The sequence below is a fragment of the Limnohabitans sp. genome (assembly GCF_040401495.1).
In the GTDB taxonomy this organism is placed as follows: domain Bacteria; phylum Pseudomonadota; class Gammaproteobacteria; order Burkholderiales; family Burkholderiaceae_C; genus Limnohabitans.
Genome location: NZ_JBBAOI010000019.1, coordinates 1 through 47,901, shown reverse-complemented (window position 1 = coordinate 47,901; position 47,901 = coordinate 1). Strand labels below are relative to the sequence as shown.

37 protein-coding genes are annotated in these 47,901 nt (G+C 49.1%); 27 read left to right on the top strand and 10 right to left on the bottom strand.

Translation table 11 applies throughout. The features are described from left to right. Both dnaK and dnaJ read left to right on the top strand, forming a co-directional pair. Positions 1-1,812, top strand: a 1,812-nt coding sequence (gene dnaK, locus AC9UEO_RS10940) for a molecular chaperone DnaK (protein ID WP_509533184.1), incomplete at its 5' end; no start/stop codon positions are given. Positions 1,813-1,891: 79 nt separating this feature from the next. Further along, positions 1,892-3,028 carry a molecular chaperone DnaJ gene (gene dnaJ, locus AC9UEO_RS10935; RefSeq protein WP_509533181.1) on the top strand — a complete coding sequence of 379 codons (1,137 nt, stop codon included), beginning with the start codon at positions 1,892-1,894 and terminating at the stop codon, positions 3,026-3,028. On the opposite strand, the gene AC9UEO_RS10930 is transcribed toward dnaJ, so the two are convergent. Genes AC9UEO_RS10930 through AC9UEO_RS10915 form a run of 4 tightly spaced genes read right to left on the bottom strand, consistent with a single transcriptional unit; the run spans position 3,025 to position 9,231 of the window. Beyond that, the gene (locus tag AC9UEO_RS10930; RefSeq protein ID WP_509533178.1) at positions 3,025-4,008 is read right to left on the bottom strand and encodes a CapA family protein; all 984 of its coding nucleotides are present in this window, start codon (positions 4,006-4,008) and stop codon (positions 3,025-3,027) included. The genes dnaJ and AC9UEO_RS10930 overlap by 4 nt on opposite strands. Next, complete coding sequence (locus tag AC9UEO_RS10925) at positions 4,005-4,427, bottom strand: hypothetical protein (RefSeq protein ID WP_509533175.1); 423 nt, start codon at positions 4,425-4,427, stop codon at positions 4,005-4,007. Before AC9UEO_RS10925 ends, AC9UEO_RS10930 begins: the two co-directional genes overlap by 4 nt. Further along, entirely contained in the window at positions 4,427-7,021 is a 2,595-nt protein-coding gene (gene cphA, locus AC9UEO_RS10920; protein WP_509533190.1) for a cyanophycin synthetase, read from the bottom strand. Before cphA ends, AC9UEO_RS10925 begins: the two co-directional genes overlap by 1 nt. Next, positions 7,021-9,231, bottom strand: a complete 2,211-nt coding sequence (locus AC9UEO_RS10915) for a cyanophycin synthetase (protein WP_509533172.1) — start codon at positions 9,229-9,231, stop codon at positions 7,021-7,023. The genes cphA and AC9UEO_RS10915 overlap by 1 nt, the downstream gene beginning before the upstream one ends. A gap of 46 nt (positions 9,232-9,277) precedes the next feature. On the opposite strand from AC9UEO_RS10915, the gene AC9UEO_RS10910 reads away from it, so the two are divergent. The 6 genes from AC9UEO_RS10910 (at position 9,278) to AC9UEO_RS10885 (ending at position 15,896) form a co-directional block, all read left to right on the top strand. Next, complete coding sequence (locus AC9UEO_RS10910; RefSeq protein ID WP_509533170.1) at positions 9,278-11,530, top strand: cyanophycin metabolism-associated ABC transporter; 2,253 nt, start codon at positions 9,278-9,280, stop codon at positions 11,528-11,530. After that, positions 11,527-11,994, top strand: a complete 468-nt coding sequence (locus AC9UEO_RS10905) for a cyanophycin metabolism-associated DUF1854 family protein (protein ID WP_509533167.1) — start codon at positions 11,527-11,529, stop codon at positions 11,992-11,994. Before AC9UEO_RS10910 ends, AC9UEO_RS10905 begins: the two co-directional genes overlap by 4 nt. Before the next feature lie 138 nt (positions 11,995-12,132). Further along, positions 12,133-13,386 (top strand): acetamidase/formamidase family protein, encoded by a 1,254-nt coding sequence (locus AC9UEO_RS10900; protein WP_509533164.1) that lies wholly within the window; start codon positions 12,133-12,135, stop codon positions 13,384-13,386. Between the two features lie 61 nt (positions 13,387-13,447). Next, complete coding sequence (locus AC9UEO_RS10895; protein ID WP_509533161.1) at positions 13,448-14,029, top strand: hypothetical protein; 582 nt, start codon at positions 13,448-13,450, stop codon at positions 14,027-14,029. After that, positions 14,026-14,745, top strand: coding sequence for a hypothetical protein (locus tag AC9UEO_RS10890; RefSeq protein ID WP_509533158.1), 720 nt, complete (start codon positions 14,026-14,028; stop codon positions 14,743-14,745). The genes AC9UEO_RS10895 and AC9UEO_RS10890 overlap by 4 nt, the downstream gene beginning before the upstream one ends. Then, positions 14,742-15,896 carry a HupE/UreJ family protein gene (locus AC9UEO_RS10885; protein ID WP_509533155.1) on the top strand — a complete coding sequence of 385 codons (1,155 nt, stop codon included), beginning with the start codon at positions 14,742-14,744 and terminating at the stop codon, positions 15,894-15,896. The genes AC9UEO_RS10890 and AC9UEO_RS10885 overlap by 4 nt, the downstream gene beginning before the upstream one ends. 2 nt (positions 15,897-15,898) lie before the next feature. Here the strand turns inward: AC9UEO_RS10885 and AC9UEO_RS10880 are convergent, their stop codons facing one another. After that, positions 15,899-16,570, bottom strand: coding sequence for a nitroreductase (locus AC9UEO_RS10880; RefSeq protein WP_509533152.1), 672 nt, complete (start codon positions 16,568-16,570; stop codon positions 15,899-15,901). A 110-nt stretch (positions 16,571-16,680) separates the two neighbouring features. Here AC9UEO_RS10880 and AC9UEO_RS10875 point away from each other — a divergent pair, with 110 nt between their 5' ends. The 18 genes from AC9UEO_RS10875 (at position 16,681) to AC9UEO_RS10790 (ending at position 38,093) form a co-directional block, all read left to right on the top strand. Continuing rightward, positions 16,681-17,052, top strand: coding sequence for a hypothetical protein (locus tag AC9UEO_RS10875; protein ID WP_509533149.1), 372 nt, complete (start codon positions 16,681-16,683; stop codon positions 17,050-17,052). A gap of 28 nt (positions 17,053-17,080) precedes the next feature. After that, on the top strand, positions 17,081-18,169 hold the full coding sequence (locus AC9UEO_RS10870; RefSeq protein ID WP_509533146.1) for a TRAP transporter substrate-binding protein: 1,089 nt from the start codon (positions 17,081-17,083) through the stop codon (positions 18,167-18,169). Between the two features lie 289 nt (positions 18,170-18,458). Next, on the top strand, positions 18,459-18,974 hold the full coding sequence (gene tssB, locus AC9UEO_RS10865) for a type VI secretion system contractile sheath small subunit (protein WP_509533187.1): 516 nt from the start codon (positions 18,459-18,461) through the stop codon (positions 18,972-18,974). 18 nt (positions 18,975-18,992) lie between these two features. Then, positions 18,993-20,489 carry a type VI secretion system contractile sheath large subunit gene (gene tssC, locus AC9UEO_RS10860; protein WP_509533144.1) on the top strand — a complete coding sequence of 499 codons (1,497 nt, stop codon included), beginning with the start codon at positions 18,993-18,995 and terminating at the stop codon, positions 20,487-20,489. Positions 20,490-20,572: 83 nt separating this feature from the next. After that, the gene (locus tag AC9UEO_RS10855) at positions 20,573-21,064 is read left to right on the top strand and encodes an Hcp family type VI secretion system effector (RefSeq protein WP_509533141.1); all 492 of its coding nucleotides are present in this window, start codon (positions 20,573-20,575) and stop codon (positions 21,062-21,064) included. Between the two features lie 76 nt (positions 21,065-21,140). Then, positions 21,141-22,121: a hypothetical protein gene (locus AC9UEO_RS10850; RefSeq protein ID WP_509533138.1), complete on the top strand. Its 981-nt coding sequence runs from the start codon at positions 21,141-21,143 to the stop codon at positions 22,119-22,121. After that, positions 22,118-22,570 carry a GPW/gp25 family protein gene (locus AC9UEO_RS10845; protein WP_509533135.1) on the top strand — a complete coding sequence of 151 codons (453 nt, stop codon included), beginning with the start codon at positions 22,118-22,120 and terminating at the stop codon, positions 22,568-22,570. The genes AC9UEO_RS10850 and AC9UEO_RS10845 overlap by 4 nt, the downstream gene beginning before the upstream one ends. Continuing rightward, on the top strand, positions 22,567-24,354 hold the full coding sequence (locus AC9UEO_RS10840; protein ID WP_509533132.1) for a type VI secretion system baseplate subunit TssF: 1,788 nt from the start codon (positions 22,567-22,569) through the stop codon (positions 24,352-24,354). Before AC9UEO_RS10845 ends, AC9UEO_RS10840 begins: the two co-directional genes overlap by 4 nt. After that, entirely contained in the window at positions 24,351-25,232 is an 882-nt protein-coding gene (locus AC9UEO_RS10835) for a type VI secretion system baseplate subunit TssG (protein WP_509533129.1), read from the top strand. The genes AC9UEO_RS10840 and AC9UEO_RS10835 overlap by 4 nt, the downstream gene beginning before the upstream one ends. Beyond that, complete coding sequence (locus tag AC9UEO_RS10830) at positions 25,229-27,430, top strand: phage baseplate assembly protein V (protein WP_509533126.1); 2,202 nt, start codon at positions 25,229-25,231, stop codon at positions 27,428-27,430. The genes AC9UEO_RS10835 and AC9UEO_RS10830 overlap by 4 nt, the downstream gene beginning before the upstream one ends. A 5-nt stretch (positions 27,431-27,435) precedes the next feature. After that, a complete protein-coding gene (locus AC9UEO_RS10825) occupies positions 27,436-30,156 on the top strand; it encodes a DUF2169 domain-containing protein (protein ID WP_509533123.1) in 2,721 nt (906 codons plus the stop codon). 2 nt (positions 30,157-30,158) lie between these two features. Next, entirely contained in the window at positions 30,159-31,178 is a 1,020-nt protein-coding gene (locus AC9UEO_RS10820) for a pentapeptide repeat-containing protein (protein ID WP_509533121.1), read from the top strand. 14 nt (positions 31,179-31,192) lie between these two features. Beyond that, complete coding sequence (locus AC9UEO_RS10815) at positions 31,193-31,822, top strand: DUF3540 domain-containing protein (RefSeq protein WP_509533118.1); 630 nt, start codon at positions 31,193-31,195, stop codon at positions 31,820-31,822. A 6-nt stretch (positions 31,823-31,828) separates the two neighbouring features. Then, positions 31,829-32,221 carry a PAAR-like domain-containing protein gene (locus AC9UEO_RS10810; RefSeq protein WP_509533115.1) on the top strand — a complete coding sequence of 131 codons (393 nt, stop codon included), beginning with the start codon at positions 31,829-31,831 and terminating at the stop codon, positions 32,219-32,221. A 65-nt stretch (positions 32,222-32,286) separates the two neighbouring features. After that, entirely contained in the window at positions 32,287-32,871 is a 585-nt protein-coding gene (tssJ, locus tag AC9UEO_RS10805; protein WP_509533112.1) for a type VI secretion system lipoprotein TssJ, read from the top strand. Further along, a complete protein-coding gene (gene tssK, locus AC9UEO_RS10800; protein ID WP_509533109.1) occupies positions 32,849-34,231 on the top strand; it encodes a type VI secretion system baseplate subunit TssK in 1,383 nt (460 codons plus the stop codon). The genes tssJ and tssK overlap by 23 nt, the downstream gene beginning before the upstream one ends. Continuing rightward, positions 34,228-34,926: a type IVB secretion system protein IcmH/DotU gene (icmH, locus tag AC9UEO_RS10795; protein ID WP_509533107.1), complete on the top strand. Its 699-nt coding sequence runs from the start codon at positions 34,228-34,230 to the stop codon at positions 34,924-34,926. Before tssK ends, icmH begins: the two co-directional genes overlap by 4 nt. 278 nt (positions 34,927-35,204) lie before the next feature. Further along, positions 35,205-38,093, top strand: a complete 2,889-nt coding sequence (locus tag AC9UEO_RS10790) for an ImcF-related family protein (RefSeq protein ID WP_509533104.1) — start codon at positions 35,205-35,207, stop codon at positions 38,091-38,093. Positions 38,094-38,129: 36 nt separating this feature from the next. Here AC9UEO_RS10790 and AC9UEO_RS10785 read toward each other — a convergent pair whose 3' ends face one another. Further along, entirely contained in the window at positions 38,130-40,502 is a 2,373-nt protein-coding gene (locus AC9UEO_RS10785; protein ID WP_509533103.1) for a DNA internalization-related competence protein ComEC/Rec2, read from the bottom strand. A gap of 120 nt (positions 40,503-40,622) precedes the next feature. Continuing rightward, entirely contained in the window at positions 40,623-41,051 is a 429-nt protein-coding gene (locus AC9UEO_RS10780; protein ID WP_509533100.1) for a surface-adhesin E family protein, read from the bottom strand. Positions 41,052-41,159: 108 nt separating this feature from the next. Between AC9UEO_RS10780 and AC9UEO_RS10775 the strand changes: the two genes are divergently transcribed. Next, the gene (locus AC9UEO_RS10775; RefSeq protein WP_509533097.1) at positions 41,160-41,618 is read left to right on the top strand and encodes a RidA family protein; all 459 of its coding nucleotides are present in this window, start codon (positions 41,160-41,162) and stop codon (positions 41,616-41,618) included. Here the strand turns inward: AC9UEO_RS10775 and AC9UEO_RS10770 are convergent. From AC9UEO_RS10770 to parC, 3 genes are all read right to left on the bottom strand, one after another. Next, on the bottom strand, positions 41,615-44,671 hold the full coding sequence (locus AC9UEO_RS10770) for an efflux RND transporter permease subunit (RefSeq protein WP_509533094.1): 3,057 nt from the start codon (positions 44,669-44,671) through the stop codon (positions 41,615-41,617). The genes AC9UEO_RS10775 and AC9UEO_RS10770 overlap by 4 nt on opposite strands. Beyond that, positions 44,668-45,792 carry an efflux RND transporter periplasmic adaptor subunit gene (locus tag AC9UEO_RS10765; RefSeq protein WP_509533091.1) on the bottom strand — a complete coding sequence of 375 codons (1,125 nt, stop codon included), beginning with the start codon at positions 45,790-45,792 and terminating at the stop codon, positions 44,668-44,670. The genes AC9UEO_RS10770 and AC9UEO_RS10765 overlap by 4 nt, the downstream gene beginning before the upstream one ends. A 30-nt stretch (positions 45,793-45,822) precedes the next feature. After that, the coding region (gene parC, locus AC9UEO_RS10760; protein WP_509533088.1) for a DNA topoisomerase IV subunit A at positions 45,823-47,901 on the bottom strand (2,079 nt) is incomplete at its 5' end.

The following is a 47,901-nucleotide window of genomic DNA, read 5'->3' as shown; positions in this document are numbered from 1 at the left end:
TACCAAGAAGACGGCGAAATTTTGGTCGGCGCGTCCGCCAAGCGCCAAGCGGTCACCAACCCGCGCAACACGCTGTACGCCGTCAAGCGCCTGATTGGCCGCAAGTTTGACGAAAAAGAGGTGCAAAAAGACATCAACATGATGCCTTACACCATTGCCAAGGCCGACAACGGCGACGCTTGGGTGGAAGTGCGTGGCCAAAAAATGGCGCCGCCCCAAATCAGCGCAGAAGTGCTGCGCAAGATGAAGAAAACCGCCGAGGACTACCTGGGCGAAGAAGTCACCGAAGCGGTCATTACCGTCCCTGCTTATTTCAATGACAGCCAGCGCCAAGCCACCAAAGACGCGGGTCGCATCGCTGGTTTGGATGTCAAGCGCATCATCAACGAACCCACCGCCGCTGCGCTGGCCTTTGGCTTGGACAAAACCGAAAAAGGTGACCGCAAGATTGCCGTCTATGACTTGGGCGGCGGCACGTTTGACGTGTCCATCATCGAAATCGCCGACGTTGATGGCGAAAAACAATTCGAAGTACTGTCCACCAACGGCGACACCTTCTTGGGTGGTGAAGACTTTGACCAACGCATCATCGACTTCATCATTACCGAGTTCAAAAAAGAATCCGGTGTCGACTTATCCAAAGACGTGCTGGCCTTGCAGCGCTTGAAAGAAGCCGCGGAAAAAGCCAAGATCGAACTCTCTTCCTCCACTGGCACCGACATCAACCTTCCTTATGTCACTGCCGACGCTTCAGGCCCCAAACACCTGAACATCAAACTCAACCGCGCCAAGTTGGAAAGCTTGGTTGATGAACTGATCGAGCGCACCATCGCGCCTTGTCGCACCGCCATCAAAGACGCTGGCGTGTCGGTAAGCGATATTGACGACGTAATCTTGGTCGGCGGCATGACCCGCATGCCCAAGGTGCAAGACAAGGTCAAAGAGTTCTTTGGCAAAGAACCCCGCCGCGACGTCAACCCCGACGAAGCCGTGGCTGTGGGTGCCGCCATCCAAGGCCAAGTGCTCTCGGGTGACCGCAAAGACGTGCTGCTGTTGGACGTCACCCCTTTGTCTTTGGGCATTGAAACCCTGGGCGGCGTGATGACCAAAATGATCGCCAAAAACACCACCATCCCAACGAAGTTCGCGCAAACCTTCTCGACCGCCGACGACAACCAGCCTGCGGTAACCATCAAGGTTTACCAAGGCGAGCGTGAAATGGCCTCAGGCAACAAGTCCTTGGGCGAATTCAATTTGGAGGGCATTCCCCCAGCCGCCCGTGGTACGCCGCAAATCGAGGTGAGCTTTGACATCGACGCCAACGGTATCTTGCATGTGGGCGCCAAAGACAAAGCCACTGGCAAGGAAAACAAAATCACCATCAAAGCCAACTCGGGTTTGTCTGAGGCCGAAATTCAGCAAATGGTGAAAGACGCTGAACTCAACGCTGAAGAAGACAAGAAAAAACTGGAAATGGTGCAAGCGCGTAACAACGCCGAAGCCTCGGTTCACAGCGTGAAGAAAAGCTTGGTTGACCATGCCGACAAAGTTGAAGCTGGCGACAAAGAGAAAATCGAAGCTGCAGTCAAAGAAGTCGAAGAGGCTTTGAAAGGCGAAGACAAAGAGCTCATTCTTGCCAAAACCGAAGCTTTGATGACTGTTGCGCAAAAACTTGGCGAGATGGTCTATGCCGATATGCAAGCTCAACAGCAAGCCGCGGCGGCGGGTGCAGGCGCGGCTTCCGATGCTGGCAAGAAGCCCGACGACGACAATGTGGTCGATGCCGAAGTCAAGGAAGTGAAAAAAGGCTGAACTTTCTCATCCCATCGCGCCGCGCATCGCCTGAGAGGGCTGCGCGGCGTTGGTACATTCAACACCCTTAGATACAACCATGGCCACCAAACGCGACTTTTACGAAATATTGGGTGTACCCAAAAACGCCAACGACGACGAAATTAAAAAGTCGTACCGAAAATTGGCGATGAAATACCACCCTGACCGCAACCAAGGAGACGCGGCGGCCGAGGTCAAATTCAAAGAGGCCAAAGAAGCCTATGAAATGCTTTCTGACGCGGAAAAACGCGCTGCCTATGACCAGTTCGGCCACGCAGGTGTAGATCCGAATATGCGCGGTGGTCCAGGTGCTGCTGGTGGTTTTGGTGGCTTTGGTGAGTCTTTTGGTGACATCTTTGGCGATATCTTTGGTCAAACACGCAGACAGCAAGGTGCTGGCGGCAAGCAAGTTTTTCGCGGTAACGACTTAAGTTACGCCATGGATGTGACGCTTGAAGAAGCGGCCATGGGTAAAGAGTCGCAAATTCGCATCCCAAGCTTCGAGGAATGCACCATCTGTAGCGGCACCGGCGCCAAGCCAGGGACATCCGTTAAAACCTGTGGCACTTGCCAAGGTCAAGGCGTGGTGCAAATGCGTCAAGGCTTTTTCAGCGTGCAACAAACCTGCCCGCATTGCCGCGGCAGCGGAAAAACCATCACAGATCCCTGCACGCCTTGCCATGGTCAGGGCAAAGTCAAAAAACAAAAAACCTTGGAAATCAAAATTCCAGCAGGCATTGATGACGGAATGCGCATCCGTAGCAGCGGCAATGGTGAACCCGGCACCAATGGCGGCCCTCCTGGCGACCTGTTCATTGAAATCCGTCTGCAAAAACACGAAGTCTTCCAGCGCGATGGTGATGACTTGCATTGCGCGGTACCCATCAGTTTCACCACCGCGGCACTGGGTGGAGAAATTGCTGTTCCCACCCTGAGCGGAGAAGCCGCCATCGATCTTCCTGAAGGCACCCAAACGGGCAAGCAGTTCCGCTTGCGTGGCAAAGGCATTAAGGGGGTGCGCTCAAGTTTCCCCGGCGATTTGTACTGTCACATCACAGTGGAGACACCTGTCAAACTGTCTGAGCACCAACGCAAAATCTTGAAGGAGCTTGACGAGTCTTTGAAGAAGGGCGGCGATAAACACAAGCCCTCAGAAGCTGGTTGGGCTGACAAGCTGAAAAATTTGTTCAGCTAAGGTCTGCAGTCCTGAAAACTGGACTCCCCGCGCTGCCAGCACTGACCGGCATCGTGGCGTGAGGGGTGTGGCGTAGCGTGTTTGTCAATGCGAGCCACGTGAATACGAGCTTGGCGTACCCCCTCTTTATCAACAGCCAATTGCAACGCCCAGCCTGTGGTGTTTTCCAAACTGCTGTAGCCGTCGAACACAAAATTACCAAGGCTGTAGACGATAGGCCGACCTTTGTAAAACTCGGTGTTTTGGGTCACATGCGGATGGCTACCCACCACCACATCTGCACCTGCATCAATCATCAATCTTGCCAAGCGTTGTTGGCGAGGGGTGGCATAAGGCTCATCTTCAACGCCCCAATGCATGAATGGAATCACCACATCAGCTTGGTGAATGTGACGTGCGGCTTGGATATCGGCAACCACTTGCTCATCATCGCTCCATGCAGAGCCAGGTCGATCAACATCTGCCTCAAAGCTGCGGGGAAAAAATTCGTTGTAACCTAAAATAACGATGGTGATGCCTTGGCGCTTGAACAGCATGGGCGTATGCGCTTGCTGCAAATCACGTCCACCGCCAAAATAAGGGACCTTGGCTTGGTTTAAAAAATCCAGCATTTGGTCAAATGCTGCAGGACCAAAATCGCCCGTATGGTTGTTAGCCAAAGACACAGCATCAAAATGATTTTTGAGTAACTTAAGCACCCTAGGATGGGCTCTGAAGGTAAAGGGTTTATCCTCGGCTTTGCCAATGGTGGTTATCACGCATTCCAAATTACCAATGCGTATATCGCTTTGGTTGAGAACTGAGGCAAATGGCTCAAAAGGGTTATGGCCCTGTGCAATACGTTTGCCAGGCAATTCAGCCAACATCACGTCGCCCACAAAAACTATTGACACATCTGCGGATTGTGCAAAAGCATTGGCACAACATAGCCATACACCCACGGCTGTCGCGATCCAACTGGGGAGTAAGCGTCGGTTCATGACGCACCCACCACAGTGCAGTCATAGCTGATTTCGCGCCCCAAATCGGGGGAGTAAAGCTGCTGCCTGCCAGTCAAGCTTTGGCTCTTGGCAAACGGGGGCAAATAGGTAGCTTGCTGAAGAATGAGGGCTTGCCCAGAAGATCGGTAAGAGACTGTGATTTTGATGTTCTCGATTTGATTGCCGCCTTGGCTGACGATGGCCTTGAACCTGAAGCGCTCTAAGTCGATGGGCTTGGCGCTATAGGGATGGGTAGTGGGTGCAAAAACAAATTGATAGTCCTCACCGCCTGCAAAGAGTTGACACTGCAAGCGCAACGGCTGGCTGGCTGCAAGACCCATCGTCACTGGCAAAAACAAAACTACAGTAATGCTAAACCGCATCCACAGGCCAAGGTGGCTTGGTATGAGTAGAGGCATTACGCTATGGCTGATGTTGGGGCTTCATTCATACGCATTTGCACATGCGCCATCGATTCTTGGATTTGATCGATAAGAATGAGACAAACATCGCCCGCTTGAAGTTTTTCCAAAGCGCGATCTATGGCTTTGAATTCACCGTACACATCTTCAATGGTTTGTACTCGGGTAGCCCCTTGCAAACCTTCGCGCAACAAAGCAATGACTTCTCCGTCAGAGCGCCCTCTCTGGCAAGCGTCTTCGAAGAGAATGACATCGTCAAATGCGTGACCAATATTTCGAGTCAGGGCACGCAAGTCTTCATCTCGCCTGTCACCCGTGCCACATATCACCACGCTGCGGCGATTGGCAGGAAAAATATTGACAGCCTCGACAATCGCTTTCACGGCATCTGCGTTATGTCCAAAATCGACAATCACTTTAGCCTGCTTGTAGTCAAAAACATTAAAGCGTCCAGGAACACTTTGGGCATCACTGACAAAATGACTCAGGGCTTCACACATGCCTTCCCAGTTCAGTTTCAAGGCCCAGCCCGCTGCAATAGCGGCCATGACATTGGCAACCTGAAAACTCAAAGCGCCGTTGTGGGTAATAGGGACCTGCGCTAGGGGAATATGCATTTGGAATTTCCCCTCGGCCGCGACAATGTGATCGCCTTCGACAAAAAGTACGCGCTTGCCTTGAGCACGATGGGTCGCTAATGCAGGGGTTTTGACGTCATAGGCAAAAAAAGTTACCGCGCTAGGACATTGTGCTGCCATGGCCACGACCAAAGGATCTTCTGCATTCAGAACAGCCATCCCAGATGGGTCCACATTGCGCACGATAACCCGCTTGAGAACAGCCAAATCTTCAACTGTGGAGATGTAGTTCAAACCAAGGTGGTCACCACTGCCAATATTGGTCACAACAGCAACTTGGCAGCGGTCAAATGCCAAGCCTTCTCGTAACATTCCACCGCGAGCAGTTTCTAGCACCGCTGCATCGACATTGGGGTGCATCAAGACGCGCAACGCACTTTGCGGCCCCGCACAGTCGCCTGAATCGAATTGGTAACCATTGGCAAACACACCATCGGTATTGGCAATACCCATGCGAAGACCACTGGAGGCAAGCAAGTGGGAAATTAAACGCACAGTAGTGGTTTTGCCATTGGTGCCTGTCACTGCGACCACGGGGATACGACCGTTTTCACCATCAGGGAACATTTGCTCTATCACCGCCTTGCCTACATCGCGCCCTTTGCCAAATGAGGGGCTCAAGTGCATACGCAGTCCAGGTGCAGCATTGACTTCGATGATGCCACCGTTTTGCTCTTCCAAGGGTCGCAAAATGGTTTCGCAAACAATATCTACGCCGCAGATATCCAAACCCACCATTTGGGCAGCCAAGACTGCGCTGGCAGCTACCTCAGGATGCACGTCATCGGTGACATCGGTCGCTGAACCACCGGTAGACAAATTGGCATTGTTGCGCATGATGACACGCATACCTTTAGGCGGCACACTGCTTTCATCCAGGTTTTGTTCTTGCAAGCAAGACATGGCAACTTCATCGATACGAATACGGGTTAAAGGGTAAGAGTGCCCTTCTCCGCGCAAGGGGTCTGCGTTAACGATGTCGACCAACTGACGAACAGTATGTTTGCCGTCTCCGACAACAAGTGCGGGCTCACGCCGCGCAGCTGCCACCAATTTGTCACCAATCACCAGCAAGCGGTAATCGCTGCCCGGCAAATAACGCTCGACCATGATGTCTTCGCGGTAGCGCAAAGCAATTTTGTAAGCTGTCGCCAACTCCTCACGGGTTTTGACATTGACAGCAACACCCTTTCCTTGGTTGCCGTCTTGGGGTTTGACCACCACGGGCAGACCAATTTCTTGGGCTACAGCCCAAGCATCATCAACATCTTTGACAGGTCGCCCCTCTGGCACGGGCAGACCAGCCATGCGAAAAAGTTTTTTAGTCAACTCTTTGTCTTGCGCAATAGATTCCGCAATGGCGCTGCTGGCATCGGTTTCAGCAGCTTGTATGCGGCGCTGTTTGCTGCCCCACCCGAGCTGCACCAAGCTGCCTTCGGTCAAACGGATGTAAGGAATATTTCTGCTAAGCCCAGCGTTGACAATCGATGCGGTAGAAGGCCCTAGTCGCAAATCTTCATCGACTTCGCGTAACTGTGCAATGGCTTTGGCGAGAGGAAAATCGGTGTTGTTCAATGCGGCAAGCAACAACTCTTGGGCATAGCCAATGGCCAAGCGCCCCACCTGCTCCACCGTGTACTGAACCACCACTTGGTACAAGCCTTCTTTAGGCGTAGCCGTGGTGCGGCTGAAGGTCACAGGACAACCTGCCTCAATTTGCAAAGAAAGCGTGGCTTCTTCTAAAGCATGGGCAAAGGTATAAACAGACTCCGAAGTGCTGTTGTAAATGCTGTAAATAGAGGGAAATAAATGCCTTAGACGCTTAGAAAAATCGGGGCAACTGATACGCACATCGATACTTTGATGGGTATCACATTGCACCAAGGCTTCAACAGAGGTATGTTTAGACCAGAGGTTGGGGCCGCGCAGAGCCCGTATACGTGTGACTTCTATCACTGACCGCTCCCCTTTGATGAAGTTGCTAGGTTGGCGCTTTTTTGCGAAAAGCTTTTTAATCCTGCACGAATCAAGTCAGCGGAAATATCTAAGCAGCAAGCAACCGCCACAGCCGCGCACATGGTGGACAAGCTAATACCGCCTTGGTGCATCAGCATCTGTATGGGCTCGGCATCGGTTCGCAACATACTGACCTCTTTGGCGCCGTAGGCAAAGAAAATTTGCTGGTCGCGGTAAAACACCACACGCTGCGATTTTTCACGCGCAGCTGCAATGACGGGGTTGTTGTCTTCATGACTGTAGAAAAAAACATCGCCATCGCTGAGTTCTTCAAATGACACAGTCACTTCATCGCACGCATTGAGCACCGCCACACCTTCGGGCAAAACCACATCAACTTGGTTGCGTATGACGTTTCGCATTTGCTCGGCTGTACGGATGTCATGTACTTCAAGTCCCACTGGCTCAGGCACACCCGTGACCACACCCACCAAACATCGGTCGTAAGCCAAGCCTTCATCCATCAATTGCATGCCTGCACTTTCAAACACAGCAGCATCCAACACACGGTTGATCAGCAAGCGCTGCCCTAACTCAAAAGAGCGTGCATCTTTGCTGACAACACGTCGCTGATCAAGGTACAAACCATCTGCACAAGCCAAGCCGGTGTGCTTTCCACTGAGTTCAATTAACCAAGCAATGATTTTGGAGAGTTCGGTGGTTTGGTGACTGCCCATCACGCCCACAATGGGGATGCGTCCTGAGTCCGAGGGTTCAAACAACTGGTCCACAATGGCTTGACCCACAGGTCGAGGTTTTCCCAACACTGGCTTTAAATGCATCAGCAGACCTGGCCCTGCATTGACCTCCACCACAGCACCGTTGACCTCTTGCAAAGGCCGAGACACGTCGGGCGTGACCAAATCGATGCCAGCGATATCTAAGCCCACCACTTTGGCTGCAAGAATGGCCATATCTGCCACCTGGGGATGAACATCATCGGTGACATCGTTGGCCATATTGCCGGTACGCTGAACAATGATGACCTTACCCTTGTCGGGCACGCTGTTGATTTGGAAGCCTTGTTTTTGGATTTCCAAAACAATATTGCCTTGCTCTGACAAAATAATTTTTTCTAAAGGAAATTCTTCTTCCAAGCCGCGACGTGGGTCGGTGTTGACTTGGCTATCGATGAGTTGCTCGACTGTAGAGACACCGTCACCAACGATTTGCACTGTTTCGCCTCTTGAAGCAGCAACAACCTTGTCCCCCACTACCAGCAAACGGTGCTCTTCACCCACAATGAACTGCTCAACAATGACTTCGTTGTTTTCTTCTTCGCGCAAAGCAATATCAAAAGCAGCGTGAACTTCAGCTTGGGTTTTCAAATCAAGGGACACACCACGACCATGGTTGGCGTCAATGGGTTTGAGCACCACGGGCAAACCGATGTCTTGCGCTACCGACCATGCCTCCTCTGCTGTGGTGACAGTACGGCCCTTAGGTACAGGCACACCACACTGCGTTAGCAACCGCTTGGTGAGGTCTTTGTCGCTGGAAATATGCTCTGCAATGGCACTGGTTTTGTCTGTCTCAGCTGTCCAAATACGCCGCTGACGCGAGCCATAACCCAGTTGCACCAAATTGCCAGTGGTTAGTCGAATAGAAGGAATGCGTCGCTCAGTGGCCGCATCCACAATGCAAGCCGTGCTGGGGCCCAGACACAAGCGATCTACCATGTCCTTGAGTTTTTTAACCGTGGCCTTAGCGTCAAAAGGTTTGTTATTGATGGCTGCCATGACCAAGTTGCGAGCATCGACCAGACTTTCCAAGCCAATTTCCTCTTGCCTAGCCCTGAAAACCACCTTGTATACGCCGCTGGTACTGGTTTCTCTGGCCTTACCAAAACTGACCTGCATACCAGCCAAGGTTTGTAATTCGATGGCCACATGTTCGATGATATGAGCTGGCCATGTGCCGTCACGCAAGCGCCACACGAACCCCCCCACCTCACCAACGCTGCAATGATGTTGGTGCAGACTGGGTAACCAATCAATCAAACGATCGACAAAACCGGGGATGGTGTTAGAGGGAAATTTTTCTAACTCACCAATATCCAACCAAGCTTCAACGGCTGAGCGGTAAGTCCAGAAATTGGGGCCTCGCAAAAATCGCTGCTGAAGGATTTGAATATCGTCAAATGTCATAATCGATGCCTTGTAATTATTTAGCGTTTATTTTTAGAAAATCGGAATGACCGACTACAGATTCCAACAGGGGGTGAATGGCTTGTCACAAGATTGGCGGGCTAGGGTGCAAGAAAAGATTCCCGCACTCACCAACGTGCTAGGGTGTTTAGAGGTTGACCTCGATGCCCGATTATATTTCGCAAAGTCCTTGCTACTGCTATGTGCTGACAGGCTAGTTACCCTAGAGCCCGACGGGCAATCCCAATGGCAGGTGCGTGAATGGGCGCTGACGCCGGACTTGCTACTGTCTTTGAAAGACTATGCAGGTGTCGGCACTTTGGAGTTACACACTCTCACCCACAGCATGGGGACATGGCGCTTCACATTGGGGCGAAATGAGCAAGCACAGGCTTTTGCCGAAGCATTCGCTGCTCGACTAAACCTATCATCACCACTTGATAGCCAAAGAAGTTCGCAGCAACAAGCTGACGCTGTGCTGAAAGACGCACCGCCACCTTTGCAAGGTAACTGGGGTTTGCTGCGCTTGTGGCGGTTTGCACAGCCCTATAAAGGACAGTTATTCTTGGGCTTTGTGTTGACCTTGGCGTCTACCGCCGCCACCTTGGTTCCGCCCTACTTGACCATGCCCTTGATGGACGATGTGCTGATTCCTTTTCAAAATGGGCAGCAAATCGATATTGAATTGGTCACGCTTTACTTATCAGGTTTGCTGGGTGCGTCTCTTGTTGCATGGGGCTTAGGTTGGTACAAAACCTATGTTCTGGCACTGGCGTCAGAACGCATCGGTGCTGATTTACGCTCAACCGCCTACGAACACCTGTTACGACTGTCGCTGGAGTATTTTGGTGGGCGAAGAACCGGCGATTTGATGACCCGAATTGGCAGTGAGACAGATCGTTTATGCATCTTTTTATCTGTGCATTTTTTAGATTTTGCAACCGATGTGCTGATGATTTTAATGACCGCTGTTATTTTGTTCAGCATCGATCCATGGTTGGCCTGCGCCACCTTGCTGCCTCTGCCTTTTATTGGTTGGTTAATACAAAATGTACGCGACAGACTGCGCACTGGCTTTGAAAAAATCGACCGTGTTTGGTCTGAGTTGACCAATGTATTGGCTGACACTATTCCAGGTATTCGCGTGGTTAAAGCATTTGCCCAAGAAAAACGTGAGGCCTCACGTTTTCGCTCTGCCAACAAACACAATTTAGCCGTCAACGACAGGGTGAATTTTTTATGGTCGCTGTTTTCGCCGACCGTCACTTTGGTAACTGAAGTTGGGCTGTTGGTAGTGTGGGCTTTTGGTATTTGGCAAGTAGCTAACCATCAAGTGACAGTGGGTGTGCTCAGCGCTTTTTTGGCCTACAGCAGCCGTTTTTATGCTCGCCTAGACTCCATGAGTCGCATTGTGTCTCACACCCAAAAAGCCATCGCCGGTACCAAGCGGATTTTTGAAATCTTAGATCACGTCTCCAGTGTCCCCGAGCCTGTCAACCCACAACCCATGCCCAAAATTCAAGGGCGCATTCAAATTGAAGACATCGGTTTTCGCTATGGCAACCGCGCCGTGATTCGCGGCTTGAGTTTGGATATCGCACCTGGGGAAATGATTGGCTTGGTCGGTCAAAGTGGTTCTGGCAAAAGCACCATGGTGAATCTGATTTGCCGCTTCTACGATGTCAGCGAAGGTGCGATTCGTATTGACGGTACAGACATTCGTGATTTACGCGTCAGCGACTACCGACAGCACATTGGTTTGGTGTTGCAAGAACCGTTTTTATTTTTTGGCACGATTGCCGACAACATTGCCTATGGCAAGCCTCAAGCCAGTCGCAGCGAAATTGTGGCCGCAGCTCGGGCCGCCCATGCACATGAGTTCATATTGCGCTTACCCCAAGGCTACGACTCTTTAGTAGGTGAACGTGGTCAGGCCTTGTCTGGTGGTGAACGCCAACGAATATCAATTGCCAGAGCGCTGTTGATTGACCCCCGCATCCTGATCATGGACGAGGCCACCTCCTCTGTAGATACCGAAACTGAGCAAGAAATTCAAAAAGCCTTAGACAACTTGGTGCGCGGCAGAACCACTATTGCCATTGCCCACAGACTCTCTACCTTGCGTCGCGCCGATCGCTTGGTTGTAATGGAGCATGGGCAATTGGTGGAGCAAGGTCAACACCAAGAGTTGCTGGACAGACAAGGGGCTTATTGGCGTCTGTATGAAGCACAAGCCAGACGCGCAGAAGCCGAGCAGGGACTGGTTTCTGTCAGCGACTCCCGCGAGGTACGCACATGAGCCAACTGAGTCACTTGATCAAAGACCAACGCGGACTGTGGCAAGCCACCCTCGCTGACGGCTCGGTCTACAACAGTGTGACGGTGGTTCGAGCTTTTCCCATTCGTGCGCCTGACGAGGCGATCTCTGTGATAGACCATGAAGGTCACGAGTTATGCTGGATAGAACATCTTTCTGAGCTAAACCAAAAGGTTCGTGAGGCAGTGGTTGGCGCCTTGCAAGCACGTGAGTTCATGCCTGAAATTTTAAGCGTTGAACGTGTCAGTTCATTTGCAACGCCATCGGTTTGGACAGTACAAACCAACCGCGGCAAATGTGAATTCACTCTCAAAGGCGAAGAAGATATTCGCCGCGTCAGCACCCAGACACTGATCGTGGCAGATGCCCACGGTGTGCAATTTTTGATACGTGATTTACCTTCACTTAATGCTGCTAGCCGAAAGCTTCTTGACAGATTCCTTTGATTTTCAAGCGTTTTTTTTAAATACCCCTTGGTTTTTATTGGCTTTAAATTGACAAAGTTCAATTTTTCAAAAAAATCAAAGAACATCTGAAAGTTACCTAGCTAACAACAGTTTTTACAAACCTCTAAAAGGATCACCATGTTTTACAAAAAACCCGCGTTGGGTTGGTTGGTTTTGGGATTGCTAATGGGCAATGCCTTTGCTGATACAACAGATGTTAAAACGCAAACCATTGTAGAAGTCAAAAAAAGCGGCGGCCATTGCGAGCAAGATCCTAATTGCTTTAACCGCTATCACCCCGCCATCAAACCAGTGGCGCGTGCCAAGCCTGGCGACCTGATCGTGGTTCACACACGTGACGCCTTAGACGCCAACCTGAATATCAACTCCTTGGCCAAGGATGTGACAGCGATTGACACCAATTTGATTCACCCCATGACGGGCCCCATCTACATCGAAGGTGCAAAACGCGGCGATGTGTTGGCAATCAAACTGATTGATATCAACCCCAACGAATACGGCTACACCACCCTGATTCCTGGCTTTGGCTTTTTGCCAGACATGTTCCCAGATCCTTATGTAGCCAACTGGAAGTTGAACCGCCGTGAAGCTGTTTCAGCTCAATTGCCTGGTGTTCATATTCCTATGAACGGCTTCATGGGCTCGGTTGGTGTCATGCCCGGTGAAGAAGAGATCGAAAAATGGTTAGCACGTGAAAGCCAGTTGGGCGCTGCTGGTGGTGTGGCTCTGCCCCCCCAACCCATTAACGCACGTCCCGCAAATATTTGTGGACCTAACGGAAGCCACAAAGACAAATGCCTGCGCACTGTCCCTCCACGTGAAAACGGCGGCAATATGGACGTCAAGCAAATGGTCGAAGGAACCACCCTTTTACTGCCTTGCTTCATCGACGGTTGCGGCTTCTTCATCGGTGACGTGCACTATGCGCAAGGCGATGGCGAAGTTGCAGGCACAGCCATTGAAATGGGCGCAATCGTGACTGTCAGCACTGAAATCCGCAAAGGCATGGCTTCTTTGATCAAGCAACCCATGTTTGAAGGCGGCTCACAGATCAAAAAATTGGAGCCTGACAGCTTCCACGCTGTGGTCGGTTACCCATTCAAGAAAGCTGGAGAAGTACCCCCACAATGGGCTTACTTGGACAGCGAAAAGATCAAGCCTTTGACCAACTTGTCCAATGACGTCACTTTGGCAGCACGCAACTCATTGATCACCATGATCGACTGGTTGATGGCCACCAAAGGTCTGAGCAAAGAACAAGCCTTGGTAATTGCCAGTGTCGCTTGCGACCTGCGTATCAGCAACGTGGTGGATGTGCCAAACTACGCCGTGACCACCATCTGCCCGATGGAAATCTTCGGCAAAAAGTAATTGCCTCTTGCTAACCGAAAAGAGCGAGTCAACCTCGCTCTTTTTTTTGGATATTTACAAAATGCAAAGACGTTCGTTTCTCTCTCTTTGGGCTTTGGCCTCCTCTGCTGTCTTGCTGCCCATTCAAAGCGCCATGGCGCACACCCCTTACCGATTCTGGGATGTGTTTCGCAAGCGAAACATGGTGATCCTGACTTCTCATGCCGACTACACGGGTGACGAAACAGGGGATGTGTGGGTGGCAACACTTCGTGAAAACCTGCCCCTGAGTCGCGCCATGATCAGTCGTACCCATGACATGACCCGCATGGCCAGCCTGCTGAAAACCGACCAAGTCAAATTGGCCGTCTTGTCTTACCAGCATGCACGACTGATGTTCACAGGTGAGCCACCTTTTGAAGAATACGCCCCCTTGCAACTCGAAATTTTGGTCGACAACGGTAAATACCTTCTGGTGACTCGGCCAGATCTGCCGCTCTACCATGGCTATCTGGTGACAACCGCCTTGATGGATTCAAGCGATAAACTGCAACTGGTCAACCCTGACAAAGGTCGCTTCGGCATGGCAGTTCATGCGGGTGCGCAAGCCCATTACCGAGGCGAGAAACTCACCCCACCGCCTCCTGCTTCTGAAGAAAAATGAAAACGCTTTGGGGTATGCGTACAGTCATAGTGGGTTTTGGGCTTGTGTTGTGCATAAGCTGCTGGGCCCATGAGTCCATCACCACTGAGGCTCGAAAAAATTATTTGTTGAAACTGCAAGAGGGCAGCCAAGTCTTGTCGGCCAATCCCTCGGTGCCCATCAAAGCCAAAACGCTGTACCAAATCGGTGCAAGCTTGGAAGAAATCCGAGACTTGTTCAACCAAGACATCATCAGTCATGGTGCTGTCAAAGGGCTTGAATCCAATCTGCTGCTGACAGAACTTGCCCGCGCTGGTTTCAAATTGGAGATGTCCCCCAAAATCGGTTTGTACATGTCGCAACTTCACTATTACCGAGACGCGATCAAGCTCGATGGGAAAGCAGTATTTGCCGATCATGCTCGCTATTTGTTGTTGAAAAACCATTTCTACGACAGTTTTACGGACAACCCATTGGCTCCTATATCCCAATCTAAGCAGGAGTTAAGTGAACTGCTGGATGTTGGCGAAAGACTGCTAAAAGTCAAAGATAAGAACATCAATCAGGAAGAAGTGAAATTTATTTTGGCCATTCATTACCTTCAAGCCATACAACAACAACTTATTGGCAAAGATGAAGGGATGAAAAAATTCAAAGTGCAATTGGCAGAGTTGAGCCGCGATTACCCCCAAAGCCTTAAACCCATGACGCTTGAGGCCTTGAGCGCAGGTCTATGAACGTTCAATTGATACGTAACGGAATTTGTCGTCTTCCGATGTTGATAGGCACAGCGTTTTTATGCTTGCTCATGTGGTCGGGCGCAGCACTTTCGCATCAAACCGGCAACAGTTATCTGACATTGCGAGAAGCCGATGGTAAATTATTGGTGGAACTCGATTTCATTGTTCGCGATCTGGGCAACTTGTTGCAAGCACCGGGGCAACCCAGTGATCCACCGCCTGCACCTGAAAAATTGGCAGCCTTGCAAGTCCCTATCACCCAAGCTATTCAACAATCTTTGTCCATCGCCATTGATGAACAAGAAATACCCTTGGAATTCATGACGCAGTCGGTGGTTTTACACAATGATGGTCTGTACGTAAGACAACGCTTCAGTGCCGACACACTGAGCGCAGATGCCAAGTTTGTGGTGGTGCGCTACCAATTCTTCACGCAAAACGACATGCTTGGTCGGGCTTTTTTCAAAATGACGCTGCGCGACGAGGAAGTTTCCTCGGTGTTCGATCAATCCAACGCCATTCAACGCTTTGTATTGGGTGAACAAAAACGCTGGGCAACAATTGGTTTGTTCACCAAGGAAGGCGCTAAGCATATTTGGGAAGGCTTGGATCACTTGCTTTTTTTATTGACCTTGCTGCTGCCAGGCTTGATGCTGGTCAAGCCTGCTGACATAAACAGTGCATCTGACAAAACAGCAGCATGGAAATTTGCTCTCAAAGTCATTACTGCATTTACTGTGGCGCACTCCATCACATTGGCCTGCTCTGTATTTGGTTGGATCAGTCTGCCAGATCGCTTCATTGAATCAGTAATTGCGCTGTCCATCATGGTGTCAGCAGCATTGAATTTGCAAAATCGCTTTTCCTTCAGCCATTGGAAACTGGCCTTTGTATTTGGACTGATTCACGGTATGGGTTTCGCCAATGGTTTGAAGGAACTGGGCCTCTCCAGCATGTATTTTCTTGAAACCCTGTTCGCTTTCAATCTGGGCGTCGAGCTGGGTCAGCTGTCAGCGGTGGTGTTGGTCGCCGTACCAGTAATCTTGTTGGCAAGACACAATGAAAGCAGGCTACAAGTGATGCGCTGGGGTAGCGGCGGGGTCTTGGTCATCGCCATCATCTGGCTGGGACAACGTTTGTTTGGTTAGATTCAAAACCCCACATAACGAACAAACTTCTCACTCTCTTCGCGCACCGACTTGACGGTGTTGGCCACAAAGCTTTCGTCGGGGTAGCCCATGGCAATGCAGATCATGATGTTTTGATCGTCCGCAATACCTGCATGCTCACGCACCACTTTAGATTGCATGATGCCCTGCCCGTTAATGACGCAACCTAAACCGCGCTCCCAAGCCGCCAGCACAATTGCATGTGACAACGCTCCTAAGTCAAATTGACTGATAGCTGCAGGCTCCAAATATTTGTCATAAGTCAGCACCAAAGAAACGGGTGCATCAAACTGTCTGAATCCGCGCATAACCCAATCGGTGCGACGCACTTTATCGTCGCGCTCAATGCCCATCGCTTCAAACAACTGAATAGCGATATCAACTTGACGCCTACGGTGAATGCCCTCGTACTCTTCTTTCATAGGGAAGTCACGCTTGGGCGGCACGCCGTTCATCATATTGTCCGAGTTGCCTTGGCGGATTCGGTCCAAGGGTTCGCCCGTCACCACATGAACATACCAAGGCTGGGTGTTCATGCTTGAAGGTGCCCACTTGGCCACCTCGATGATTTCAGCAATCAATTCACGGGGAACAGGTTTTTGCTGATATCCACGAATACTTTTGCGCTCTTTGATGAGTTCTGTAAATTCCATAAAGCAATCACTTTCAAGCCGTCAATGTATTTGAAAATCACCTCATCCTCGGATGAAAGTATCTTCTATGATCATACTTTGCCACGCCGTAACAGAAACAAGGAAATTCAATGGATACCTTTTGGATATGGGTGTTGGTGCTGATTGTTTTGTCCCCGCTGATTCTTGGTGCGTTACTGATCGGTCTGCAAAAAAAGGTGCGCATCATCCACTCTGTCTCCGGCATTGGTAAAAATGGTTATGTGGGGTTTAGCTGGACATATTTGTTGTTTGGCTGGTTTGTGCCCGTGATACGTGGCGAGCTAGGCATTGGCATCTTGCATCTAATCATCACCTTTGTATCGTTTGGACTGTCGCAGTTGATTTTTCCTTTTCTCTACAACCGGCAATACATGAACCGTATGCTCACCTCTGGTTGGGCACTGGACAGTAACGATCCCCACTACGAAATAGCCAAAGAAAAACTCGATATCGCCAGCTAATACCTAGTCAACATTTGAAGGATTAACCATGCAACGCAGAAACTTTCTCTCCACCACAGCCTTAGGCGCTGGCGTTACTGCCATCAGTGCACCAGCACGGGCGCAATCTTCCAAACCCGAAATTCGCTGGCGTTTGGCTTCTAGCTACCCCAAGTCCTTAGATACCATTTACGGCGCCGTGGACATGATGACCAAACGCGTGGCAGAGTTGACAGATGGAAAATTCAAAATCAGCTTGCATGCTGCGGGCGAGTTACTTCCCCCCCTTCAAGTGCTCGATGGCGTACAAAACGGTACCGTTGAAGCCGGTCACAGCGCCAGTTATTTCTACATAGGCAAGGACCCTGCTTTTGGCTTCGGCACGGCACTTCCGTTTGGATTAAATACTCGTGGTCAAAATGCTTGGCTGTATGTTGGTGGCGGCATCGAGCTTCTCAATGAGTTCTACAGCAACTATGGCGTGATCAATATGCCCGTTGGCAATACTGGCGCACAAATGGCGGGTTGGTACCGCAAAGAAATCAAAACCGCGGCTGATTTCAAAGGACTGAAATTTCGCGTGGGTGGCTTGGCTGGCAAAGTACTGACCAAGTTGGGAGTGGTTCCTCAGCAATTAGCCCCCGGCGACCTTTATGCAGCGTTAGAAAAAGGTGTCATTGATGCAGCGGAGTTTGTAGGCCCCGCAGACGATGAGCATCTGAGCTTACACAAAGTGGCCAAATACTATTACTACCCTGGTTGGTGGGAGGGCTCAGCCACCCTGTCGCTGTTTATCAACCAAAAAGCCTTTGATGCCTTGCCAGCTGACTACAAAGCAGCCTTGCGGGTAGCATCCGCCGAAGCCAACCAATGGTCTACCGCCAAATACGACATCAGCAACCCTGCCGCGCTGCGCAGGCTGATCTCGGGGGGCGCACAACTGCGGCGCTTCTCACCCGAATTGCTGAATGCTTGCTACAAAGCAGCCAACGAGTTCTACACTGAACTCAACGACACCAACCCTGCGTTTAAAAAAATCTACACGCCATGGGTCAAGTTCCGAGACGAGCATGTGTTGTGGTCGCAGTTTTGCGAAATGCCCTTCGACTCTTTCATGGCGAGCATACGAAAAACCTAAGTTAGTACTCGCCTGTTTACAGCGGCATTGAAGGTCATACCCTCGCTCAGCATCTGCGCCTGAGATTGCTTTGTTGCATTTACACACATGTGTAATAAAGAATAGATTTATATTTTTTTACTTATAAAACAAGTACTTAAGAAGTATATTTAATAGATTTACGTGTCTTAATCCACTAAAAAACATCAAAAATAGTATTTTTTTGTTAAAAATATATATAAATAGTTCCTTAAATAACTATACTTTTCACAAATTCACTCATATTTTCAAATACCAAGGGGGTCAATTCATGGAATCTAACAGTCAACGAAATTTAAAAACCAACCGTGCGCCTCGCGTGCAAATTGAGTACGACGTCGAAGTCAATGGCCAAACAAAGCAGGTCGAACTTCCCTTTGTAATGGGCGTCTTGAGTGACTTGAGTGGGGATAACGTCGGTGATTTGCCCATCATTGCTGAGCGCGAATTCACTGAAATAAATCAAGCAAATTTTGACCAACGAATGAAAGAAATCTCTCCCCAACTTCATTTACGAGTCAAAAACCATTTAACAGACGAGGGACAAATTGACATGCCCTTGCGCTTTGAAAAGATGGAAGACTTCCGTCCAGACAACATAGCCCGTCAAGTTCCTTCGCTGAATCGTTTGTTGGAAGCCAGAGAAAAGCTTTCAGCGCTCCTCACTTATATGGACGGTAAAGCAGGCGCTGAAGAACTGGTGAGTCGGATCGTTCAAGACCGTCCTTTGCTTGCACAAATAGATAAAAAAGGCAAAAAAGAAAAAACCAAAGACTCCTCCAATTAAGCACAAAGGACTTTCAACATGAAAACTACCGTCTTCACGACCCCCAAGCGCATGACCATTCAGCCCACAGTGGAAATTCTGGATGACATGCTTGAAAAGGAGTTTAAGCCAAGCACCGAACTTATGCGTCACACCGTGAGCGATGCTGTGCGTGTTCTGGCTGAGCATGCATTGCAAAACGAACGCATCATCACTGACGATGCTGTGCAAACTATCCAAACACTGATCGCCGATTTGGACCGAATGCTCTCAGATCAGCTCAATGAAATCATTCATACCGAAAGTTTTCAAAAACTCGAGGGCAGCTGGCAAGGGCTCAATTACTTGGTGACCAATACCAATACGTCTCAGCGCTTAAAAATAAAATTCATGAATGTTGGCAAAAAAGAATTGGCCAGCAATCTGAAAAATTTTCGTGGTTCTGCTTGGGATCAAAGCCCACTTTTCAAGCGCGTTTATGAAGACGAGTTTGGGCAGTTTGGTGGTGAACCCTTTGGTTGCATGATTGGTGACTATGAATTCGACAATTCACGAAATGATGTGGAGCTCTTGTCTGGCATATCCAAAGTAGCCGCCAGTGCCCACTGTCCCTTCATTGCCGCTGGCAATCCCAAAATAATGCAAATGACCAGTTGGACAGAGCTGTCAAACCCGCGTGATTTGTCTAGCATCTTCAATACCCCCGATTACGTTGCTTGGCGCAGTTTGCGAGAGTCCTCAGACTCTCGTTACATAGCCCTGACTTTGCCACGATTTGCCAGTAGAGCGCCTTATGGCGATCAAGGCGAACGCATTGAAGCCTTCGCATTTGAAGAGAATCTCAAGCACGGTGCCAAAGATGTTTTGTGGAGCAATTCTGCATTTGCCATGGGTGTGAATATCAACCGTGCGTTTGAGAAATACGGCTGGTGTTCAAAAATCAGGGGCATCGAATCGGGTGGCGCAGTTCAAGGCTTACCCACGCTGCGCTATGTCAATGATCAAAACATGAACATTTTCGGAACGCCGACTGAAACCACAATTTCAGACCGTCGTGAAGCCGAACTGGCCAAAGTGGGGTTCATGCCCTTGGTCTATCGCAAGAACAGCGACATCGCTGCATTCATTGGCGCGAGAACCATCCATTCACCCAAAGAGTATGAAGACGCTGACGCGAATGAAAACTCCGAGTTGTCCACCCGCTTGCCCTATGTATTTGCCATTTCACGCTTTGCCCACTCACTCAAGTGCATTGCCAGAGACAAAGTCGGCACCTTCAAATCCCGCGCAGACATACAGCGCTGGTTGAACGACTGGATCATGCGCTATGTTGATGGCGATCCAACCATCTCTTCTGATGAAGTCAAAGCCAGACGCCCATTGGCTGCTGCGGAAGTGATTGTCAATGAAATCCCAGGTGAACCCGGGTACTACAACACCACCTTCTACCTTCGTCCGCATTACCAACTCGAAGGTTTGACCGTCTCACTGCGCTTGGTTGGGAAAATTCCCAGCCTTGCCAACAACGCCAACTAATTTGTTATCTGTTTGTCGTTCGACCCCATCCCTATCCAGTACAGGGGATTAATTTGTACTGATTTTTTCATGGAGATATCAAAATGTCATCAGTTGACTATTGGCTAAAAATCGAAGGCGTCGAAGGTGAGTCTACCGACGACAAACTCAAAGGCCTCATTCAAATTCAAAGCTGGTCTTGGAGCGAAAAGAACGTAGGTTCGTTCAGCGCCAATGGCGGTGGCGGTGCGGGCAAAGTTCAAATGGAGGATTTCAAGTTCAAGATGGACTTCAACAAAGCTTCACCCAAACTGTTTGTCGCATGTGCCACTGGCCAACACATTGCTTCAGCCCAACTGATTTGTCGTAAAGCCGGTGGTGGACAGCAAACATACCTGACCATCGATTTCGAAAAGGTTTTGGTTTCTTCGTTCATCACAGAAAGTGATGCCACTGGAGAACAAATCACGCCCCTCAATACCATCTCGTTCAACTTTGAAAAGATTGTTTTGAACTACTCAGAGCAAGGTGCAGATGGATCAGTCGGAGCCACGACCACAGCAGGCTATGACCTAAAGAAAAACGCAAAGACTTGATTCACGTCTTCGCGTGTTGATCACAAACAAGCATTTCTGCTTGTTTGTGATCATTTGAAACCAGTTTTTCTTGATCATGACAATAACACTCCCCCTCATTGACCCTCGCTTAGATAACTCTGTCGAGTATCAGTCACTTCAGTTTTTGGCTGACAGCGAAAGTGACAGGGATGTGTTGGGTGGAAAACAAGACAGCGGTCAAGAACAAGCCTGGAGCAAGATTCGAAATTTTTGTCAGCAGTGGCAAACAGATCATCATGACATCCGATTACAAATACTGCTCTACCGCAGCGAATTGGTGCTGGGAGACTTGTTAACGGCATTTGACATCCTAGCCCAATGGGATGAATTGATCACACTGCACACCGATGTATCCAATACGTTGTTTTCCTCAGAACAAAAACAACAACTGACGATCAATCTGAGCTATTTTTTCAGTGACAGCCATTTGTTTGAGCTTAGGCATTCCATGTTGAACCAACAATTCAACTGCAGAATTTCAGATTTACTTAATTTTTCAATACCTGACAAAGTTTCGGACGCTTCAAACTCTGACATCGAATCCTTGCAAAAATGGTTGAAGCAGCAGAACTCTGTTTTAAATCAAATAGGCGTGGCCCACGAGCGTTTGAAAGCCTTAGGTCATTGGGTGAGCAAGCACAACGAAACGAGTTTGACCTTAAAGCTTGACAAAGTTTACAAATGGCTGCAAAAACTCGAAGATGTTCTGATTCAAATTGGCGCCACACGACTGAGCAGTACCCTGGTGGGTTCAAACAATGTACCTTCTTTGCAGGTTGAAACAGCAAACAATGATGCTGCAGAGAACAATCAAATTGTCAATTCATGGGCGCATTGGAAAAGAGCCGATGTGATTGATTTGATGGGTCAACTTTGTAATTGGTTTGAATTGCATGAACCCACGCATCCAGCGCCCTACCTCATCCGCCGCAGTCAACGAATGATGAATGTTGATTTTCTGTCCTTGGTGAATGAATTGATGCCTGAGTCTGTCCACCAATTTGAAGTACTTGCCGGATTGGTGAAAAACAAATGATGTCTTTGCTTCATCACTTTCTGGATGCTGATCAAAAGCAAGATCCCATCGCGGCATTGGCTTGGGACATTGAAGACTTGCTTAACCATACCCGCAGTTCGCAACCGTGGAGCAATTCGCAGGGTTCGTCTTTGTTGAATTATGGTCTTCCCAGTTGGGTTGGAAAACCCATGACGCCCCAATTCATCAACGAATTAGCCTCACAAATCAAACAAGCCTTGTTACTTTTTGAACCACGAATAGATGAAAAAACACTGCATGTGCTGGCAGATCCTAAGTTCATCTCTTCTCTAGGCATATACAAGATCGAAATACACGGAATGTTGCGAAAAACCAATGATTTGAACCTATCTAACGATAAAGAGATCGACTGGTTTATTCATATTGACCCGCACTACGGCGTTGCCAAGATACAGGCGACTACACCCTTGATTTCAATAGCTCAATGACTATGCACCACGAACTTATCAAGGCATACAGGCTAGAGCTGCAATTTTTACGCGAGGTGGGTGCGGAATTTGGAAAAGCGCACCCACGTCTTGGCAAAGCGCTGTCGCTGGACTCCAGCACGGCAACAGACCCTTTTGTCGAGAGGCTTCTTGAAGGCGTTGCATTTTTGACTGCCAAGACATCCCTCAGATTGGACAACGAACAAACACGTTTGCAAAACGATTTATTTTCCGTCCTCATGCCAGATTTAATATGCCCCTTACCTCCAGCAAGTATGGTTGAATTTCAACCTCTATCCACGCTCAAGGCAAGTAGCCGCGTGGTACTTCCAAGAGGCTTAGGGCTGCGGTACGCCATTGAAAATCAACAAGATCTTCAATTTCGAACCACCATGCCTGTCGAGTTAGCACCTCTGAAACTGGATATCCTCCAGCCAGCGAATCCTGGCGTGGTGATGAAGTTGATGCAAAGCGCAAGGCAAATGGGCGAGCAGGCTGACTTGGCTAGCTGCCGTTTACTGCGAATCAGTCTGACAGGGTTTTCAGGACAAGCTGTCAAAAACTGTGTACCTGATGCCCTGAAAATTTATTTCAAAGCTTCTGATGAAGGCGCGTTGTTGTGGCGGTCTTTGACACAAGAGGCCATGTCGCTTTTGTTGGTCTCTCCCAGTATGCATCTCAAGGCAATTCACCACCCAACTCGTTTGAAGCCCACTGGGTTTGGTGATGAAGATGCCATATTGCCAACAGAATGTGTGTTGCCCAGTTCTCTGCGCTTGTTGCGGGAATGGATTTATTGGCCTGAACGCTTTGCCTATGCAGAACTGGCACATTTGGCAAAGAGCTTGCAAGATTACCAGGAAGACAGTATTGAGCTCTGGTGGTTTATGAAAGATGATCCCCAATTTCCTAATCAATGGTCCGAAGATGCCATGCGCATTTTTTGTGCGCCTGCTGTCAACTTATCGCATTTGCAGTGTGAGCCTATTGCATTAACGCCTATGCAGAGCGATTACTCGCTAAAAACCAACAACAAAATATCACCTGAACGCGAATTGATTGCCATCGAATCAGTTCATCACATGCGACCAGGGCACGGATGGCAGCAGTTAAGACCCTTGTCTGACGGATTGAATGATACGGTCGTCGGTGCCGGTCAATACAGCTTGAGACAACTACCGCGTTGGGCAACAGACAAGCAGTCAAGTCAAGTCAAGCAAGAGACAGAATGGCGCATTTCACCGCATTTAAATATCCAAAACACAAATGAAATCTTAACCGTCAATGCTTGGACCAGCCAAAAAATCAACAAACAACTACGTCCCCATGATGCTAAAAACTGGCGTATAGAAACTTCTGTTCCAGTGTTCAATGTTCGCGGGGTTGGAGAGCTCGTTCAAACCAACGCACATCCAGTCTTACCGCCATTGAAAGTCTTGAGCTTTCGTATCGATAAACTGGCACAACTCTCACCCATTAAATCTCTGGAATTGTTCAAAGAATGGCTTGAACAATGCAATGCACAGACTTGGGCCAAAGGTGTGGAATCATTCAAAGTGGGTTTAGCCGTGCGCCGTGCGCCGCATATCGGAGTCACATTGCATGCACAAGGGTGGTTGGTTGAAGTCGGCATAGATGAGTTAACGGCCAATCACCCCCAGCTTTCACTATGGGAACAAGTGCTCACCCATACCTTATGCAAACAGCTCTATACCGAGTCTTTTCTTGAATTGCAAATGGTGAGCAAGGAAAAGAAATTTCCAGTCTGTCGGTTATGGAGATGAGCGAGACACATACCTATATCGCCAACCATGCCACTCATGCATGGCTGCGAAATTTCGAACACGAAAAGGGCATTCAAATTGGCGAGCGTTTGAATTCTTGGCCCATTCATTTGCGTCAACAAATTGGATTTGGATGTGAACCACGTGCTTTGGTGCTCAACCGATCGCAATCAGAAATTCCTGAATTGATTTGGAATGATTTTGGCTTGTTTGGACCTGCGGGCCCACTACCAGAGTTATTCACAGAAAGAATTCTGCACTCCTCGGATGGCAAGTATTTGCTGCAGTTCATTGACGGCTTGATTCAACGTTTGGCGCATTTGCACTACCGCGCTTGGGCTTCAAATCGTCCTGAGTGCGATACACAAAATCGAATCAATGGTTTCAAGTCTTTTTTAAAGGACTTAAGTGGCCCATCGGTAGAGCAGTTACCCCATTTGGCGTGGAGCAAACCGCAACCCAACATGCTGCCTTTGCTGGTGCAGAAACGTTTAAAAGTTGATTTGAATATCACGCAAGTACCTGTTCAACAAGTGAAGAATGAAACCCCTTTTGTACTGGGGCGGCATCGACTTGGTCAGGAGTTAATAGGGCAAAACCTGTTGGTCTACCACTGTGCTTCACGCAAAATCAAAATCTCCATCCAACCGCGGGATGCGCAGGATTTTGAGAATTGGAGAGATCCGCAAAGTCTTTTGCGTCACAAACTACACGCATTGATTCAGACTTGCATTCCACACAAGCAATCTGAAATACATATTGAGCCTGTCAAGCCTTTGCAAACTGCCCGATTGGGTCACATGAAGCTCGGACGCTCATTCATCTGTCACATCCCAACCAACTATTGCCTAGAAAGCATTGAGGAGTTCACGTCATGAAAGTTCAAAGTATTGATTTTTGTGTAGCCCCCGACATTTATTCTATTGACCCCAATATCAAGGTTACCATGGCTCGATGTATTGAAGCTGTCAACCAAATTCCAGAATATCACATTGAACTTAAAGTTTCTACCACTACGAATGATGCGCTTAATCCGCTTCTATGGATAGGAAAACAAGGTGTATTGGTTGCAAAACAAACAATCAATCGGACTGAGTATGAATACCTTATCACTGGCGTGATCCAGTCGCTTGAATATCTCACAGGTTTGAAGAATTCCGATAATACTGAATTCAATAAGATTATTTTGAAGATGACCCATTGGCCGATTCAAGAAAACTCTCTTTATTACAAACGCAACTACCGGGTTTTTCAAGGCCTAAACAGTAAGGAAATAGCTGAAGAACTATTTAAAGCTTTAGGGGTAGAACTTGACGACACGATGCTTAATAATAATCCACCGCCAACGCGTGCTTGGGAAGTGCAATATGGGGAATCTGATGCGGAATTTTTAGCTAGGATAATGGCAGAGGACAACCTCATTTTCAATCTGACAGCTTTGCCAGGATCGCCAGGCTCTGGGAATACCACATTCTTACAGACAAAAATGACGTTGTATAAGCGTCTGGCTGAGTTCAGTGTAGGTGCCTTAGAACTTAACCGCACGACTTCCGGAGGGTCTGAAGGGGCAAGAGAAGGCGTTTATGACGTCAGCACCCTTTATCAACGAGGTGTGCAAAATATCATTGCCAACTCAACCTTGCAACCACCTGAATTTTCTAATCTGACAGTAAGTGTTAGAAATGATGAATCAAAACAACGTATCGTTGACATATTGCCAGATGAGAAATATAAAACAACAGATATTGGGCAAAGCAAAATTGAACTCATAAGAGATGCTTCCAGTGAGAGTCAATTTTTATTCGAATCGGAATTACTGGCTATCGCACCAGGCAATTGTTACCTCACATCAAATTTTACTAGCAGTGGATTGCATATTGCTGTGACCAAGACGAGCAAGGAATTCACCGTCACCAATAACGGGGACTATATTCTTCGCGTGTCAAGCAAAGCACAAATCAAAGATTCGAAATTCACACCAACCCCAGTTCCCCGCCCTCAACTGCCTGGACTGCTGTATGCCAGAGTTTTGGACGCGACAGCAAAGCCAGGCTATTCAGAAGTTCTTGATGATGATGGACAAAAACGCCAGGTTCACACCGATAAATTTGCACGAGTCAAGGTTCGTATCAATTGGCCTGGTGGAGATAGAAATGATGATGAGCAGACTAACTTCGACGGTATTTGGTTGCGAATGATGACACCATGGGCAGGCGAAAGTGCAGGTTTTCTGGCGATTCCACATGTTGGGCAAGAAGTGATCGTCTCTTTCATTCATGGAGACGCCAATTCACCTGTGGTTTTAGGTTGCTTGTATAGCACGCAAGAATACTCTACACCTTGGAATATAGAAGATAGCACGACCGACGGAGCCCCCCAACAAAATACTCAAAAAAAATGGGTGGGAATAGGCTCATTTAATAAAAATGAGCCACCCAATTTAATAGCCTTACGAACAGAAGTCGACAACGACGTTGCCCTTGATAAAAAAAAATATCCAATTACAAACACTGAATGGGATGAAGCGCTGAAAACTTTGAACAGTGCTGGTATGGGAATTAAACTATCTACGCCTGGGGATATTAGTGCTCGAGCAAATGTGGATATGTTTGTATATGCCGGTAATAAATTAATCCAGTGGGGTGTAAAGGAACACAGAATAGATTCAGATGATTTGACCAATATCAATAGCATCAAAGAAGTTCAAATTAACGCACCTTTGATAAAAATTAATGGCAAAAATATCCAGACAAATTCATCGTATAACGATTGGGATGTCGCATTTTTAAGAAAAACTGCAACCATTTTTTCTGAATCAGCTACTGGATTATTGAGCAGTCAAACAACTGTTTCATTCGACTTGACTGGAATGGCAAACAACATTGCTGGAAATGTGAATTCAGCGGTCGGAGTATCAACCGAGTTAACTGGCATGGCTCTGTCAGCAAGACTGGCTCAACTTTCAAGTTATGGCATTTCTGCTACTTTAGGTGGTGTTGATGTCTCTGCCATAGGTGTATCGATTGGATTGAGTGGGGTCACATTCAAACAGTCTGCTTTTACCATTCAGTGTTAAAGCCTATGGCCAAAGTATCCAAACCCTTGGGGATCAACTTGATTCCACATCCATTCATGGAAGGCGGACAACAATTTTTGTCATTTGGCTGTGCCATTGGTTTTCCCATGGCGCAAACAAACGTGGTGTTGGCTGAAGTGGATGTCTGGCAAACCATACTGCCAGTGCTGGGTTCTCAAGCTTGCATTGATCTTGGTTTTCCTAAGCCCCAAGGAGAGTGGTTGCTGTGCGGTAAGAGCCATGCGCCAGATCATAAAGAAAGCGAATCATGGCAAGCACAAGTTCAAATAGGCTCACTCACAAAGAAACTGCAAATGCATGGGCCACGAAACTATGACAACAACAAACTGAGCAAAGCTTTACCTGTCACACAGGTTGAGATGTCATGGGCCAATACCTGGGGTGGACCTGAGATATTGGATAACCTACATGGTTGTGGAACAGCACAAGCAAATGAAAAAGTGCAGGTTCCTTGTATTGAATACCCACATGCGCCTTGGAAGTCGCCTCAAGGCCACAATGAAGTCGCAGGGGTTTTGCCCCTAGACATTCAACACCCTTTACGACAAAAACACATTGGTACCTATGACGAAGATTATTTGAAAAAATATTTTCCTGGATATGCCCAAGACTTCAATCGCCAACATTTCAACTTGGCGCCAAAAGACCAGCAATTAAATGTGTACTGGAAGGGTAATGAAACGTATGAACTCAAACATTGGCACCCTGATCAAAGCCTGATTCAAGGCAAACTTCCAGGGTTACGCTGTGCACTTTGGGCAGCTAAGAAAGGGCAGGTATTTCAATCTGTTCCTATGCAGTTATCTACCGTATGGTTCTTCCCCAATCAATTGACCATGGTTTTGGTTTTTCATGGTTGCATCGATGTGGACACCCTTGACGGCAGTGATGTGGAAAGAATCATCACGGGCATGGAGTCCATGGCGCAACCCGCATTCGACAGGGATCACTACGAAGCGGTATGGAAAATCCGGACACAGCGCGACGCAGAAAATGCCTTGGCTTCCTTGGACGATCAAACGTTAATGCCACCAGGGTGGACATTACATTTTGAGGCGCTGCAAAAAGCACTTGAAAAACTCAAAAATAATCCAGTTTTTGAAAAACAAAACAAGGCCATGAAGGCGCATTGGCAGGATGCGCTGGATAAGTTAGAACATCAAAAAAACCAATTGGATTCAAAAAATTCAAAAGATGCTCATGTACATGAACAAATACAAAAAAAAATAAACGAACAACTTGATAAGTTAGAGGCCAACCAAATAGTAAGTCAACCATCTCAAGATATTGCGGAACTCAACCAGCAATTTAAGAAATTAATTAACAGCAATAAAGAAGTTTTGAAAACTGCACTTGCGCAAACAAAACATGAACTTGCAGATGCCAAAAGTAAATTGAATGATAGTTTTTCTAAATTGGATTCATTTAAAGAAGAAATTGCATTTAAAAAGTCTCACCTAGACGACATCAGCGCTGAAAAAATAAAGCAACAACTGAATGAACTAAACAAACTACTGGCAACTCCATCCCCTCATTTAACACCAGCGGATAAAGAAAGAGCTTTAAACGCATTGAAAAAAATAGATGAATTTCTTCAAAAACAATCCTCCCAACTACAACCGGATGGTTTGACGGCAACGCTGGAGCTCATGAAGGCTTATGGCTCTTTGGCAAAGCCACTCCCATTTGATAGTAATACGCCATCTATTGAGGAAATTGAACAATGGCAAGCCAGTTTTGAAATGCCAAGTTTTCAACAACCAACTCAGCCCCTTCATGAAGCTCCCACTCATATTTGGAAACCGAACTCAGAATTAACAAACGCGACAGGATTCAAACTGGATTTAAAAAACAGAGACTTGAATGGCGTGAAGTGGCGGAGCATGACCATGATTGACTGTGATTTAAGTCAATCTGTTCTTGACAAAGCAGAATTACATCAATGCCATTTCATCATGTGCGATTTCACAGGTAGCCAGTTGAAAGAGCTGAAGCTTCACCAAGTGAAATTCACCGCATGTCGACTTACACATGTACAAGCCGTCGGCATGAATTGCAATGAATCCCAATTCATTAATTGCGAGTTGGATATGTCAAGCTTTGAAAACAGCCAATGGCTTTCTTCCGTGATTCTCAAAGGCAGTTGTGTTGACACCTACTGGCATCAAGCGCAACTCAAGAGAACTGTTTTCAATGAAATGGGCTTTGGTCAATCAGATTTCACCAGCATTATTGCATCCGGAACTGCTTGGATTGGCTGTCAATTAGATAAAAGCACTTTGCAAAAATCCAAACTAGAGAAATGCAATTTCGTTAACAGCCAAATGCCCAAAATATGGACCCAAGCCCAATTGAGCTTGATGAGTTTGAGAGGTGCCAAACTCAACGACAGCCAATGGCAAGAGGCCAAGCTTGATGGTGTGGATATGAGTGAAGCCGATTTGAGTGGTGCTGATTTTTCCAAGTCTTATGCCAAACAGGTTCAATGGGTACATACTAATTTTACTGGTGCTAAATTCAATGAGGCAAAGTTGTCGATGAGTTTGTTCATGCATGGAAATTTGCAAAACACTTCATTTGAAAAATCCCAGATTGAAAACTGTTGGTTAGGTAAAACAAACAACCATGAAGCAATTGGTCTGGATTCGGCAGTGACCACAGGCAGCACGTTCCATCCCCGCAAAGAAGTCTTGACAACCCCATGACCATGTTGAACGAACTCCAAACACAACTTGAGAAAGGAACACCTGTCCAAAACTTCAATTTGGCAGGCTTAGACCTGTCTGGCATGGATTTGAATGGCGCTAAATTCATCCAATGCAATATGCAAGGTGTACGTTTCAACGTAAATGGGTTTGAGCAAACTGTATTCATTGAATGCGATCTTCAAAACACTGTTTGGCCTGAAAGTTTGTGTGAAATGATACAAATGCACCAGTGCAATATGACCCATGCAAAGCTGAATCATTGCCAAATGTTTAAATGGCAGGTTATCGATTGCAACTGGAGTCATGCCGATTTAAGTGACTCAAATTTGGATGAATGTGTGTTTTCGGGAAGCCAGATGGATGGCGTTCAATTCATCCAAACCCAAGCTCAGAAATCTGCATGGATTAGCAGCACAGGTTGGCAGCAAACCAATTTCACCAACATCAATTTTTATGAATCTTTCATTTCTACTGCTGATTTGACATCCACCATTTTGCTCAACAACAAATGGCGCAATTGCGTCTTCTACCAAGTCAAGTTGTCTGAGGTTAATTTTGCAAATTCAACTTTGCATCAATGCCAATTGATTGAATCTGAATTAAATAAGTGCTCTTTTGTGGATCTCGATTTAAGTTCTTGTAATTTCACACTCTCTCACTTGATAGCTGCTGATTTTCAAAAAGCACGGATAGAAAACTCTCAGTGGGTGACGAGCACGCTAGAACATTGTCAATTTGAAGGCGCCTTACTCAAGCAATCGCTTTGGAATGAAGCCAAGTTAAACAACTGCAATTTTTCAAGTACTGACTTGCAGTATGCCAATTTCAATTCTTCGCACTTAACAGCTTGCGTGTTCAGCAATGCCAATTTGGATTTCTCAGATTACAGCCATTCACAGGTATTTGACAGCGTATTCACCAATATCTCAACCAACTATGCAAAGGCCAGCCAAAGCAAGGGGCTGCCTTTGAGTCAATTCACGACAAGCCATTTACGTGAAATCCAACAAAACCATTGAAAAGGAGAACATACATGCCAGTTACTGCAATCCATCCCACTTCGGTCAACACCACAGTCAAATCCCCTCTGTCGGAATCAGCGAAGCCTGCTTTCAAAATTACCACCGCTGTGGTGACTGAAGTTCAGGAGGACTCTTACGTTGTGTTTGACAGTCAAAGCCATGTGGCACATCGTGCTGCTTCATGCATGACCATTCCCCAACTGGGAGACACCGCCATGATTGCCACCAATGAGGAGCAAACTTGGATCATGGCTGTGCTGGTGACAGCAGGTGTTCGAGATATCGTTTTACAAGCCCCACAGATGCAAGTGTCTGCTCCAAATGCCTTGATGAATTTTGAGCACCTTCAAACCGCTAGCCATCAATGGTCTGCTACGCATGGGTTAATCAATTTAACCAGTACCAAAGTACACGCCACAGTTTCCACCATTGAATGGATTGGCTCCTTTATGTCCATGATGGCTGATTTGCTGTTCAGTAAAAGCAGAAGGTCTATCAAAGAAGTTAGTGAAATTGAATCTGTGCAATGTGCTAATTATGATTTGCAAGTGGACAACGTCATGTCACTGTCCACAAAAACGGGTGTGATCACAGGGCACGGTGTCATGAAAATTGATGCTGCACAAATTCATTTAGGTTGATGTCATATGTTTGCGCTTAATCAATTCCCTTCCCTCACCGCTGGAGGCCCTGATGTGTGTGCCACAAACAGTGGAGTGTCCGATCAAAATATCCCGTATTCCAATTCAGGTGTTGAGAGTTTGGGTGCACCTTTCCCTCCTAATTTTTTGGTAGGTGGTGCACCCGTACACAATATGGGTACCGTGATTGGCATCACCACTGACGATTTACCGGGCTATTCGGGTGTGGCCAGTGGAACAGTCATGGGGCCCTCTTTTTCATTCGTGAATTCAAATACCTGTTTGATGGGTGGTTTGCCTACCAAGCGTGTGACGTCTTGTGGGGTAAGCAACACCATCAACACACCTTCCATGGCATCCACGCCCAACCAATTATGTGTACTGGTACTTTCACCATGACCATGCGTTACTTACCCTTATGGATAGGCCTGTGTGTTCTCAGTGGATGCAGTTTGATGCGAACTGTGGACGACAAAGTATCGTCTTTTTTAGAGCCTATTCCTGGCATGAAATTTTTGGGTATTGAGTCTCGACAATCCATTGAAAATGCAAAAAAAGCGAATGAAATTGTTAAACCAGAAGTCACGCCCTTAGCCATTCCACCATTACCAGTAGTCCCTGCACTGCCACAAAAGGTAGATATCACTTTGGAACTGGAATCCGACAATTGGCTCAATCCAAATTCGCAAAACAATGCTTCACCCGTACAAATTCGAATTTTCCAACTTGAAAAAATCAGTAAGTTCAAACAAAGCACGGCTTATGCATTGCTCATCAACCCAACTCAAGCGCTTGGGGCAGATTTAACCAGCAGCGAAGATATTTCCTTGGCTCCAGGTGAACAAAAAACCATGGTGATGACAACCAACAGAACTTCTTTTATTGCCATTTTGGCCAACTACAGAACATCCCAACAGCCCAAAGACCAAAACAGGGTCATCTTGATTCCGAACAATTCTGCCACTCAAACCAAAAAATTACGGTTCTCAGGTACCCATATCGAAATTTCCGACGACGGAGACTCACATGCTCAACATACCAACCAATAAGCGTGTTTTATGGAGCGACGGATTGTTGCTGCTACCTCAGCATTTTGAGCAACAAGAAGCTTATTTTTCACACCAAGTCAACGAACTGAATCAACAACTGAATCAGCAAGTTTTTGGCATCAGTGCCATGACTTTTGACAGCGGCGACTTGTCTCGAGGAAGTTTGCGCTTGACGTCTATCAGTGGTATTTTTCCAGATGGCAGTCCATTCAAAGCAGAGAATACAGAAGACTTGCCAGAACCTTTGTCTCTCAAATCCAATGATGAGGGACAAACGATTGCCTTGGTGATTGGCTCTCAGGGTTTAGAGTACGCATCCCCTGAAAGTGCGATGGCTCTGATACCCATCAAGGACAAAGTCAATGGTTCGCAAGCACAAGCCAGGTATAGCGTTCAAGAATTCTCCGTCGATCAAAGTGCCGATGTGCTGCAATTGGGCGCTTTAAAGCTACGCTTAAGCCGACTGCCCGATGTCAGTGGCTCAGACATTGCGCTGCCTATTGCCAAAATTTCATCGATAAGTTCAAAAAATGAAATTCAACTCGAGCCCATGTTTTCGCCGCCACTGCTGGACTTGAGGGCAAGTCAATACTTGTGGTTAGAAGTTGAAAGCGTCATTCAGTTGCTCAAGCACCGCGCTGATTGGCAGATGAAACGATTAAACCAGCCCCAATCCACATCGCTTTTGGAAACCTCTGATTTTTTATTGCTTCAAACACTGTTGCGCTACGAATCCGCATTGCAACTCAAGCTCAATTTGATTCCGTGTAAACCACTGGAAGTTTACGAAAGCTTGATTGCTGTGGCTTGTGAATTGGGGGCTGTCCAACACCCTCCCATCAGAATGAATCTGGCAACCCATTGGAATCCCCATGATCCCTGCAGTTCGTTCATTCCCATCTTGCTGCAAATCAAGACCATGTTGTCTAGTATTCGCACAAGGCTGGCTGTCGAAATGCAATTCAAAGTGGCCAGCGATGGCACTTACATGGGTACACAATTACTGCCATTGTTAACGGCCCAAGACCGTATTGTGCTGGCAGTCAACGCCCAAGTACCCGATGACTGGATGTGGCAGCGATTTGCGGGACAAACCATTGTTTCTGCCAGTGACACTTTGGTCGACAAAATACGGCTGCAAATGGCGGGTATCGAATTGTTGCATTTACCCACGACGCCACCCGAATTGCCATTGCAAGCGGGTTGGCATTATTTTGAATTGCAAAAAAACAGCCGCACTTGGCAGGAATTGTTGTCATCGCGCAATATAGGTCTTCACATCACAGGCCAATGGCCTGGCCTGGTTCTCAAAGGATGGCTATTCCAATCAAGGGCGGGTATGTTGGAGAGCGGTTTGTGAAAAGCAGTTCCTTTGTCGAAGCAGCAAGGCCTTTTTTACAGGTTCTTCACTCGTATTTGATGAAGAGCAAAGCATCACAAAGTATGGCTGCAACCATGATTCAATGCAGTCAGGAATTAGACACGTCTTTAGGTGAATTTGAAAACCAAGCGCTGCGTTTGACGGGAAGTAAAAACATGGTCGCCCATGGTTCTTTCTTACTCTGCACTTTATCGGATGAGTTGCTCATTGAGCGGTTTGATTTGAGTTGGACCAAGCTGAGTTTGTTGGCCAAACACCATGGCAATGCCCATGGCGGAGAATCATCTTGGCATACGCTAGAGAAACTGCTGATTTCTAAGGGTCGTAGAAGTACCCATGAATTGGACATATTGAAACTGTACGAAATTTGTATCGCACTTGGGTTTCGTGGCCGGTACCGAGCCATGGTGGATGGCGAGAATACGCTTTATCAGCTAAGAACACGACTTCATAAAGCCATCTATGGCAATGAGCACAATGAGGCTCACCTGCAGCAACTGGTTCAATTGGCGATGCGAAGTGTTCAGGGGCGGCAGATTTGGTCGCTTTTCAAGAGCATCAGCTTGATTGCCTTGTTGAGCTTCATTATTTTTGTATTGGTTGAACTCACGCTGGCAGCGCAATGGAATGAGGTTGCTCAAACCACTTTACCTAATTACAGTCAAAAAGACTGAGCCTGTATATGTTGTCCAAGCTTGCACAATTTTTAAAAATATTACTTTTTTTAGGAATTGCATTCCTTTTTTTTGCACTGGTCTGGTGGGGCGGGCCAGAGCTTCGCATAGGTGATTCGCGTCCACTCGAACCGGTAGCTTGGCGCATCTTTGTCATTCTTTTGGTCCCAGTTATTTTGAGTTTGCCTCTGTTGGTGAGGCTGTACCAATGGCTGTGGCATCAATTGAGTTTGCCAAGTACCGAAAGTGATGAAAAAAACTTGACCGAAGAGTGCCGTATGGCATTAAAAGTCATGCGGCAACAAATGCGTGGCATTGCGGGTGGTTATCTGTCTGGTCACTACTGGACTACGCACCCGCACATCATTGTGCATGGAGAACCCGCCAGTGTGGCTGAACTTATGGCCGTTTGGCCCCATCCCATTATTTGGGACAGTGGTGAAACCGAAGTGGGGCGGTATTTTTACTCTAAAGGATTGATTTGGCTAACCGTTCCCAATGAAGCATGGAAGGATTGGGCGCAAGTGCTTCGCTGGCGCTACAAGCCCCGCAGTTTGGTGTGGGTAGTCGATAACAAAAAATGGGATGACGCCGACCAAAGGCCTTTGTTGGTTAAAGAACTGCAATTCAAACTCAAGCAATGGCAGCAATTGAGCTTGAAGTCATTGCCGTTTTGGTTTTTGATATCCAACACATTCAATGAAGAAACACTGCACGCTTGGAATATCAATGAATCGTCCTTGGCGTACGGTTTCTCTTTGCCACTGCACCACACATTCAGCAAGCCTGTTTGGCAAAAACTGATAAACCAATTGCTTCATGCTTTGCATACCAGTACTGTCAAACCCAGTACCCACATAACTACTGCGCAAGCCAGGCTAGGCATTTACTTTCAATGCGCCAACCAATTGACATTCACAAGGACAGCTTTGGAGCAATTGCAAAGCTTACGCGGCGTATTTTGGTCGTGGGGCAACAACAACCAGATGCTGGTGGGTTGGAAAGGAGTTCTCAGTGTGGTTCTCAAAGACCATGCAAAAGGTCAATTCAGACGAGATGTCGCTTTGAGCAGCAATATTTTGTTGTGCTTTTCTTTGGTTTTCTTCGGCTATTTTTTGCTGGACCAAACCATTCTTCGTATTGGCAGGCACACCCAAGCACAACAAGAATGGTTTCGCCTCAAACCCAGCATGAGTCAACAATCGCAGGATTTAACCCATACGGTCAACGACATCAATCCAATACTGACAGCGCTGAAAACACTCAGCACATTGAACTTGGACACGACATATATTTTGGAAGAATCCTTGAACATCCAACCCAAAGAAGCTTTGGATGCGCGTCAATTCCTGTTGGTTCAAGGCTATTTGGTACCTCATCTCATGAGGATCAATATTGCGTGTGTAGACAAGGGCTCAGACTTCAGCAGCGAAAAACTCTACAAAGCCATAGCATTTGCTTTGATGCTGAATCAACCGACTCGCGCAGATGACAAGCTGATGCAACGCGTGCTTGAAGACTGCAACATCAAATCGGATCAAGCCGAACTGGCGCTGAGTTATTTCAAACAATTTGGCAAGCCTAACAACTTGGGGGTAAAGCAAACGCAAGCCTGGCGCGTCCAACTCACCCGTGAATATAAATTCAGCTTGGCAGCACGAATGTGGAGTGGTATTTACGACAGCGCCAACACCCAACAAAATCAAAACTTCAACCTGCCCAACACCATGGGCGCTGCTGCTTCTTGGTTTGTCAACAACGAGGAAATACCTTGGTTATTTACCTCGGACGGTTATGTGAATGGGTATGTACCTGCTTTGCAATCTTTCCCGCAATGGGCCAGCGAGTACCAGTGGATCATGGGCGTGGATGAGACAGCACTTTCGCGAGATGAATTTGAAGCATTGAAGTCTTTGACCAATGCCAGATACGTCGAAGTGGCCACAGAACGCTGGGAGCAGTGGTTTTCAGCGCTCAAACTCAACCGTGTGGATGGTTTGTTGCAAGCAGCAGACCGGGCCGTGATGTTTGGTAGCGAAGACTCGCCCATCACTCAGTTGCTGAGTGTGTTGGACGTGCATATGCCCTTGCCGCGAACAATCAATCTGAGTTGGTACGAGCGATTTACGAACAAGATTTACGAAGACTGGCTGAATGTGCAGTTTCAATTCGGTTGGCGAACGACAGCCGCGGCGGGCCCCAACGTCAATGACCCGCGACGCGCAATTGGCCAACACTTTGTGGTGTTACGTCGTTACTTTTCCGACAAAAACGGCAAGTCACCTGATCGCGACAGGTTACTCAGCAACATCACAGCCATTGGTCAGTACCTTGGGCAGTCCGATGCTTCAGAACAAACGGGTGTCAAATCATCTCAGCCTGGTGTGCTCAAACGTCTGCAAGTACAAGCTTCTCAGTTGCCAAAGCCACTGAAAGAAATGACCATGGCACTGCTTTTCAATACCGAGTCAGAGCTTCAAAAACAAAACCAAGAATCAGTTGTCGCTGAATTGCGGGGTATCCCCTCTTATAAAAGCTGTATGTCAGGACCTCGCTTCCCCTTGAATTTTAAAAATAAACAGGAAATGCTGTGGCGCGAATTTGTGGACGATTTTTCAGCCCAAGGTCGAATTCCAAAGTTCATTGCAGATCAGAAAATACAGATTGAAAGTATTTCAGGCTCTGGTAACAAACGCCCCTCAGACGCCAATAAGGTGTTGACCAGTCAAGATCTTCGTTGGCTGGAGCGCACATCAAAAATTGGAAAAGCTTGGTTTCCTGAACGTGGCAGCGAATTCAGTTTTTTTGTTAAACCTGTAGAGTTAGAAAACTCTATACGAATGGTCCGTATTAGGTTTGACGACCAAAGCTGGAGTTATTCCCATGGACAGCAGTATTTGCAAAAGTTCACCTGGTCGGGCAATGGAACAGTGCCCACCATAGAGATGGAATTAACCGATTTAGATGGGCGCACCAGCCGATTCCAGACCACAGGTCCTTGGGGCTTGCTGCATTGGGCTTCTCAAGCCAAGCAAAAGGCAACAAGCGATCCAAACAAATTATTGCTGAACTTTCAAACCGAGTTGGGTCATTTGGAACTTGAAGTTTCAACCTTAGACACCTTGAATCCCTTGAGCACGAAGTTGTATGAAAACTTGTGCATTTAAAAGTGTTGCTCACTACACCCCAAATACTTTGGCTTTTTAATCATCAACTTTGCGCAAAGAATGATGCCAATAGCGTCGGTTCTCCTCCCTCATACACATGACTTGCGCTGGGTTCTCACTGCGCCAAGTCATGGCGCCGCATGACGGTGACAACTTGAACGCAATATGACGCTTGACATATCTCTCTAGCACTTGCGGCGCTGGGTGTCCATATCGGTTGCGATAGCCCATTTGAAACAAGGCCCAGCGGGGCTGAACCGCATCGATAAACAACTCGGTGGAGGACGTTTTGCTACCGTGATGCGGCACCAAGAGCACATCGGCGCGGAGTTGGTCGCTGGCGCGTTGTACCAAGGCTTGCTCTTGAAATGCTTCAATGTCTGCCGTCAACAACACAACCTGCCCAGAAGCGCTGATGCGCAGCACGCAACTTCGCGCATTGGGTGGCAAGAGTTTGTCATAGTCTGAGGGCAAAGGGTGCAGCACAGCAAACTCCACCCCATCCCACTGCCATGACTGACCTGCTTGGCAGCGTTTCATGGGAACGGTGTGGCCCAGCCAGTGCTCAGAGGTGATGGAACTCAACACCTCAGACTTCGGATGCGCAAAATAAACCGCAAGTGCTCCTCCTGAGTGATCTGCGTCTTGGTGGCTCAGTACCAATAAATTGAGGCGTTCGCCCATGCGTTGCAACAAAGGCAGCAAGACACGCTCACCCGCATCGCTTTCGCTGCCGTAGCGCGGACCTGCGTCAAACAACAGACTGTGATGAGCGGTGCGCACCAAAACCGCATTGCCTTGTCCAACATCAGCCGCCAGCAACTCGACACTGCCCAAAGGCGGGCGAGATGGTGGCCAACACAAGCTTGGCAGCAGCAACACCAAGCCTACCCAGTGCGCCAAGCCATGCCAGCGCCCAGCCCACATGACAGCGCCTAGCAAACCTCCTGCAGCCACCCACCAAGGCGGGGCAGCGCTGTGCCAAACCGCCCACGGCAAATACGCCAAAGGCTCTAACACGGCATGAAACACTTGCGCGGCCCATGCGCTTGCTTGCCACAGCGGCGACCAAACCAAACCCGCAAAGGCCAAAGGCGTAACCACCCAAGTAACCCAAGGGATGGCCAACAAATTGGCGAACAATCCCACCAAAGACACTTGCTGAAACAACACCATGCCCAAGGGGGCCAGGCATACGCTGAGTCGCAATTGCTCTTGCACCAAGGACCATGCATAGCCAACCAGTCTGGACTTGTTTAGGGTCGGTTGCGACATGAAAAGCATGCCAACCGCCACAAAGCTCAACCAAAACCCTGCTTGCATCAAAGCCCAAGGGTCGATCAGCAACACCACCACCATGGCCAACAACCATTGGGTATGCAAAGGCCAACGCAGGGCTTGGTAATGCAGCACACCAACGGTAGCCAACATGGCAACTGTTCTTTGTGAAGGAACACCCCAACCGCTAAAGACCGCGTACAAAGTGGCAAGCAATAAGCCCCCCAGTTGCGCCGCATGGGGCGCAGGCAGCCATAGACACCAAGAGCGACCCCACAAATCGCTGTAGCGCCAAAGCCGCTGTAACAACCAACGCGCTACCCAAGCCCATAAGGTGATGTGCAAGCCCGAAATGCTCATCAAATGCGCCACACCCGTGGCGCGAAACACATCCCAGTCTGCACGGTCCAGCCCTGACTGATCCCCCACCAGCAAGGCCGAGACAATCGCCGCCCACCGCGCATCACTCACGCTTTCTTGTATGCCATCGCGGGCCCATTGCCGCCAATGAACCATGGCCCATTCGCTGGTCTGACCCAATAGAAAGGGCTGAGAACTGCGCGTACCGGTTCGCACAGATGCGCCAGCATGGATGCCCTGCTGCCAAAACCATAACTCCACATCAAAACCACCAGGGTTGGCCAAGCCATGGGGCTGCTTTAATCGAAGGGGAAGTCGCCAGACCTGCCCGGCACGGATGACTGGCAAGGCTTGCGACCCAGCTCTGTCGTTGGCATACCAACCCAGTTGCAGCAACGACGGTAGGTTGACCTTGACGGTGCTGTCTTGGCGAACCGCCTCAGAGGCTTCGAAGCGAAAACGCCATCCATCGGCATGGCGTTGCGGCAGGCTGACCACGGTGCCAGTCACCTCCAGGTCTAAGCCTTGCACCTCGGATGGCAAAGCGTTTTGTTTATAAACAAGTGCTCGCCAACCCACACTGGCATATGCAAAAGCCGCCACACTGGCCATGGCACTGGCCCAGCAAATGCATAAACCCAAAAAGTAGGGGAATGTGTAGGGTGAAGCCCGACGCCAAGCGATACAGGCAGTCAAGCACAGTAAACCTGCACAAAGCATGGGCCAAAGATAGTGCCAATTGCTGCCCAGCTCTGCCTGAAATAATTGCAATGCATTGCCAAAGACCCATGCCAGCAGCAAGGGGCTGAGCCATGACAGCCAAGGGGTGGGTAGTTGCAGGTCGTGGTCCCTTCAAACCGCTTTGCAAAACGCAAAGCGTTGAAGAGGAATTTACTCAGCTGAGGCGGTTTGGGTGGGAGTGCAAATCTGTTTTTTCAGAAGTGCGATATGCGTGCCTGGGCGGATAGCGGTGTCATTGGGCCGCCAATCAGGCTTATCTATCGTTGATAACTCTTTGCCCTTGCCATTGGGAAGCGCATAGATGCTTTCAGACAGTTTCAAAAAAGTATCGTTTCTACAATTGATACGGTAGCGGGTCAGGATAGATTGAAAGTCCCCGCCACCGCCAAATTTGGTTGGGCTGGTCAAATTGGTAATGGCCCACACAAGACGAGAGACATGCACGGTTTGCACAGACTCCTTGTCCCAGCCATAGAAAACCTCCTCGTCCTTGGTCAGTTCACCCCATTCGGCATGTGCCAAGGGGCTGAGCAACAAGACAGCAGTGCAAGCTAAGCGGGATAGAGAAAATGGCTTCATACGCAGTGGATCGACTGAAATGAGCATAACTTTAGACAAAAATTCCAAGGGTTTGCTTATCATTTCCGCACTTTACACTCATGCCAAACTTTTTTTCTGGAGACCCCCATGGATATTTACCAACGCCTCAAAGAACTGCACATCGTTCTTCCCCCATTGACCGCACCAGTCGCAGCCTATGTTTCTTTTGTGCAGACAGGAAATTTGGTGTTTGTCAGCGGCCATATTGCCAAGCAAGATGGCAATCCATGGGTAGGACAACTGGGCACCAATATGGACACCGCTTTGGGGCAAATTGCGGCTCGTTCGGTCGCCATAGACTTGTTGGGCACCTTGCACGTGGCCACCGGTGGCGACTTGCACCAAATCAAGCGCATCGTAAAAGTGATGAGCTTGGTCAACTCCAGCCCCGATTTCACTGAGCACCATTTGGTCACCAATGGTTGTTCAGAACTCTTAGGCCAAGTGTTAGGTGAAGCTGGCACCCATGCCCGAAGTGCTTTTGGCGTGGCCCAGTTGCCGCGAGGCGCCTGCGTTGAAATTGAGCTCATCGCTGAACTGCATTAACGTAGCCGCCGCCACAAACGGGCTATCAGCAATCCCAAGTCGTCGAGATACAAATACACCGCTGGTATGACCAGCAGGCTCAAGAAGGTGGAGGTGATCAAACCACCGATCACCGCTACTGCCATGGGTGAGCGGAAACTGGGGTCTGAACTGCCCCACCCTGCGGCAATGGGCAACATACCTGCACCCATGGCAATGGTGGTCATGACAATGGGGCGAGCACGTTTTTGGCAAGCGTCCATCAAAGCATCAAAGCGGCTCAAACCACCATCTCTTTGGGCCACGATGGCGTATTCCACCAGCAAAATAGAGTTTTTAGTGGCTACCCCCATCAGCATGATCAAGCCAATAAGCGAGGGCATAGAAAAGCTCTTTCCAGCAATCAAAAGAGCGACGAATGCGCCACCCAAAGAGAGTGGCAAAGCCGCCAAAATCGTGATGGGATGCAACACGCTTTTGAACAGCAGCACCAGCACCAAGTAAATACACAAAATGCCTGTCAGCATGGCCAAGGCAAAGCTGGCAAACAGTTCGCCCATGATCTCGGCGTCTCCCACTTCCACCAACTTCACACCACTGGGCAAGTCGCGAATGCTGGGCAATTGATTGACCAGGTTTTTGGCATCGCCTAAGCCAACGCCTGACAACTCAATCACAAACACAATGTTGCGGGTGCGGTTGTAACGCTCAATTAAGGCAGGACCTCCGCTCAAGCTCAAGGTGGCCACCTCCGCCAGCATCACTGGCCCCTTGGCACCTGGCACACTCAGTCGACCCAGCACATTCAAGTCTTGGCGGGCACTGTCGGCCAGCTTGACCATGATGGGCACTTGGCGCTGTGCCAAATTCATCTTTGGCAAAGCTGCGTCGTAATCGCCGACTGTGGCTATGCGCAAGGTCTCGCCAATGGCAGCGCTGGTGACACCAAGATCCGCTGCACGTGCAAAATCTGGTCGAACAGCGATTTCTTGTCTGACCAAACTGGCGCTGGAGTTGATGGAACCCAAGCCAGGGACGGTGCGTAAATCGCGAACGAATGCAGTGGCAGAGGCTTGCAAAGCAACAGGGTCTTCCCCAGTGAGCATGACCAAGTATTTTTCACCTGCACCCCCTAGTCCTACTTTGTAGCGCACCCCAGGAACAGTGCTTAACTGTTCACGAATGCGCTGCTCTATGAGGCCCTTCTTGGGCCGCTGCCCACGCGGCAATAACTGAATGGTCAAAGTGGCCAAGGTGGTTTGGGCAGCCGCTTGCGGCATAGAGGGGTCGGTACCTGCCGAGCCTCCTCCCACGGTGGTGTAGATGCTTTGAATTTCTGGCACTTGTTGCAACTGTTGCCTGACCGCTTCCGTCGCTTGAATGGTCTGGCTCAGGGTGGAGCCAGGTGGCAATTCCAGATACACCTGCGTTTGCGAGTTGTCGTCGGCTGGAAGAAAGCCGGTGGGTAGCAAAGGGATCAACATCAGCGAACCCACAAAAAAACTGGCAGCGGCTAAAGCCGTCCAAAAGCGATGACGCAGACACCAGTGCACAAGCTTTAAATAGATGGGCATCCAAAAAGGATTGACAGCCGCGTGCTTGGGCGGCTTGAGCATATAAGCCGACATCATGGGTGTCAGCACCCTCGCCACAACAAGGGAAGCAAAAACTGCCAACGCAGCTGTCCAACCAAATTGCTTGAAGAACTTACCCGGCACCCCACTCATGAACGCCGTAGGCAAAAACACTGCCACCAAGGTGAAGGTGGTCGCAATCACTGCCAAGCCAATTTCATCCGCAGCTTCCATCGCAGCTTGAAAAGGGGTCTTACCCATGTAGAGGTGGCGTTCGATGTTCTCCACCTCTACGATGGCGTCGTCGACCAATATTCCCACCACCAAAGACAGCGCCAACAAAGTAATGACATTGATAGAAAACCCGAGGTAGTCCATGGCAATGAAAGCCGGAATGACCGACAAGGGCAAGGCCACAGCTGACACAAAGGTTGCCCGCACATCGCGCAAAAACAACCACACCACCAAAACCGCCAGCAATGCGCCTTCGTATAACAAGATGAGGGATGCGTGGTATTCCTCCTTCACAGGGGTGACAAAGTCAAAAGCGGTGGTGAAAGAGACGCCAGGGTGTGCTTGGCGCAATTCATCCAAGGCTTTGAAGACCGCCTCACCCACTTCTACCTCGCTGGTGCCGCGGCTTCTCGCCACTTCAAAACCCACCACAGGTTTACCATTTAAAAAAGCCGAGGAACGCTGCTCCGCCACCGTGTCTTTAATGGTTGCGATGTCGCGTAGACGTATACGTCTGCCATTACCAACCGACAATTCAATGTCGGCCAATTCAGCCGCAGAGTTCACTGTGGCCAAAGTGCGCATGGACTGCTCAAAGCCGCCCAAATCGGTGCGCCCTCCCGAGCTTTCTCCTTGAACTTGGCGCAGTTGCCGCGACACATCAGCCACCGTTAAATGCAATGCTTGTAAACGCAAAGGGTCTAGCGCAATTTCGACCTGTCGGTTCGCGCCACCCACGCGGGTAACTGCACCAACGCCTTTGACGGCCAATAACCGCCGGGTCACGGTTTGGTCCACAAACCAACTCAAGCCCTCGTTGTCCATTTCGGAGGTCGCGATGGTGAAAGCCAACACCGGCCCACCCGTGAATTCGAGTTTGCGCACCATGGGGTCGAGCAAATCGGGGGGCAAGTCGCTACGCACACCATTGACCGCAGAACGTACTTCGTCCAGCGCCTCTTGTACCGATTTTTCAATGCGGAATTCGCAGGTGATGAGCACATTGCCATCTTGGATCTTGGTGTACAGGTTTTTCAAACCCGACACTGAGACAACAGCATTCTCGATTTTTCGAGCAACCTCAGTCTCCATTTGCACCGGTGCTGCGCCTGGCAAGGCGGCAGTGATGACGATGGTGGGCAAATCCAAGTCAGGGAAGTTTTGCACCTTCATATGGTTGAAAGACAACAAGCCAGCGAAAGTCAGCAAAACAAATAACACCACCGAGGGGACGGGGTTGCGAATAGACCAAGCGGAAACGTTCATGGCTTGGTAGCAGCAGGCTGACTCGCTGCAGGGGTTTCAGCAACCACTTTGACCAAGTCCCCTGCTGTCAAAAAGCCAGCACCTCTCACCACCACATTGGCCTCGGGCGGTAGACCAGAGATGACTTCCAGCCACTCCCCTTGTCGACGCCCTAAGTTCACTTTGAAAAGTTTGACACGTTGATCGGTTTGCACCACAAAGACCTGAGAAAAACCATCGCGTATCACCACCGACTGCTGAGGCACCAAGGCAGCAGCAGATGAGCCAAACTCGAAATCACCCCGCGCATACATACCGGGTTTGAGCGACAACATGGCGTTAGGCGGCAAATCTACATATACAGTACCGGTGCGGTTTATTCCGTCCACCGTAGGCGCCACCATACGCACTGTCCCAGTGACAGAACCTCCACCCGCACCTTGGATATTCACCTTGTGACCTGTCTTGATTTGGAATAACTCGGACGACACCAAGTCAGCACGCCACTCCAAACGATTGCCACGAATCTGTCGAAATAACTCGGTGCCCAAACCCAGCACCGCTCCCACACTGGCGCTGCGACTTGAAATGACACCACTGTCTGGCGCTTTAACTTGGGTTTGACGCAAGCGCAGTTCGTGCACTGCCATCAACGCTTGTGCAGATTCAACACGCGCTTTGGCGGTGGCTTCTGCCGTCAGGCTTTGGTTGAACTGTTGGGCACTGATAACACCACTGGGCTGCAATGCTCGGGCGCGATCTGCATTGGCTTGGGCTTCTGCAGCCACCGCCTTGGCTTCATTCATGGCCGCCTTGGCTTGGTTGATTTCAGCCAGCACATTGTCAGCGGCGAATACCGCCAGCACTTGACCCGCTTTGACCTCATCCCCCACATTGACCCGTACCTCGGTGAGTCGCAAACCGCCAATTTCTGCTCCAATGCTCGCCTCTTGCCAAGCAGCAACGGTGCCGTTGGCGCTGACACGTTGAGACAGGTTTTGGGTTTGCGCACGGGTGACAGTCACTGTCAACGCAGGTCTGGGTTCGGCCTTGGGTGGGGTACTTTGGGCATACCCAGTGTTCACACCAATAAGTAAAAGCAAGCTTAAAACACAGCCTGTCGCCAAACTTTGAGTACGCATGACATTCTTTCTTTAAAAGACGAGTTGGCTTTATTCGACCCGAAAAACCGTCGTGGGCTTGAAACCCAAGTCCGCCGCCTTGCCTTTACGAGCCCTGGCCGCACGGGCATTGTTCAGACTTCTGATTTCCAGCGTTTCCTCACGGTCTTTTCCACCCCGCCCCACGCCCACAATGCACACGCTGCGGGTATAGGCCGCAGCACCAGCCAAGCTGTCTTTGTCTTCCAAGTCAATCAGCATCAAGCCGCGCCCGCCTTTTTCCATGGCTTTGAGCTCGCTGATGGCAAAGGTGAGTATTCGCCCGCCAGTGGAAGCACAGGCCACATGGGTGGCAATCGGCAGCGGCGTTTCACCATTGCCCCCGCCCACCAGGGACGGGCAACACACGGTTTCGCCCTCGCCCAAGCTGATAAAGGCCTTGCCGCCTTTGTTGCGGGAAATCAGGTTATCGATGCAACACACAAAGCCATAGCCACCAGAGCCGCTGAGCAACAAGGTGAGCGTGCCAGGGCCGGCAAAGTAATGCACAAGTTGCGTACCTGCTTCCACATCCACCAAGGTGGTGACGGGTTGGCCATCGCCCCGAGCGCCGGGCAATGACGCCACCGGCACCGAGTACACCCGCCCATTGGAGCCAAAGGCGATCAGTTGGTCCACGGTGCGGCACTCGAAGGTGTCGTACAACTCGTCACCCGCTTTGAAGGCAAAGCCAAGCGGGTCGTGGCCGTGTCCTGTGCGCGAGCGCACCCAGCCTTTGGCAGACAAGACCACGGTGACGGGTTCGTCAATCACCTTGACTTCAGCGACGGCTTTTTTCTCGGCTTGGATGAGGGTGCGGCGTGCATCGGCAAAGGTTTTGGCGTCGGCCTCAATCTCTTTGACCATCAAGCGGCGCAGCGAGGTGGCGCTGCCCAAAATATCTTCCAAACGCCCCTGCTCTTCGCGCAACTCCTTGAGCTCTTGCTCGATCTTGATGGCCTCCAAGCGCGCCAATTGGCGCAAGCGGATGTCCAAAATATCGTCGGCTTGGCGCTCTGAGAGCTTGAAGCGCTCGATCAAGGCTGGCTTGGGCTCGTCGCTGTGGCGGATGATGCGAATCACCTCGTCGATGTTGAGCAACACCAACTGGCGACCTTCCAAAATATGGATGCGCGCCAGCACCTTGTCCAAACGAAATTGTGAGCGCCGCTGCACCGTGGTTTGCCGAAACGCAATCCACTCCTCCAGCATTTGGCGCAGGGTCTTGGGCACGGGGCGACCGTCCAAACCGACCATGGTCAGGTTGATGGAGGATGAGCTCTCCAAACTGGTGTGCGCCAACAAGGTGGTGATGAGTTCTTGCTGCTCAATCGTTCGGGTTTTGGGCTCGAACACCAAGCGCACCGGCGCGTCTTTGCTGGACTCATCTCGCACGCCGTCGAGCACCGCCAAAATAGTGGCTTTGAGCATGGTTTGCTCTGGGCTCAGGGCTTTTTTGCCGGTCTTGACCTTGGGGTTGGTGAGCTCTTCAATTTCTTCCAACACTTTTTGGCTGCTGACACCGGGGGGCAACTCGGTCACCACCAACTGCCATTGGCCGCGCGCCAAGTCTTCAATCACCCAACGCGCTCGCACCTTGAGCGAGCCGCGACCCGTGGCGTAAGCGTCTGAAATATCGGCGTCACTGCTGATGATTTGACCGCCACCGGGGTAGTCGGGGCCGGGCAAGATTTGCAGCAACTCGGCGTGTGAGAGCTTGGGGTTTTTGATCAAGGCCACACAGGCATCAGCCACTTCGCGCAGGTTGTGGCTGGGGATTTCGGTCGCCATGCCCACCGCAATGCCGCTGGCGCCATTGAGCAAGGCAAACGGCAAACGCGCAGGCAGTTGCTTGGGCTCTTCGGTGGAGCCGTCGTAATTGGGCTGAAAGTCCACCGTGCCTTCGTCGATCTCATCGAGCAGCAAGCTGGTGATGCGGGCGAGTCGCGCCTCGGTGTAGCGCATGGCCGCTGCGCCGTCACCATCGCGTGAACCAAAGTTGCCTTGGCCATCGATCAGCGGGTAGCGCTGCGAAAAATCTTGCGCCATGCGCACCAGCGCGTCGTAGGCGGCGCTGTCGCCGTGCGGGTG

Coding starts and splice junctions, on each gene's coding strand:
- dnaJ (WP_509533181.1), top strand. CDS start 1,892: ATGGCCACCAAACGCGACTTTTACGAAATATTGGGTGTACCCAAAAAC.
- AC9UEO_RS10930 (WP_509533178.1), bottom strand. CDS start 4,008: ATGAACCGACGCTTACTCCCCAGTTGGATCGCGACAGCCGTGGGTGTA.
- AC9UEO_RS10925 (WP_509533175.1), bottom strand. CDS start 4,427: ATGCCTCTACTCATACCAAGCCACCTTGGCCTGTGGATGCGGTTTAGC.
- AC9UEO_RS10915 (WP_509533172.1), bottom strand. CDS start 9,231: ATGACATTTGACGATATTCAAATCCTTCAGCAGCGATTTTTGCGAGGC.
- AC9UEO_RS10910 (WP_509533170.1), top strand. CDS start 9,278: ATGACCGACTACAGATTCCAACAGGGGGTGAATGGCTTGTCACAAGAT.
- AC9UEO_RS10905 (WP_509533167.1), top strand. CDS start 11,527: ATGAGCCAACTGAGTCACTTGATCAAAGACCAACGCGGACTGTGGCAA.
- AC9UEO_RS10900 (WP_509533164.1), top strand. CDS start 12,133: ATGTTTTACAAAAAACCCGCGTTGGGTTGGTTGGTTTTGGGATTGCTA.
- AC9UEO_RS10895 (WP_509533161.1), top strand. CDS start 13,448: ATGCAAAGACGTTCGTTTCTCTCTCTTTGGGCTTTGGCCTCCTCTGCT.
- AC9UEO_RS10890 (WP_509533158.1), top strand. CDS start 14,026: ATGAAAACGCTTTGGGGTATGCGTACAGTCATAGTGGGTTTTGGGCTT.
- AC9UEO_RS10885 (WP_509533155.1), top strand. CDS start 14,742: ATGAACGTTCAATTGATACGTAACGGAATTTGTCGTCTTCCGATGTTG.
- AC9UEO_RS10880 (WP_509533152.1), bottom strand. CDS start 16,570: ATGGAATTTACAGAACTCATCAAAGAGCGCAAAAGTATTCGTGGATAT.
- AC9UEO_RS10875 (WP_509533149.1), top strand. CDS start 16,681: ATGGATACCTTTTGGATATGGGTGTTGGTGCTGATTGTTTTGTCCCCG.
- AC9UEO_RS10870 (WP_509533146.1), top strand. CDS start 17,081: ATGCAACGCAGAAACTTTCTCTCCACCACAGCCTTAGGCGCTGGCGTT.
- tssB (WP_509533187.1), top strand. CDS start 18,459: ATGGAATCTAACAGTCAACGAAATTTAAAAACCAACCGTGCGCCTCGC.
- tssC (WP_509533144.1), top strand. CDS start 18,993: ATGAAAACTACCGTCTTCACGACCCCCAAGCGCATGACCATTCAGCCC.
- AC9UEO_RS10855 (WP_509533141.1), top strand. CDS start 20,573: ATGTCATCAGTTGACTATTGGCTAAAAATCGAAGGCGTCGAAGGTGAG.
- AC9UEO_RS10850 (WP_509533138.1), top strand. CDS start 21,141: ATGACAATAACACTCCCCCTCATTGACCCTCGCTTAGATAACTCTGTC.
- AC9UEO_RS10845 (WP_509533135.1), top strand. CDS start 22,118: ATGATGTCTTTGCTTCATCACTTTCTGGATGCTGATCAAAAGCAAGAT.
- AC9UEO_RS10840 (WP_509533132.1), top strand. CDS start 22,567: ATGACTATGCACCACGAACTTATCAAGGCATACAGGCTAGAGCTGCAA.
- AC9UEO_RS10835 (WP_509533129.1), top strand. CDS start 24,351: ATGAGCGAGACACATACCTATATCGCCAACCATGCCACTCATGCATGG.
- AC9UEO_RS10830 (WP_509533126.1), top strand. CDS start 25,229: ATGAAAGTTCAAAGTATTGATTTTTGTGTAGCCCCCGACATTTATTCT.
- AC9UEO_RS10825 (WP_509533123.1), top strand. CDS start 27,436: ATGGCCAAAGTATCCAAACCCTTGGGGATCAACTTGATTCCACATCCA.
- AC9UEO_RS10820 (WP_509533121.1), top strand. CDS start 30,159: ATGTTGAACGAACTCCAAACACAACTTGAGAAAGGAACACCTGTCCAA.
- AC9UEO_RS10815 (WP_509533118.1), top strand. CDS start 31,193: ATGCCAGTTACTGCAATCCATCCCACTTCGGTCAACACCACAGTCAAA.
- AC9UEO_RS10810 (WP_509533115.1), top strand. CDS start 31,829: ATGTTTGCGCTTAATCAATTCCCTTCCCTCACCGCTGGAGGCCCTGAT.
- tssK (WP_509533109.1), top strand. CDS start 32,849: ATGCTCAACATACCAACCAATAAGCGTGTTTTATGGAGCGACGGATTG.
- AC9UEO_RS10790 (WP_509533104.1), top strand. CDS start 35,205: ATGGCATTAAAAGTCATGCGGCAACAAATGCGTGGCATTGCGGGTGGT.
- AC9UEO_RS10780 (WP_509533100.1), bottom strand. CDS start 41,051: ATGAAGCCATTTTCTCTATCCCGCTTAGCTTGCACTGCTGTCTTGTTG.
- AC9UEO_RS10775 (WP_509533097.1), top strand. CDS start 41,160: ATGGATATTTACCAACGCCTCAAAGAACTGCACATCGTTCTTCCCCCA.
- AC9UEO_RS10770 (WP_509533094.1), bottom strand. CDS start 44,671: ATGAACGTTTCCGCTTGGTCTATTCGCAACCCCGTCCCCTCGGTGGTG.
- AC9UEO_RS10765 (WP_509533091.1), bottom strand. CDS start 45,792: ATGCGTACTCAAAGTTTGGCGACAGGCTGTGTTTTAAGCTTGCTTTTA.